Genomic DNA, 57,671 nt, shown 5'->3' with positions numbered 1-57,671 from the left:
GACCTCGCGCACCGACCAGCCCTGGTCGGCGGCGTCGGAGGCCAGGCGGCTGGCCAGCTCCGGCGACAGCGTCAGCAGCGCGCGCGCATGGCCCATCTCCAGGCGCCGCGCTTCCAGCAACGCGCGGATCGCCGGCGGCAGTTCCAGCAGGCGCAGCAGGTTGGACACCGATGCACGCGAGCGGCCCACCGCCTCGGCGGCCTCGGCGTGGGTCAGCGAGAACTCGTCGATCAGCCGCTGCAGCGCCTGCGCCTCTTCCAGCGGATTGAGGTCCTCGCGCTGGATGTTCTCGATCAGCGCCATGGCGATGACGGTGCGGTCGTCCAGCTCGCGCACCACCACCGGCACTTCGCTCAGCCCAGCCAGCTGCGAGGCGCGCCAGCGGCGTTCGCCGGCGACGATCTCGAAACTGCCCGGCGCCAGTTCGCGGGCGACGATCGGCTGGATCACGCCCTGCGCCTTGATCGACTCGGCCAGCTCCTGCAGCTTGGCCTCGTCCATCTCCTGGCGCGGCTGGTACTTGCCCGGCTGCAGCTGCCCCACCGGCAGGCGGCGCAGGCTCTCGCCCGGCTGCACTTCGGCGGTCGGCACCGGCGCAGCCGCGCCCTTCGGCCCCAGCAGCGCTTCCAGGCCACGGCCGAGGCCGCGCTTCTTCGCTCCGAGGGCGGGGGGCTTGGCACTCATCAGACGGTCTCCATGGCCGGCATCGGCCGATTGCGTTCGTTGCGGCGGCGCACGATCTCGCCGGCCAGTCCCAGGTAGGCGACGCCGCCGCGCGAGGTGCGGTCGTAGCCGACGATGCTCTGGCCATGGCTGGGCGCCTCGGCCAGGCGCACGTTGCGCGGCACGATGGTGCGGAACACCTTGTCGCCGAAGTGGTTGGTCAGCTCCGCCGACACCGCGTTGGCCAGGTTGTTGCGCACGTCGAACATGGTCCGCAGCACGCCTTCGATCTCCAGCGCCGGATTCAGCTCGGCGCGCAGCGCCTCGATGGTCTCCAGCAGCGCGGTCAGCCCTTCCAGCGCGTAGTACTCGCACTGCATCGGCACGATCACCGAATCGGCGGCGGTCAGCGCGTTCAGGGTCAGCAGCGACAGCGCCGGCGGGCAGTCGATCAGGATGAAGTCGTAGGCCTCGCGCAGCGGCGCCAGCGCGGTCTTCAGCCGCTGCTCGCGCGCCGGCTGGTCCATCAGCTGGATCTCGGCGGCGGTGAGATCGATGTTGCCCGGCAGCAGGTCGAAGCCTTCCGGCGCGGTCACCCGGATCTGTTCGGCGCTGCTCTCGCCGAGCAGCACGTCGCAGGTGGAGGCGGCCAGCTCGCGCTTGTCGATGCCGCTGCCCATCGTCGCATTGCCCTGCGAGTCCAGGTCCACCAGCAGCACGCGCTGCGACTGGCGAGCCAGCGCCGCGGCCAGGTTGACCGCGGTGGTGGTCTTGCCGACGCCGCCCTTCTGGTTGGCGATGGCGATGATGCGGGCCATGCGGGAGCCTCGTCGGCGATGGGGGTGGGACCGGGCATTATGCGGTCACAGCCCCCCGTGGCGGAAATCGGGGCCGGCCGCGGCCGCCGCTCAACCGCGCTCGACCACCACCAGGTGGCGGTCGGCGCCCAGGCCGGGGACCTGCAGCGGGTGCACCGTCGGCGCCACCCAGCCCGGCGGCAGCGCGGCGATCTCCTCGTCCGGACGCACGCCCTTCATCGCCAGCAGGCGCCCGCCCGGGCGCAGCAGGTGGCCGCCGACGGCGACGATGCCGGCCAGCGTATCCAGCGCGCGCGCCGTCAGCAGGTCGTAGGCGCCGGCCTCGTCCAGCGCCTCGGCGCGCGACTCGGCCACCCGCGCGTTGTCCAGGCGCAGCTGGCGCACCGCCTCGCGCAGGAACCGCGCCTTCTTGCCGTTGCTTTCGACCAGGGTCACCCGCAACTGCGGCCGCGCGATCGCCAGCGGGATGCCGGGCAGCCCCGGCCCGGTGCCCAGGTCGGCCAGCGCGCCCTCGCTGGCGAACGGCTGCATCGCCAGCGAATCCAGCAGATGGCGGGTCACCATCTCGTGCGGGTCGCGGATCGCGGTCAGGTTGTAGGTGCGGTTCCAGCGCGTCAGCAGCGCCAGGTAGGCCAGCAGCGGCGGCGCCAGCGCGGCGGCGTCCAGGCCTTGCGCGTGCAGGCCCTGTTCGAGCACGACGCGGACGGAATCGGGAAGGGAAGCATCGGTCATCGGTGGATTATCGCAGGTGGCGCCGCGCGTGCTGCCATGTTGCGGACATCGGCGCGCGCGAGCATTGTCGATCGTCTTCAAGCACGCTTCTGCCCCATGTCCGACCTTGCAGACACCCCGACCGCGCCCGCCGACGCCCCGCACGATCCCGGCCGCCGCCGGGTGCTGGCCGGGCTGGGCCTGCTGGCGGCGACGCCGCTGCTGAGCCCGTTCGCCCGTGCCAGCGGCAGCGCCGATCCGTTCACCCTGGGCGTGGCGGCGGGCGACCCGCTGCACGACGGGCTGGTGCTGTGGACCCGCCTGGCGCCCCAGCCGCTGGCGCCGGACGGCAGCGGCGGCCTGCGTGCGCCGGTGCCGGTGCGCTGGCGCGTGGCCACCGACGCGGCCATGACCCAGGTGGTCCAGCGCGGAGTGGCGATGGCGCATCCGCGCTGGGGCCATGCCGTGCACGTGGAGGTCAGCGGCCTGCAACCGGGACGGCCGTACTGGTACCGCTTCGAGGCGCTGGGCGCGCAGAGTCCGCTCGGGTGCGCGCGCACCGCGCCGGCGTCTGGCGCCCTGGACAGCGCGTGCTTCGGCTTCGTCTCCTGCGCGCACTGGGAAGAAGGCTATTTCAGCGCCTACCGGCATCTGGCCGCGGAACGCCCGGACCTGGTGTTCTTCCTCGGCGACTACATCTACGAGTACAGCCACCGCGGCGAGGAAGCCGCCGGCCTGGTGCGCACCCACGGCAGCGGCGACTGCGTCGATCTGGCCGGCTACCGCAATCGCTATGCGCTGTACCGCACCGATCCCGACCTGCAGGCGCTGCATGCGGGCTCCGCCTGCGTGGCGACGTGGGACGACCACGAAGTGCAGAACGACTACGCCAACCGCTGGTCGCAGGACCCGGCCGTGCCCACCGCCGCCTTCCTGCGCCGCCGTGCCGCCGCCTATCAGGCGATGTACGAGCACTTTCCGCTGCGCGCCCGGCATCGTCCGCACGGGCCGGACATGCGCATCTACCGGGCCCTGGACTACGGCGCATTGGCGCGCTTCTTCGTCCTGGATGGCCGCCAGTACCGCAGCGAGCAACCGTGTCCGCTGCCCAGCGGCTGGCGCGGCGGGCACGTCGCGCCGCTCGACTGCAAGGACCTGAACGACCCGGCGCGCAGCATGCTCGGTGCGGCGCAGGAGCGCTGGCTGTACCGCGGCTTCGGCCGCTCGCAGGCGCGCTGGAACATCATCGCGCAGGACCTGCTGGTCGCGCCGATCGTGCAGCACGACCGCAACGACGGCCATGTCGGCGCCTGGACCGACGGCTGGGACGGCTACCCGGCCACGCGCGCGCGCATGCTCGACGCCATCGTCCGCAGCGGCCTGCGCAATCCGGTGTTCTGGGGCGGCGACATCCATTCCTACTGGGTCACCGATCTCAAGGCCGAGACGACCGACCCGCACGCGCCCACCGTGGCCACGGAGTTCGTCGGCACCTCGATCACCTCCGACGGCCCGCCGCATGCGGAGATCGTGCAGCGGCTGCCGGACAATCCGCACGTGCGCTACGCCGAGAGCCGCCAGCGCGGCTACGTGTCGGTGTCGCTGAGCCCGGCGCGGATGGAGACCCGGCTGCAGGCGATCTCCGAACGCCGCGATCCGCACGCCACGGTGTCCACGCTCAAGCGCTTCGTGGTGGAGGATGGCCGCGCCGGTGCGGTCGAAGCCTGAGGCACGGCACCCGCGGCGCCTGGCGCGGGTCGGCCGCCGGCTGCGCACCGGTGCGCACGGCGACTGCTACGGCAGCGCCGCAGGGGTCCAGGCCAGCGCCGCGCGGTAGCCCGCGACCGGCGCCCATTCGTGCAGATGCCAGGCCTCGGCCTCCCCCAGGCCCGGGTCGCACCAGACCAGGCGCAGCGCGCCGTCGGCGTCCTCGGCGAAGCGCAGCCGGTGCAGGCCGAAGGCGATGCCGTGGCCATGCGCCTTGAGCTGCGCTTCCTTGGCGCACCACAGGCGGAAGAACAGCGCCTCGCGCGCCGGCATCGCCAGCGCCGCCAGCAGCGCGACCTCGTCCGGGTGGAAGAAGCGCTGCGCCAGTTCCAGCAGGCGCGGCCGCGGCCGCTGGCGCTCGATGTCCACGCCCAGCCGTGCGTGCGCGGCCACCGCCACCAGCAGGTAGTCGCCGCTGTGGCTCCAGCCGGTGTCCAGGTGCGCCAGCGGCGCGTGCAGCCGCGGCCGGCCGCGCGCATCGCGACGCAGCGGCAACTGCGCCGCCGGCAGCGTCAGTTCGCCGGCCAGCAGGTGCCGCGCCTGCGCTTCGCCGGAGGTCCGCGGCGGATGCGGGCGCAGCCACAGCGTTACCGGGCCGAGGCGCCAGTCCGGTGCCTCGGCGCCGTCGGCGGCCACAGGGGGCAGCGGCGCGCTCACGCCGCACCCACAAAGCGCAATGGCCGCTGCGCTACGGTGCCGCCGCTATACGACCGCTTCACGGCAGCGCTTCTTAAATGGCGCGCACCCCACCGCTCCTGGTGCGGGCCGAACCGAGGAGTCTGACGCATGGGCATCATCATCTGGTTGATCGTCGGCGGCATCGTGGGCTGGCTGGCCAGCATCATCATGCGCCGTGACGCACAGCAGGGCATCATCCTGAACATCGTGGTCGGCATCGTCGGTGCGCTGATCGCCGGCTGGCTGTTCGGCGGCGGCATCAACCAGGCGATCACCCTGTGGACGTTCCTGTATTCGCTGATCGGCGCGATCATCCTGCTGGCGATCGTCAACCTGGTCACCCGCGGCCGCGCGCGCTGACGCGTCGCCTTTACCGCTTGCGCAAACGCCCGGTTCGCCGGGCGTTTTGCGTTTGCGGCCGCGCTCACGGCGCGGCGCGGTCGGCGGCATGATGCACGCCGTCCTCGACCGGCACCGCGATGGCCAGCGCATACGGGTCCACGCCTTCCAGGCAACCGACGTTGTAGCCGTACAGGCTGGGATCGGAGCGGCGCCGATGATGCGTGTAGATCCCGCAGGTGCCGCAGAAATAGTGCTGCGCGGTGTGGGTGTGGAACTGGTACAGGCGCAGCGCCTGCTCGCCTTCGCGGACATGCAGGGCGGCCAGCGGCACCGACGCGACGATGGCACCGCGGCGCCGGCACAGCGAGCAGTTGCAGCGGCGCGGGTCGACGATGCCGTGCGGCAGCTCCAGGTCGATCTGCACCGCGCCGCAGTGGCAACTGAGCCGGTGCAGCGGCGCGATCGCGGTATCGCCGACCTTGTCGATGCAGCGACGCACATTGCGCTCGCTCATGCGCCCGGCTCCAGTTCGATCCAGGCCGGCGCGTGGTCGCTGGGGCGCTCCCAGGTGCGCGGTTCGCGGTCGATGCCGGCGCCACGGGTGCGCGCCTTCAGCGCCTCGGACACCAGGGTCAGGTCGATGCGCAGGCCCAGGTCGCGGCGGAAGCCCGCCTGGCGGTAGTCCCACCAGCTGAACAGGCCGCCATCTGCATGGTGCAGGCGGAAGCCGTCGTGCAGGCCCAGGTCGAGCAGCTTGTGCAGGGCGCCGCGCTCGGCGGTGGAGGTGAGGATGTGGTTGTCGCTCCACACCAGCGGATCGTGCACGTCGCGCGCGTCCGGGGCGATGTTGAAGTCGCCCAGCACCACCAGCCGCGGATGCCGCTGCAGCTCGTCGGCCAGCCAGGCGTGCACCGCCTCCAGCCAGCGCAGCTTGTAGGCGTACTTGTCGGTGCCCACGTCCTGGCCGTTGACCACGTACAGATTGACGATGCGCAGGTCGCCGATGGTGGCGGCGATGGCGCGCTTCTGCTCGTCCTCCAGGCCCGGCACGCCGATCTGCACGTCGCCGATCGGCAGGCGCGAGAGGATCGCCACGCCGTTGTAGGTCTTCTGCCCGGCGAACACGCTGCGGTAGCCGGCCTCGGCCAGCGCCGTGTCGGGAAACTTGTGGTCCTCCAGCTTGGTCTCCTGGATCCCGACCACGTCCGGCGCGAACGCGGCCAGCCACTGTTGCAGGTGCGGCAGGCGCACGTTGAGCGAGTTGACGTTCCAGCTGGCGATTTTCATCGATCCTTCAACCTTTTGATTCAACCATCTTGGTTCGGTTGGGCAGCCCGGCCAACCCCGGCTGGCGCTGCTGGGCGGAGCCGCCCATTTGACCACACGGCTCTGTTGAGTATTCGCAGGCAACACCAGTAGCGCCTGGATCGCCGTCGCACTGAATTATGTGTCAAAGCCGATATTCAACATTTATCGCCATCAGCGCATAAGATCAGATTATGCATCACATCCGATATTGAAGTTTTATCGGGAATGGCGCATATTGCTTCCTCAGGAGACCGTCATGCACGACCTCGCCCGTACACCCAAGCAGATCGGCACCCTCATCCGTCGCCAACGAAAACGCCTGGGGATGAGTCAGAGCGCCCTGGGCGATCGCTGCGGCTTGCGCCAGGAAACGATCTCGTTGATCGAGACCGGCAACCCGGCGACACGGCTGGACACCCTGCTGGGGGTGCTGGCGGCGCTCGAACTGGAATTCCTGGTCGCCGTCCGCAGCCGCGGTGCCGATCCCAGGGATCTGCTCTGACCATGGCAAGGATCCGCCGCCATTCGCCACTGCGCGTGTACCAGAATGATCGCCTGGTCGGGCATCTGCTGAAGGAGCCTAGCGGCGCGATCGCGTTCCGTTACGACCCGCAATGGCTGGAACGCAGCAGGGCATTCCCGGTCTCGCTGTCGCTGCCGTTGCGCGAGGAACCCTGGCGGGGCGAGCCGGTCGTGGCGGTCTTCGAGAACCTGTTGCCCGACTCGGACGCACTGCGCCAGCGCGTGGCTGAGAAGGTCGGCGCCGACGGCGTCGACGCCTACAGCCTGCTGGCGGCGATCGGTCGGGACTGCATCGGCGCCTTGCAGTTCATCGCCGGCGATACGGCGCCGGAAGGCACCGCGACGCTCTCCGGAGAGCCGGTCGACGAGGCGGCCATCGAACGGCTGCTCGCATCGTTGGCGCAGGCGCCCCTAGGCCTGCGGCGGGACGAGGATTTCAGGATCTCGGTCGCCGGCGCACAGGAAAAGACCGCCCTGCTACGACTGGACGGCCAATGGCTCAAGCCGCATGGCACCACGCCGACCACGCATCTGTTCAAGACGCAGATCGGCAGATTGCCGAACGGCATCGACCTTTCCGACAGCGTCGAGAACGAGTTCTACTGCCTGCAGTTGCTCAAGCATCTCGGCCTGCCGGTCGCCAATGCCGAGATGATGACCTTCGGCCGGACCAAGGCGCTGGTGGTCGAGCGCTTCGACCGCGCCTGGCGCGATGGCCGGCTGCTGCGCCTGCCGCAGGAGGATTGCTGCCAGGCGTTGTCGGTCCCGCCGACGCGCAAGTACCAGAGCCACGGCGGACCCGGCATCGTGGCGATCGCGGACCTGCTCAAGGGCGCCGATACGCCCGCAGCCGATCACCGCACGCTGCTGCAAGCGCAACTGGTCTTCTGGCTGATCGGCGCCACCGATGGGCATGCCAAGAACTTCAGCCTCTTTCTCCACCCCGGCGGGGGTTACGCACTGACGCCGCTCTACGATGTGCTGACCGCGCAGCCCAGCCTCGATCGGCGACAGATCGAACGCAAGCAGATGAAGCTGGCCATGTCGGTCGGCGACAGCAACCACTACCGCATCGACGAGATCCAGGCGCGGCACTTCCTGCAGACGGGTGCCGCGGCGGCCCTGTCATCCACGCTGGTGCGCAGGGCCATCGAAGACATCGCCGAGCGCATGGTACCGGCACTGGCCTCGCTCGAGAACGCGCTGCCGGCCGACTTTCCGCAGGCGCTGCCCGCATCCGTCAGGGCCGGCGTCGAGCGCCGGATGCGGGTGCTGCAGGCAGGTCTGGCGATTTAGCGGCGCAGCACGCGCGCCGGAGATTCATCCAACCGCGGCCCTCTACCGGTGCACTGATCAGCGCAACAGCACGTCGATCAGCCAACGCAAACGCGTGTACGGCGGCTTCAGCAGATCGGTGGCGCTGCGGCGCGCCTGCCACAGGATCGGCAGGGCCTTGCTGAAGGCGTCGAAGCCGGCGCGGCCGTGGTAGGCGCCCATGCCGCTGGGGCCGATGCCGCCGAACGGCAACGCGTTGGCGGCGAAATGCAGCAGGCTGTCGTTGACGGTGACGCCGCCGGCGAGGGTGGCATGCAGGATGGCCTCGATCCGCGCACGGTCGTGGCTGAAGGGATACAGCGCCAGCGGCCGGTCGCGGCTGTTGATCTCGGCGATGGCCGCATCCAGGGAGCGGTAGCTGCGCACCGGCAGGATCGGGCCGAAGATCTCCTCCTGCATCAGCAGCGCATCGTCGCCCGGCTGCAGCACCAGCGTGGGCACGATCAGCCGCTCCCGCTCGGCGCGGTCGCGCGCCACCGTGGCCAGTTCGATCACCTCCAGGCCGCGCGCGCGCGCATCGTCCAGGTAGCCGCGCAGGCGCCGGTACTGGCCCTCGTTGACGATGCGGGTGTAGTCCGGCGCGCTGGCGAAATCGCCGTAGCGCGCCAGCACCTGCGCACGCAGCGCCTGCACCAGCGCCGCCTCACGGCCGGCGTCCACCAGCACGTAGTCCGGGGCGATGCAGGTCTGCCCGGCGTTGAACCATTTACCGGTGGCCAGGCGTGCGGCGGCCTGTTCCAGCGGGTAATCCGCGCAGACGACGGCCGGCGACTTGCCGCCCAGTTCCAGGGTCAGCGGGGTCAGGTTGGGCGCGGCCGCGGCCATCACCTTGCGCCCGACCGCAGTGGAACCGGTGAACACCAGGTGGTCCAGCGGCAGCGCGGCGAAGGCCGACGCCACCTCGGCCCCACCCAGCGCCACCGCCACCCGCTGCGGCGGGAACACCTCGGCCAGCAGCGACTGCAGGAACTGCGCGCTGCGCGGGGTGTGTTCGGAGGGCTTGAGGTAGACGTGGTTGCCGGCGGCGATGGCGGTGGCCAGCGGGATCAGCGCCAGGTTGACCGGGTAGTTCCACGGCGCGATCACCCCGACCACGCCGACCGGCACCGACCGCACTTCCGCGCGCGCCGGCCACAGGCGCCAGCCGGCGCCGACCCGCTGCGGGCGCATCCAGCGCTTGAGATGGCGCAGCAGATGATCGATCTCGCCGAGCACGGTCATGCCGTCGGCGAGCAGCGACTCGTGGCGCGAACGGTGGCCGAAATCCGCGGAGATGGCCTCGGCCATCTCCGGCAGCCGCCGCTTCAGCGCCGCGCGCAGCCGCAGCAGGTCCTCGCGGCGCTGCGCCCGCTCGGGCTTGGCGGACTGCCAGGCCGCGCGCAGGCGCTGCAGGGTGATGGGCAGGGCGGCTAGCGGCGTGTCGGTGGAAGCGGCGTCGGCGGCGGAGGTCGGCATGGGCGCACTATACGATGGTGGTCGCGGCTGCCGTGCGCCACGTCGGGGGTCGGCAGCATGCGACCGAGACCCCGGGTCTGACGGTGGCTCGCGTCGGGACTGAAGTCCCTCCCACAAGAGAGCAGCAGCGAGCGGGCGAGATGATGCGGCATCCCGTCTCGGGACCGGCAACCCCACCCTTCCGGGGTCGGGACTGAAGTCCCTCCCACAAGGGGCACCCCAACATTGGCCGCGAACTGGAGTTTCCACCTGTGAGAGGGACTTCAGTCCCGACCCGATGGCGCCAGGCACGCGAGCAGATGGGCTACAGCGCCGCCGTCTCTTCCAGCAACCACGCCTGCAACTGAGCCAGCGAGGCAACCTCGTGGTGCGCCACGATGCCCTCCGGCGCGGCGGCGCCGTGCGCGTTGAACCAGCAGGTGTGCAGCCCGGCGGCCAGGCCGCCGGCGATGTCGGCCTGCGGGTTGTCGCCGACCATCAGCACCTGCGCCGGCGGCGGATCGCCCAGTTGCGCCAGCGCGTGCGCGAAGATCCCCGGGTGCGGCTTGGCCACGCCCACGACCTCGGAAATGGCGATCACTTCGAAGCGGTCCTGCAGGCCGGTGCGCTGCAGGCGCGCGGTCTGCAGCGCGCCGAAGCCGTTGGTGACCAGCCCCAGGCGCGCGCGCCCACGCAGCGCGTCGAGCAGGTCCACCGCCCCTTCCAGCGGCGCACACAACTCCGCCATCGCCGCCAGGAACGCCGTGTTCAAGGTCTCCGGCGCGGTCTGCAGGCGCTGCGCCCAGTCGGCGAAGCGGCGCTGCTGCAATTGCAAGGCGGTGATCGCGCCGTTCTGGTGCTGCACCCAGAGCGGTCGGTTGCAGGCGGTGTAGTCGGCGTAATCCGCCTCGCCGAACTGCACGCCGTAGCCGGCGAACATGCGCTGCAGGCCGGCGAAGGCGTCGAAATGGAACAAAGTGTCGTCGGCGTCGAACAGGATCCAGCGATAGCGCATGCAGGCGACCGGGGCGGCAAGGGCCCGCCATGGTAGCCGCTGCCCGCAGACACGACGACGCCGGCACAAGGGCCGGCGTCGCGTGCGGCGATGGCCGCGTCCTGCCTAGGCGCGCGTGCTCAGTGACCCGACCCGCGCGAGGCGCCCAGCCCGGTCTCGGCGCGGATCTGCTGCGCCTTGAACGCGGCGCGCTCCTTGCCGGCCTGCGTGCTGCGGTCCAGCACCGAGAACAGCCAGATGCCGACGAAACCGATGGTCACCGAGAACAGCGCCGGCGAGGTGTACGGGAATGGCGCCGAGCCGGTCGGGTTGCCCAGCGTGTCCACCCACACCGACGGCGACAGCACGGTCAGCACCAGCGAGGAGATCAGGCCCAGGAAGCCGCCGATCACCGCGCCGCGGGTGGTGCAGTCCTTCCACAGCAACGACAGGATCAACACCGGGAAGTTGGCCGAGGCGGCGATGGCGAAGGCCAGCGACACCATGAAGGCCACGTTCTGCTTCTCGAACACGATGCCCAGCAGCACCGCGATCACGCCCAGCGCGATGGTGGTGACGCGCGACACCTTCAGTTCCGAGCCCGGGGCCGGATTGCCCTTCTTGATCACCGTGGCGTACAGGTCGTGGGACACCGCCGAGGCGCCGGACAGGGTCAGGCCGGCGACCACCGCCAGGATGGTGGCGAAGGCTACCGCGGAGATGAAGCCCATGAACACGTTGCCGCCCACCGCATTGCCGACCAGCACCGCCGCCATATTGGCCGCGCCCTTGCCGCCGTGGATGGTGCCGGTGGCGACGTCGGCGAACTGCGGGTTGGTCAGCACCAGGGCGATGGCGCCGAAGCCGATGATGAAGATCAGGATGTAGAAGTAGCCGATCCAGGTCGTGGCCCACAGCACCGACTTGCGCGCCTGCTTGGCGTCGGGGACGGTGAAGAAGCGCATCAGGATGTGCGGCAGGCCGGCGGTGCCGAACATCAGCGCCATGCCGAAGGAAATCGCCGAGATCGGATCCTTGACGAAGCCGCCCGGGCCCATGATCGACAGGCCGGCAGTGGCCGCCTCTTCCGGCGAGGCGCCGCCGCTGGCCGCCACCGCGGTCTTCACCCGCACGCCCTCGGCGAACAGCGCCTCGAAGCTGAAGTTGAAGTGCCACATGATCGCCACGGCCATGAAGGTCACGCCGGTCAGCAGCAGCACCGCCTTGATGATCTGCACCCAGGTGGTGGCGGTCATGCCGCCGAACAGCACGTACACCATCATCAGCACGCCGACCAGGCTCACCGCCACCCAGTAGTCCAGGCCGAACAGCAGCTTGATCAGCGCGCCGGCGCCGACCATCTGCGCGATCAGGTAGAACAGCACCACCACCAGCGTGCCGGAGGCGGCGAAGCTGCGGATCGCGGTCGGCGCGAAGCGGTAGCCGGCCACGTCGGCGAAGGTGTACTTGCCGAGGTTGCGCAGGCGCTCGGCCATCAGGAAGGTCAGGATCGGCCAGCCGACCAGGAAGCCGATGGCGTAGATCAGGCCGTCGTAGCCGTTGGTCATCACCGCCGCGGTGATGCCCAGGAACGAGGCCGCCGACATGTAGTCGCCGGCGATCGCCAGGCCGTTCTGGAAGCCGGTGATGCCGCCGCCGGCGGTGTAGAAGTCCGCCGCCGAGCGGGTCTTCTTCGCCGCCCATTTGGTGATCCACAGGGTGCCGGCGACGAAGAAGGCGAACATGGAGATCGCCACCCAGTTGGTCGGCTGCTTGTCGGTCTGGCCGACGTCGCCGCCGGCGGCCAGGGCCGCGCCGGCCGGCAGCAGCGCGGCCAGCAGCAGCAGAAGGAAGCGCAGGTGCTTGCTCATTGGCGGGCGTCCTCGAGGATGGCGGCGGTCAGCTGGTCGTATACGGTGTTGGCGCGACGCACGTAGATCGCGGTGATGGCGATGGTGAAGACCATCACCCCGATCGCGATCGGGATGCCGATGGTGGTGACGCCGCTGCCCATCGGCTGGGCCAGGAAGGCCTTGTCGAAGGCGATCAGGCCGATGAAGCCGAAGTAGGCCAGCAGCATCAGGACGGTCAGCGTCCAGCCCAGCGCATTGCGCTGGCGCTTGAGCGCGTGGTACTTCGGATTGGCGTCGATCTTGGCGATCAGCGCGTCGTTGGAGAGGCTCATGAGATGGCTCCGGTAAGTGGCCGCGGCGCGGATCAGAAGCTGTACTTGGTGGTGAACTGCAGGCGGGTGATGTCGCCCGTGGCGCCGCTTTCGATCTCGCGCTTGCCGTACATCAGCTCGGCGCCGATATCGACCTTGGGCAGCGGCGAGTAGAAGACGTTGCCGCGGATGCTCTGCACGCTTTTGGTCACGGCCAGGCCGGTGCGCGCGGTATCGTTGTCGTAGTCGCTGCGCGCGTAGATCAGGTTGGTGCGCAGCTTGGGCGAGAACGCGTGCCGCCAGCCGACGTAGCCGGCAACCACCCCGACCGTGTCCAGGTCGCGGTCGGCGGCGTCGTACACCGCATTCTGGGTGATGCCCAGGCCGATGTAGCGGCCGATGCCTTCGCCGCCGGTGAGCTGGTAGAACAGGCTGTCGCTGTCGCTGGCCACCCACTTGCCGCCCAGGGTCAGACCGCCGGAGGCCTTGCTGGCGTCGGCACCGGTGGCGCGGTTGTCGACCTTCTGCTGGCCGACCACGCCGGCCACGCCGAAGCTGCCCCAGTCGCCCTTCCAGCCATAGCGCACGGTCAGGTCCGGCAGCGCGCCGCGGTCGGAACTGGCGGTGCTGACCACGCCGGCCACGCTGCGCGTGTACAGGGTGGTTTCCGGGTTCTCCAGGGCGATGCTGAAGCCGCCGTTGGTGTAGCGCAGCTGCGCCTGGCGCACGAACACCACACCATCGGTGGGGCCGATGAAGTCGGCCGCTTCCGGCAGCGCCGCCGGATCCATGAAGTTGGACCAGGTCTGGCCGGCCAGCCAGTGGTTCCAGTACATGTAGGCATGGCGCAGGGTGGCACCGTAGGTGTTGGTGGCGGTCTGGGTGCCCAGTGAATTGCCGAAGAAGTCCAGTTCCACCAGCGCGCCGGCCTTGTTGCCGCCTTCGGTCACGCTGTCCACGCCGAAGTTGATCCGCGAGAACTTGGCGTGGGCGTTGTAGTCGGTGCCGGACTTGGCCCCGCCCACCGGGGTCTGCCCGGGCAAATACAGCGCGCGGCCGGTGGCATCGTCGGCGAGCTGGCCGTCGCCGGTGCGGGTGGCCAGGAAGTCGGCCTTGATGAAGCCGCCGACCTTGAAGGTGGTGCCGGGTGTCGCCCCCGGGGTGATGGTGGTGACCTGGATCGGCGCCTTGCCGGCCGGCGGTGCCGGGGGTGGCGGCGGCGGCGCGGCCTGGGTCGAGCGGACCGCGGCGACCTCGGTCTGGGTCTGCGCGATCTGCCCCTGCTGCTGTTGCTGCGCGGACAGCAGTTGCTGCACCTGCCGTTCCAGCTCGGCCACGCGGGTCTCCAGCGCCTGTTCGCGCGCCGAGGGTTTGCCTTGGGCGAAGGCCGCGCCGGGCGCGACCAGGGCCACCAACAGCGCCGCCGCCAGCGGGCGACGCGCCAAGGATGCGATGCGGTTGCTCATTACTCCCTCCCGAATAATGGATGGCCGCACGCATGCGCACGGCCGTAGCCCAGCGTGCGCGAGCGGGGCGGGCGCGCCTATTGGCCATTAGTCGAACGTCGGCTGAGTTACGACCATCGTCTAAGGCCGGGCGCGTGTGCGCTTAACGCCGGATGCGGCACACTGCGCGTTGACGCGCCGCCGCATGCGGCGCCCCGTTCAATGCAGAGGGAACCATGGCCGATCTCTACCCCGTCGATCCGCAGTTCGCCGCCCGTGCGCGGGTCGACAAGACCCAGTACCAGACCCAGTACAAGGCATCGGTGGAACAGCCGGAAGCGTTCTGGGGCAAGGTGGCCGAGCGCCTGGACTGGTTCAAGAAGCCGACCCGGATCAAGGACGTCAGCTTCGCCCTGGACGACTTCCGCATCCGCTGGTTCGACGACGGCGAACTCAACGCCAGCGTCAACTGCCTGGACCGGCAACTGGCCACCCGCGGCGACAAGACCGCGCTGCTGTTCGAGCCGGACAGCCCGGACGCGCCGTCCTACCGCGTCACCTATCGCGAGCTGTACGAACGCGTGTGCCGGCTCGGCAACGCGCTGCGCGCGCTGGGCGTGCGCAAGGGCGACCGCGTCACCATCTACCTGCCGATGATCCCCGATGCCGCGGTGGCGATGCTGGCCTGCGCGCGCATCGGCGCGACCCACTCGGTGGTGTTCGGCGGCTTTGCGCCCAACTCGATCGCCGACCGGGTGATCGACTGCGGCAGCAAGCTGATCATCACCGCCGACGAAGGCCTGCGCGGCGGCAAGAAGATCCCGCTCAAGGCCAACGTGGACGCGGCGCTGAAGCTGCCCGGCACCACCAGCGTGGAGACCGTGCTGGTGGTGCGCCACACCGGCGGCGCGGTGGACATGCAGGCCCCGCGCGACCGCTGGTTCCACGACGTGGTCGACAGCCAGCCGGCCGAATGCGAGCCCGAGCGCATGAATGCCGAGGATCCGCTGTTCATCCTCTACACCTCCGGTTCCACCGGCAAGCCCAAGGGCGTGCTGCACACCACCGCAGGCTACCTGCTGTACGCCGCCTACACCCACGAGACCGTGTTCGACCTGCGCGAGGACGACATCTACTGGTGCACCGCCGACGTCGGCTGGGTCACCGGCCACAGCTACATCGTCTACGGGCCGCTGGCCAACGGCGCCACCGCGCTGATGTTCGAGGGCGTGCCCAACTACCCGAGCGTGTCGCGCTTCTGGGAGGTCATCGACAAGCACCAGGTGACGATCTTCTACACCGCCCCGACCGCGATCCGCGCGTTGATGCGCGAGGGCGAGGCGCCGGTGAAGCAGACCTCGCGCAAGAGCCTGCGCCTGCTCGGCAGCGTTGGCGAGCCGATCAATCCCGAAGCCTGGCGCTGGTACTACGACGTGGTCGGCGACGGCCGCTGCCCGATCGTGGACACCTGGTGGCAGACCGAGACCGGCGGCATCCTGATCACCCCGCTGGCCGGCGCCATCGACCTCAAGCCCGGCTCGGCGACGCTGCCGTTCTTCGGCGTGCAGCCGGCCCTGGTCAGCGCCGACGGCGAGATCCTGGAAGGCGCCACCGAGGGCAACCTGGTGCTGCGCGATTCCTGGCCGGGACAGATGCGCACCGTGTACGGCGACCACCAGCGCTTCATCGACACCTATTTCCGCACCTACCCGGGCAGCTACTTCACCGGCGACGGCTGCCGCCGCGATGCCGACGGCTACTACTGGATCACCGGCCGCGTCGACGACGTCATCAACGTCTCCGGCCACCGCATCGGCACCGCCGAGGTGGAGAGCGCGCTGGTCGCCCACCCCAAGGTGGCCGAGGCCGCGGTGGTCGGCTTCCCGCACGACATCAAGGGCCAGGGCATCTACGCCTACGTGACCCTGGTCGCCGAGGAGCAGCCGAGCGAGGCCCTGCACAAGGAACTGGTGGCCTGGGTGCGCAAGGAGATCGGCCCGATCGCCGCCCCCGACCACCTGCAGTGGGCGCCGGGCCTGCCCAAGACCCGCTCGGGCAAGATCATGCGCCGCATCCTGCGCAAGATCGCCGAGAACGCCCCCGACCAACTCGGCGACACCTCGACCCTGGCCGATCCATCGGTGGTGGATTCGTTGGTGAACGAACGGCTGGCGCGCTGACGCGCGCCGGGATTCGGGAGTCGGGATTGGGGATTCGTCAAAGCGGTCCCCGGTCCGTGTCCGATCTCCTGGCGACGTCAGGCTCCGCTGTTGCTGTTGCTCTACGAATCCCCAATCCCAAATCCCGAATCCCCGCCCCATGCCCACCCTGCTGATCGCTGACGACCATCCCCTGTTCCGCGAGGCGCTGCGTGGGGCGGTGCAGCGGGTGATGCCGGGGGTGCAGTTGTACGAGGCCGACAGCGTCGAGGCGCTGTACGCGCTGGCCGATCGCCACGCCGATGCCGATCTGCTGCTGATGGATCTCAATATGCCCGGCGCGCAGGGCTTCAGCGCGCTGGTGCACATGCGTGCGCTGCATCCGCAGTTACCGGTGGTGGTGGTGTCCGCGCGCGAGGAGCCGACGGTGATGCGGCGCGCGCTGGACCACGGCGCGTTCGGCTTCATTCCCAAGTCGGCCGACTCGGACACCATCGGCCTGGCCCTGGGCACGGTGCTGGACGGCGAGCACTGGGCGCCGCCGGAAGCGCATAACGTGCCACCCACCGACCGCGCCGAGCGCGAGGTCGGGCAGCGCCTGCGCGAACTGACCCCGCAGCAGTTCCGGGTGCTGCAGATGCTCGGCGCCGGCAGCCTCAACAAGCAGATCGCCTACGACCTGGGCGTGTCCGAGGCCACGATCAAGGCGCACGTCACCGCGATCCTGCGCAAGCTCGGCGTCACCAACCGCACCCAGGCGGTATTGCTGGCCGGCAAGCTGGCCATCGACAGCGACGCCATCGTGCTGCCGCCGGAAGAGGACTGACCCGCGGCGACGCCTGGCGAAGGCGCGAGCGAGACGTGCGCGTCCTGCATCAGCAGGGATGTCATCGCGATGCCGCCGGGCCGTTGTCCGTGCATACACGACGCGCTGGCTACCTCGTTGTGGGAGGGACTTCAGTCCCGACGCGCTGAACACTGAGCGCCATTCGCTGCCTTGGGCACTGCGGAAGCCACCCCACGCAGCGGCGATGCATTGGCAGCTGCATGCGCGAACAGCGGACAGGTCCGTGGCGCCGTCCTGAAGGAGCGCGCACATTCGCCCACTCGCGCGCTTCGGCTGAGTGCACCACGGAAGCCACACGAGTGCAGAGGTGAGCATCCTCGACCTATCCCGTGCACACCTGCCGTACCGCCGCAGAGCCATCGTCGATATAGTAGCAGCTATCAAGATAAGCTGCAGGTTCGCGTGCGTTCCAGGGATGTTCGCCGCAGTTGGCCGCTGTTAGACTGCGCGTCCCCTTGGGGAGTAGCCTGCTGTCCGACCTGCGCGGACAGCGCCCGTATCAACAGACTCGGCCGATGCGCCGTGGTACGGGCAGCCAGTTCGGTTGGCGAGACCAGCGGCGAGTGCGCAAGGCGAAGGCCGGGCGCGCGCGCTCGTCGTTGTCGCCTGTCCCGGTACGGTCCCCCATGTCGTTTCTTTCGATCCTCCTGCTCGGCATCGCCATGTCGACCGACGCCTTCGCCGCCGCGGTCGGCAAGGGCGCGGCGATGCAACGCCCGCGCTGGGCCGACGCGCTGCGCGCCGGCCTGATCTTCGGCTGTATCGAGGCGCTGACCCCGGCGCTGGGCTGGGTGCTCGGCCAGGCCGCCTCCAAGTACGTGGTCGCCTTCGACCACTGGATCGCCTTCGGCCTGCTCGGCGCGCTGGGCGTGCACATGATCGTCGCCGGCCTCAAGCCGGAGTCCGACACGCCCGAGGAGGCCGCGCCCAAACGCCACGGCTTCTGGAACCTGGCCGCCACCGGCTTGGCCACCAGCATCGACGCGATGGCGGTCGGCGTCGGCCTGGCCTTCCTCGACGTGAACATCGTCGAGGTCGCGGCGATCATCGGCCTGTGCACGCTGACCATGGTCACCCTGGGCATCATGCTCGGCCGCGCGCTCGGTGCGCTCGCCGGCAAGCGCGCGGAGATCGTCGGCGGCGCGCTGCTGATCGCGATCGGCTGCACCATCCTGTTCGAGCATCTGCATGGTGCAGGTTGATCGACGGGGCGCTGATACGGCCGGGATTGGGGATTGGGGATGTGCGGCGATGATGCGCGCCCATCCCACCAGCGCGGCGCCCTGGGTCAGGCCGGCTTGGCGGTGAATTCGAGATAGGTGGACAGGATGTACTTGTCGCCGCTGCGCGGCGGCAGGCCCGCGTGCAGGAACATCCAGTACGGCGGGAACACCAGCAGGCGGCCGGCGCGCGGCGCGACCTCCAGATCCAGGTCGAGGAAGCGGGTGTGCCCGCCCTCGGCCACGTCGTTGAGATACCACAGGAATACGAGGTAACGGCCGGTCTCCGCGTCGCAGGCATCGAAGTGCGGCTGGAAGCGTTCGCCGGCATCGGCGCGATAGCGCTTGATCCGCAGGTCGGCCAGGCGTGGGCGCCACGGCACCTCGGCGGTCAGGCCGAGATCGGCGTTGTAGCGGGCCAGCGTCGCACGCACCTGTTCGATGAAAAAACCCTGGAACGCCGGATCGGCGAGCCGGGTGACGTTGAGTTCGGTCCAGGCGCTGTCGTCCAGCCCCGCACGTTCGCCAGCACCGTTGCGGCTGTGCTGGGCGGCGGTCTGCTCGAACTGCGCGATGAGCTGTGCGCAGAAGCCAGGATCCAGTGCCGCGTCGTAAACGCGGACGTAGTGGCGCAGGTCGGTCTGGTTCGTGCGCATCGGCATGCTGCCCCCTCAAGCAGAACGGCGCGCCCGCAAGGACGCGCCGTATCGTACGCTCCGACGCCGCCCACACAGGCGGGCGGCGCCGGCTCCACTCAGAAGCGGTAGGTAGCCCGCATCCAGTAGTAGCGGCCGAGCGTGTCGTAGGTGCTCACGTCGGTGTTCGCGTTCAACACGTTGTTCTGGTACATGACCGGCGGCTGCTTGTTGGTCAGGTTGTCCACGCCCAGGTCCAGGCGCAGGTTGGCCCCGGCCATGTCGTAGCCAACCTGCAGGTTGTGGTACATGTAGCTGCCGTAGTCCAGCACCACGCCCTTGATCGCCGCATCGGCGGACATGTTCTGGCTCAGGTCGCCACTGCCGACCTGCACCTTGCCGATCCAGCGGGTGGTCCAGCTCGCATCCCAGTTGCCCAGCTTCCAGCCGACCAGGGCGTGCGCGCGCCAGTGCGTGTAGTTGCCGTAGGACGAATTGTAGCGGCCGGCCATATGCACCACCGTGTCCCCGGTGTCGATGTCGTAGCGGTGCAGGTAGGTGCTGTCCACGGCCACGGTGAACTTGCCGAACGCGGTCTCCGGCAGCGCGTAGTTGGCGCCGAGGTCGATGCCCTGGGTGTTGAGCTTGCCGATGTTCACCACCGGCGTCTGGATGTAGTTGATGTTGCCGGCGCTGACGGTGCCCGCGGCATAGCGGTGGATGTAGCTGCAGTACGGGCTGTTGTCGTCGTTGTAGCAGAGATTGGCCACGGTCTGCGCGGAGATCGACTGGATCAGGTCGTTGAGCTTGACCTTCCACCAGTCGAGGTTGACCGACAGGCCCGGCACGTACTCGGGGCTGTAGACCAGGCCGTAGTCGAAGGAGGTGCCCTTCTCCGGCTTGAGCTGGTAGCCGACATAGCTGGATCCGGACACGATGCCGTTGGTCTGCGACAGGCCCGAACCGCTCCAGCCCGCCGGCACGCCGGCGCAGGCAGTGGCGTGGCCGCTGCCGCTGTAGCCGATGCACGGGTCGACGAAGTTCGGCGAGTCGGCGGTCGGGCCCTGGTAGATGTCGGTGATGGTCGGCGCGCGGAAGACCTGCGCCGCGGTACCACGCAGCAGCAGATCATGGATCGGCCGCCACTCCACCTGGAAGGAGGCGCTATTGTTGCTCGAACGCACGTTGCTGTAGTCGGAGAAGCGGTCGCTGAGAGTCAGGTTGAGCGCGCCGATCGGCGACGACTGTTCCAGTACCGGCATGAATAGCTGCGCATAGGCTTCCTTCACGTCGAAACTGCCGCTGAGCGGCGAGCCACACGCTTCCGAGGAAATACCGCAGGTCAGGCCGCTGTTGATCAGTGCGTTGCTGGACACTGTCGAGCCAAGGCTTTCCTTGCGATACAGCGCACCGACTGCCAGCTGCGCGGCGCCGGCCGGCATTTCCCACAGGCTGCCGTTGGCGCTGGCTTCCCACTGGCGCATGATCGTGGTGGTTTCCTGGCGCGGAATCGATTCGTTGCTCTTCAGCCAGGCGATGGTGTTGGCGTTGTTCTGGTCGAAGATGTTGACCTGCCCGCTGTCGATCGCGGTCTGCAGCGCGGCGTAGTCGACGTAGCCGTGGCTCCAGTTGCGCTGGCGGTAGTGGCCGTAGTTGAAGTTGGTGTCCCACACCCAGCTGGTGTCGCCGATGCCGCCCTTCAGGCCGATCACGTCCTGGTCGGTGGCGGTGTCGTAGAAGCCTTCGCGCTGGCCCAGGGTGGTGAAGCGCGAACGGAACTCGTAGCCGTTGGGGCCGAACTCCACGCCGAACGGGTTGTACGGGTTGTTGGCGGCGATGGTGATGCCGTCGTTCTGCGCGTCGAACGGCAGCGGCGCGATCGCGAAGTTCGACATGGTGTGGTTGTGGTAGGCGTTGACGTACGCCTGCATCGAGTCGGTGATGTTGAAGCTGCCGAGCACGAAGCCGCCGACGCGCTGCTGCGGGGTCAGCAGCAGGTTCTCCGCCTGGTAGTTGTAGGCGTCGGCCGAGGAGCTGTAGCACTTGTAGCCGCCGCTGCCGTTGCTGGTCAGCGCGCCGTTGGCGCTGCAGCCGTTGGCCGCCAGGGTCGCCGCCGGCAGCTTGTAGTAGCCGCTGGGCGTGCGGCTGGAACCGCCCTTGTAGACGCTGCCGCTGGACAGGTACATCGCGTACTTGGAGAACGCGCGGTTGGCGCTGGAGACGTCCTTCTGCTTGTTGTAGTCCAGGCCGACCACGACGTTGCCGCGGTCCCAGGTCTTGCCGAAGGTGAAGCTGCCGCCCTGGCGCGCACCGTCGCCGCGGCTGGTCTGGCCGTAGTTGGCCGAGACTTCGCCGCCTTCGAAATTCTTGCGCAGGATGAAGTTGACCACGCCGCCGATCGCGTCGGAGCCGTACATCGCCGAGGCGCCGACCTTCAGCACTTCGACGTGGTCGATCATGTTGGCCGGGATCGAATTGACGTCGTTGTTCTGGATGCGGTGGCCGTCGATCAGGATCAGCGTGCGCTGGTCGCCGAGGCCGCGCAGGGAGATGGTCGAGGCGCCGTCGCCGCCGCCGTTGTTGACCTGCGGGTTGGTCGCAGCACCGGCGATGCCGGGCAGCGCCTGCAGCAGGTCGCCCAGGGTCTGCTTGCCGCTCTGCTGGATCTGCTGGCGATCGACCACGGCGACCGGGCTGGCGGTCTCCACATCCACACGGCGCACCAGCGAACCGGTGACGGTGAGCTTGTCCAGCGTCACCGGCGCGTCGCCGGACGCGGACGCCGCCGGGGTGGCGCTCTGCGCATAGAGCGTGGCGGGAAGCGTCGCCATGGCCAGGCAAACGGCGTGAGCGAGTCTGTTCTTTGCTACGGACATCGGGAAGACCTCATGTGATGTACGACAAGCGCCGGCGCTGCACGCAGGCGCGAACCATCCCGGGCGCCTCGACGGCGCGGCGGGCGAAATGGGTACCTCGGGCCGACGGTCCATTAAAGGACCGTCAGGCACTTGTTAGTTTTTTATAAGAAGGGTGTTGTTTCGGTGTGCCGGTGTGCGGCAGTCCCTGACAAAAACACCGCTTCAACCGCGGTACAGCGCGCGCGGCGTTTCGCCGTTCAACCGGCAGACGGAAACGGTTCAGACAAGAACGCGGAACTCAGTCGCCCTGGTAGTCCCAGCGTTGCAGGAACGGTTGCAGCACCGGCAGCACCGGCGCGAAGGCATCCCGGTAGGCGTGCCAGCGATCCAGGGCCTTGCGGTTGATGCCCTCCACCACCTGGGCGTAGCTGGGCGTGCTGATGAAGCCCTTGGCCCGTGCGTGCCGCTGGAACTCCAGCAGCCGCTCCGGTTGCTCCAGGTGCAGGAACTGCCCCAGGCGCGCCACCTGCGCCTGCGGATCGGCCACCAGGTCCTCGTAGCGCAGCTCCAGCGCGCGCGGCTGCAGCAAGCCGGCGTGGTAGAGCCAGAAGTCCATCGCATCGACATAGCCGCGCGCCAGCCGCGGCAGGCTGGCACACAGCAGGGCGAAGGCCGGCGAGCGGAACGCCTGCATGTAACAGCTCAGCAGCACGTCGCAGGGATGGCGCAGCGCCAGGATCACCGGCGCCTCCGGGAACAGGCGGCGGATCAGCGGCAGGCGCAGCAGGTTCAGCGGGTTCTTGTCGACCAGGCGCTGGCCCGGCTGCAACTGCACCACCCCGCGCACCGCCTGCCAGTACTCGGCGCGCAGCGCGTCACAGGCGGCATCGTCGAGCTCGCCCAGGCCGTCCGGCCAGGCCACGCCGCGCGCCTCCAGGCGGTCGGCAAGCCCCTGCAGGAACGGCCGCTCGTCCATCGCCACCAGCTGCGGGTGAGCGTCGAGCATCTGTTCCAGCAAGGTGGTGCCCGAGCGCGGGAAGCCGACCACGAAGATCGGCGAGTCCGCCATGGCCGGCGCGGTCACCGGCCGCGCCGCGGCATGGCGCACCGGATCCCAGCGCGCCTGCGCGACCGGCAATGGCGGTGCCTCCGCCGCCGCCAGTTCCGGCACCAGCGCGGCCAGGCCCTCGACCTGGCCGGCATGGCCCTGCGCGCAGGCATCCAGCGCCTCATCGTGACGGCCCAGGCGGTCGCAGACCCGCGCCAGGGCGAAGAACAGGTTGCTCTGCTTGCGCCGGTCGACGGCGCTGCCGTCGGCCAGCAGCCCGCGCAGCAGCGCGTGCGCCTGCTCCCAGCGGCCCTCGCGCATGGCCAGCACCGCCAGCGCATTGGCGGCGTCCTGGCGCACGTCGGGGTCGTCGATCCGTTCCAGCGGCGGCAGCTGCGCGGCCGCCTCGCGCGCCTGCGGCAGGCGGTTGGCGCGTTCGAGCACCAGCACCAGCCGCGACCAGGCGCGCGCCGGCTGCGCCATCGGCCCCTCGGCGCAGGCGCGTAGCAGAGCGCAGGCGGTGTCGGTCTCGCCGCCCTGCGACAGCAGCCAGGCCAGTTCCACGGTGGTCTCCGGATCCAGCGGTGGCCACTGCCGCCAGTCGGCGATCAGCGCCTGCACGCGCTGGAAGTCGCCGCATTCGTGGCAGGCCATCGCCGCGTGCACGCACAGCGGCGGCGCCTGCGGCGCCAGCGCATGCGCGTCGAGCAGGTGTTCGCGGGCCGCGGCGTAGTCGCCGGCGTCCATCGCCAGCAGGCCCAGGTTGTGGTGCGGCAGCGGATCGTCCGGCGCCAGCGCGCGGGCGCGCAGATAGGCCTCGCCCGCCGGGCCCGGTTCGCCGGCCTCACGCAGCGCGGTCCCCAGGTTGTTCCAATGCGCGACCTCGTGCGGCTCGCGCTCGGCCAGCCTGCGGTACACCGCGGCGGCCGGTGCAGGCTGGCCCTGCATCTGCAGGCTCATCGCCAGCAGGCTGCTGGCCAGGACATCGTCGGGGCGCTGCCGCAGATAGGCGCGGGCACCGTGTTCGAGCGTCTGCGCCTGCCCGGCCTCCAGCGCCGCCAGCAGGTCCGGGAGCGAGGGCATCGCGGAGGTGTCCAGGGAGGTCATGCGCAGGTAGATCGTGGGTGGTCCATCACCTTAGCCGCCCGCCCGCGCCGTGCGCCACGCCGGCTGCGCCGCGGCGTGCCACACGGAACATACATTGCCGTTACAAAACGAGCGAGGCCGCTAGATGGGATCGTGGTAGGCGGTGAGGAAGGCGCGCAGCGAGGCTGGCTTGACCGGCTTGGTCAGCAGCCGGTAGCCGCGCTCGCGCGCCTGCAGCTTCAGTTCGTCGCGGCCGTCGGCGGTGAGCAAGGCGCCGGCCACCGGCCCGGGCATCGCCGCACGCAGCGCATCCAGGGTCTCGAGGCCGTCGAGCCGGTCGTGCAGGTGGTAGTCGACCAGCATCACGTGCGGTACGCACGCGGCCTGCGCCAGCGCCGCGTCGACGGTGCTGGCGCAGATCACCTCCACCTGCCAGCGGCCGAGCAGCGCGCGCATGCCGTCGAGGATTTCCTGATCGTTGTCCACGCACAGCACGCGCAGCCCGGCCAGCGAGTCGGCCGCCGCCGCCGCGCGCGGCGCGCGTTGCTGCGCCTGTGCCGGCGGCGCCGCCCGTGGCAGGGTGATGGAGAACATGCTGCCGTGGCCGACGCGGCTGCGCGCATCCAGGTCGTGGCCGAGCAGGCGCGAGATGCGCTGGCAGATCGACAGGCCCAGGCCCAGCCCCTGCTCGCCCCAGTCGAACGGCTGCTGGTAGCGCTGGAACTCGTCGAAGATCTGCTGCATGTGGTGCGGCGGGATGCCGGGGCCGGTGTCCCAGACCTGCAGTTCCAGCGCCGCACCGCGCCGGCGCATGCCGAGCACGATGCGGCCCTGGCGGGTATAGCGCAGCGCGTTGGCGAGGAAGTTCTGCAGCACGCGGCGCAGCAGCCGGCGATCGCTGCGCACCCACAGCGCCCGCGCGTACACGTGCAGGCGCAGGCCGCGGCCGGCGGCGATCGGACTGTACTGCGCGGCCAGTTCGCGCAGCAGCAGGCCGGCGTCGATGTCCTCGATGGTCGGGCGCAGGCCGCCGGCATCCAGCCGCGACACATCGAGCAGGCCATCGAGCAGCTCCTCGGCCGCGCGCAGCGAGGCATCCACGCGCTCGGCCAGATGCCGCTGTTCCTCGTTCTGGTGCGCATCGCGCAAGGCCGAGGCGAACAGCCGCGCGGCGTTGAGCGGCTGCAGCACGTCGTGGCTGATCGCGGCCAGGAAGCGGGTCTTGGACTGCTGCGCCAGTTCTGCCTCGCGCGAGCGCTCGGCCACGCGCTGTTCCAGGGTCTCGTTGGCCTCGAGCAGGGCCTGCTCGGCGCGCTTGTAGTCGGTGATGTCGTTGTAGCTGGTGACGTAGCCGCCGCCCGGCAGCGGCTGGCCGCGCATCTCGATCACCTTGCCGTCGCTGCGGGTGCGTTCGAACACGTGCGGGGTGCCGGCACGCATGTGCGCGATGCGGCGGGCGATCTGGTCTTCCACTTGGCCGCCGCCCAGCTCGCCGCGCTCGGCGTTGTAGCGGATCAGGTCGGCGACCGGCCGGCCGACGTAGAGCATGCCGTCCGGATAGCCGAACATCTGCTGGTAGCGGCGGTTCCAGGCGGTCAGGCGCATCGCCGGATCGACCACGCTGACCCCGGCGCTGATGTTCTCCAGCGTGGTGGACAGGATCTCGCGGTTGAAGCGCAGCTCCTGCCCGGCCTCGTCGAGCACTGCCACCACCTCGCCCAAGTCCATGCCCGAGCCGCGTAGCAGGCTGGTCAGCACCAGGCGCGCGGAGGCCGCGCCGATCGAGGCGGCGAGCAGGCGTTCGGTGAACTGCACCCAGACCCGGTCGGCCACCGCGGTGGGCTGCGGCTCGCGGCCAAGCAATTGCGCCTGTTCGGCGAAGGCACGGCGGGCATGACGCTCCCCGACCATGCGCTCGGCCAGCGCCTGCAGGTCGACCACGCGTACCTGCCCAAGCCAGTCGCCGGCCACCGCCGGACGCTGCGAGTACGGCTCCAGGAACGGCGCCGCGCGCAGGCGCTCGTCCAGGCCCGGTCGCCAGCGCGCCGATACCAGCATCATCGTGCCGACGTTGACCAGCAGCGACCAGAACGTGCCGTGCGCCAGCGGGTCCCAGCCGCTCATGCCGAACAGCTGCTGCGGGCGCAGCCAGGAGATCCCGAACGGCCCGTCCAGCAGCCACGCCGGCGCCAGCCAGCCGGCCTGGGTCAGCGCCGGCAGCAGCAACGTGTAGATCCAGGTGGCGAAGCCCAGCACCATGCCGGTCTCCACACCCTTGCGGCTGGCGCCGCGCCAGTACAGCCCGCCGATCACGCCCGGCGCGAACTGCGCCACCGCGGCGAAGGCCATCAGGCCGTACGACGCCAGCGTCGTGTCGTTGCTGCTGCTGCGGTAATAGCCGTAGGCGATCAGCGCCAGCAGCAGGATCGCCAGGCGGCGGATCCACAGCACCTTCGAGGCCACGTCGGCGCCGGCGGCCTGGTGCCCGCGGCGGCGCAGCAGCACCGGCATCACCAGGTCGTTGCTGATCATCGTCGCCAGCGCAATGCTGGAGACGATGACCATGCCGGTGGCGGCGGAGAACCCACCCACGTAGGCGACCAGCGCCAAGGCGCTGCGGCTTTCGGCCAGCGGCAGCGCCAGCACGATGCTGTCGTCGGCCACGTCGCCGCCGCCGAACAGCGCGATGCCGGCGGCGGCGATCGGCACCACCATCGCCGAGATCAGCACCAGGTACAGGCCGAACAGCCAGCGCGCCTTGCGGATGTCGCCGACGTCACTGCACTCCACCACCGCCACATGGAACTGCCGCGGCAGGCACACCAGCGCCAGGAAGCTGAGCAGGGTCTGCGAGATGAAGCCCACCGGCGGGGTGTTCTGGAACAGCGTGCGCGTGGACTGCAGCACCTGGCCGCCGTCGCGTGCGGACAGCCATACGTAGGCGAACACGCCCACCGCCACCATCGCCAGCAGCTTCACCACCGACTCCAGCGCGATCGCCAGCATCATGCCGTGGTGGTGCTCGGTGGCATCGACCTGGCGGGTGCCGAACAGGGTGGCGAACAGCGCCATCCCCAGGGCCACGTACAGCGCCGGGTCGGCGTAGAACGGCGCACCGGCGCTGGACTGGCCGCTGAGCACCTGCAGGCTCATCGCCACCGCCTTGTACTGCAGCGCCAGGTACGGCACCACGCCGACCAGGGCGATCACCGCCACCAGCGCGGCCAGGCGCCGCGAGCGGCCGTAGCGCGAGGAGATGAAGTCGGCGATGGACACGGTGTTCTCGCTGCGCGCGATCAACGCCAGGCGCTCGACGATGCGCCAGCCGAACAGCAGCATCAGCAGCGGGCCCAGGTAGATCGGCAGGTAGCCGGCGCCGTTGCGCACGGCGCTGCCGACCGCGCCGTAAAAGGTCCACGACGAGCAGTACACGGCCAGCGCCAGGCTGTACACCGCCGGCCGCAGCCACGGCCGCTCCGGGTACAGCGGACGGCGGTCGCCCCACCACGCCACCGCGAACAGCAGCGCCGCATAGCCGACCGATACCAGCAGCAGGATCCAACTGGAAACCAAAGGCGAGCTCCCTCGACGATGCGTGCAGTCTAGAGGGTGGGATGCGTTTCGGCGTAGTCGGGAGTTCGGGGCTCGCTGCGTCTCGCTTGGGCTGCGCGTGCACCGGGCTGGTTGCTGCATACTGTTGCTGTTGCTTTATGGACCCCCGGGCGCGGCAGCCACCGCGAGGTGTGCTTGACCAGCCTGCGGCTGTGGTGCAGCGCTTCTTTTAGTTACTTTTCTTTGCACAAGCTAAAGAAGTGCTTCTCAGCAGCCGAAGGCTGATCAAAGTAACTAGCCCTCAGGCGAAAGTCGTTGCAACCACCATAGCCAGGGCAAAGGCAAAGCTTTCGCCTTGCGGCGAGTTACTTTTCTTTGCTTGTGCAAAGAAAAGTAACCAAAAGAAAGCACACCCTGCCTTGCGCCCTCCGCGCTGCGCGCTCCGGGTCCGCGTCCATCACGGGGATCCGCGGAAGGGGCATCCTGCCCCTGCCGCGGACGGCGTACATCCATGTACACCGCCCTTCGGGTTTTCCCCCGCGCTGGCCGCCGCTTCGGAAGGGAACCCGATAAGGCAAAGGCAACAACCAAAGCAACCGCAACCGCAACCGCAACCGCAACCGCAATAGCCATTATGGAACTGCAAGCCCCGCGTAGGAGCGGCTTCAGCCGCGACGAACGAAGCCGCGATGGTCTAAAGACCCGCCCTGCGCGTCGCGCCCTAGCTTTCTCCAAGATGCCTCCTCCCACGGCAGCAACCGCTTCACGCGCCTGCCTGCCGTGTCCAACGCGGGCAATATCCACCAGCAGACAGCAACCGCAGCCCCACCGGCGCTCAGGCTAAGATGCGCGCGGTGACCACCTGCGCCCGCCCCTGCTGATGTCCGGCATCCCGGCCGCCGTGCCGACGCCCCCACCGTCGCTGCAACAGCAGACGCAGCGCCTGCTCGCGCAGGTGCAGCAGGCGCAGTCGCGCCAGGCGCAGGCCGATGCGGATATCGAGCGGCATCTGCCGGCCGTGGAGCAGGCGGCGGCGGCAATCCGGCACCGCTTCGCTGCGCACGCCAGGATCGCGGCGCGGGCGGCGGTACGGCGCGAGCGTCGCCGCGCCTGGGGACCGGCGTTGCTGCTGCGGCCGCTGCTGCCGGATTGGCGCTGGCGCGCGGCCTTGATCGGCATGCTGGTGCTGGTGCTGCCGTGGACGAGCGCACACTGGCTGGGCGAGACGCGCAGCTTCCTCGTCTGGTGGCGCCAGGTCGGCCTGCACGGCGATGGCGGCCTGCTGCTGCAAAGCCTGCTGCCTTCGTTGCTGGCGTACGGTCTGCTGGTCGCCGCCGGTGCGCAGTTGCTGGCGTGGCACCACAGCCATGCCGAAAGGCGCGCGCTGCAGGCGTTCGCACGCCTGCCGCTGGCGCTGGTGCAGGTGGCCGATGCCGCGCAGCACGATCCAGGGTCGACCTATCCGGTGACCCGCGCGCCCTGGCCGCAGCGCGCCCTGCACGGGCGCTGGTCCATTTCCGCCACGCATGGCGATCTGTCCGGTGCGCGGCTGCTGGCCTTACACGACGGCAGCGAGGACCCGCGGCTGCAGGCGCTGATCGTGCTGCCCGATCCCAGCCATGCAGCGGCCCTGATCCTCCTCGACGCCGACCTGGCCATCGACGCTCCGCCGTCGCTGCAATCGCTGGCGCTGGCACTGGCCGAAGACGCCGCCGTCGATGTCGCGCCGATCGCCGCGCTGCACGATCACGTGCAGGCATGGGAGACCGCGCGCAGCCAGCAACGCGCGCTGCAGCAGCGGCTGCAGAGCCTGGATGCGGTGCAGCGGCACTGGGCCGACATCGCCCTGCCCGATGCCACGCTCGACCAGATCCTGAAACTGGTGGACCTGTTCATGTCCGGGCGCGCCCCGGCGCCGAAAGGCATGCTCCTGCACGGGCCGCCGGGCACCGGCAAGACCCTGATCGCGCGCAAGCTGGCGCGCCATGCCGGCTGTCATCTCGAGGCACTGGGCGTGGCCGACCTGAAGGCCGCGCACGTCGGCCATACCGGCCCCAAGGTGCAGGCGATCTGGCAACGCTGCCGCGAGCATGCACCGGCGATCCTGTTCATCGACGAATGCGAAAGCGTGTTCGCGCGCCGCGGCGGCACCGACAGCGACAGCTTCGGCGCCGAGTTGGTGCAGACCTTTCTCGCCGAATGGGACGGCTTCCACGCCGCGCATGGGCAGGTGCTGGTGATCGGCGCGACCAACCGCCCGGCACTGCTGGACGATGCGATCCTGTCGCGCTTCACCGCCAGCATCGCCATCGGCCTGCCCGACGCCGCGGCGCGCGCCCGCATCCTCGGCGCCGAACTGCGGCGTGCCGGTTTCGCGCTGGAGCCGGACACGCAGGTGATCGCCGACAGCAGCGGCCTCTCCGGCCGCGACCTGCACACGCTGGTCGCGCGGGTCGCGGCCGAGTGCGTCGACGGCGCACTGGACAACCCCACCCTGCTGGCGCAACTGCGCGCGCTGCGCGGCAAAGGCTCCACCGCCGTCGCCACGCTCGGCTGGGACGACATCGTGCTGCCGGCGGCCACGGTCGAGGAATTCGTCGGCCTGGGCAAGGAACTGCGCAATGCCGAGACCCTGGCCACGCTGGGCGTGCCGGTGCCGCGCGGCATCCTGATGGTCGGCCCGCCGGGCACCGGCAAGACCCAGGTGGCGCGGATCCTCGCCAGCCAGTCTGGCCTGGCCTTCATCGCCCTGAGCAGCGCCGACCTCAAGGCCGGCTATCTCGGCCAGTCCGGCCAGCGCGTGCAGGCCGCGTTCGAGCGCGCGCGGGCGCAGGCGCCGTGCATCGTGTTCGTCGACGAACTGGACATCGTCGCGCCGGCGCGCGGTGCCGACGGCGACGACACGTATACCCGCGAGATCGTCGGCCAGCTGCTGCAGGAACTGGACGGCGTCGCCAGCCATGCGGGCCAGGTATTCCTGCTGGCCGCCAGCAACCATGCCGCCGCGATCGACCCGGCGCTGCTGTCGCGGCTGGACCGGCAGATCGTCATCGCTCTGCCCGACCACGCGGCGCGGACCGCCATCGTCTCGCGCCTGCTGCGCGGCAAACCGCTGGATCTCGACGTCGACGCCGCGGCGGCCTGGATCGCCGATCGCAGCGAGGGCCACTCCGGTCGCGACCTGCAGACCTGGATCAGCCGCGCCATGCGCCGCGCTGTCCGCCGTGCTTTGCAGGACAGCGACGACGCCTCCGGCACGCGGCTGCAGTGGGACGACCTGGTCGAGACGGCGAACGCGACGACGTAGACACCGAGCCGGAAGAACCAAGCGCGCGCTGTGTAATCGGAAGAGCTGGCCGAAGCCCCTGTGGGAGGGGCTTCAGCCCCGACGCCAGAATCCACACAGAACCCAGTTGCCAGGGCGCACACCTCAACAGCAGCGCAAGACCCAGTTACAGAAGCGCTGACGTCCACACAACGCCCACGCTGGCATCATGCGGGCGACCCCACGGGACCGCAGCACGTGACCCACGCCCCCTCATCCCCGCCGCCGCGCGCCGAAGCCATCATCGTGATGGGCGTCTCCGGCAGCGGCAAGACCAGCGTCGCCCAGGCACTGGCGGCGCACTACGGACTCACCTTCCTGGACGCCGACGACTTCCACAGCGCCGCCGCCAAGGCGCAGATGGCGCACGGCATCCCGCTCAGCGACGCGCAGCGCGCACCGTGGGTCGCGGCCCTGGCGGAGCGCCTGCGCGCATCGGTCGATGCCGGGCAGAGCGTCGTGCTGGCCTTTTCCGGGCTGCGCAAGGCGCACCGGCAGCAGTTACGGGACACTGGGGTGCCGATGCGTTTCGTGTTCCTGCATGCGGCGGCGCATGTGATCGCCGAACGCCTGGCTGCGCGGCATGGTCACTTCATGCCGCCGGCGCTGCTGCAAAGCCAGCTCGATACGCTGGAACTGCCACTGGACGAGCCCGACGTGATCTCGGTGGACGTGGACGCACCGTTTGCCACGGTCGTGGCCGATGCCATCGCGCAACTGGATGCAAGCGCCGCGATCGCCTAGCGTTTGCCTTGTCGGCATACCCTCAGCCATGCGCCCGTTTGTGGCGATGGTGACTCAGCTTGCCCATCGTAGGAGCGGCTTCAGCCGCGACGAACGAAGCGAAGGTCCCTGAGGAAATGCGTTCGTCTCCGAGCCAAAGCGCCTTCCGTCACCAGCGCATTGCGGCCTTTCACTCGTGACGGCGGGCAAGGCACTGACCTTCTTGCAGCCTGTAGTGCGACGATGCCTACAAGCGCCACGCTACCCGCGGCGCTTCGCCCGACCCACCACAAAGCGCGACACGTTCGGCTCGTCGGGCACATGCCAGCGCCACGGCGCCTCCATCGCCTTGCTGATGCCAATTCGTGTGGTGACGACTGGCGCGACAGGCGGCGGCGTCCCGTCCTGCCCCAGCCAGAGGCGCGACCGCCGCGTCGTCAGGTCCAGCCCGTTATCCGTGCCCGTAACACCCAACGCCTTGGCCAGGCGCCCCGGCCCACGGGTGAGATCGGCTGCGCGCACCTCGCCGCGTGCCGACTGCATCGCCTCGATCCCGGCCACCGGCGCCAGGGCGCGGATCAGCACCGCATGGCCAGGCGCGCCACCGCATACCGCATTGAGCGCCCAATGCATGCCGTAGATGAAGTACACGTACAGATGCCCGGGCGGGCCGAACATCATTCGCGTGCGCGGCGTCATGCCGCGGAACGAGTGCGCCGCCGGATCCTCTACACCGCAGTAGGCCTCCACCTCGACAATGCGCCCGCAGCGACCGTCGGCGGTGACAAGCAGTTTGTTCAACAGCTCCGGCGCCACCATGCGCGCATCGCGCGCGTAGAACGCGCGTGGCAGTGGCGTAGCAGCTAGAGGTTCCATCGGATCAGTCTAAGCGCTGCATCGCAGTGGCGGAGTGAGCCGCGGCCGGCGCATTCGAGAGCAACAGCCGACACCCGTTACTTCAGTCTCCCGACCACAGCGCATGATGCTCATTGTGGGAGGGACTTCAGTCCCGACGCATGAACGTGTCCGGTATCGGGATCGTCTTTCTAATCTCCAACAGCACAATGCATCGAGGCGAGCGCTAAGGGCTCACTCTTCCGAAGCAACGGCGGACGATGCCGCCGCCGCACCAGGGCACAGGGCGTGCCCTATTTCGCTAGAGGCAATGCCAAGCGACATGCGTCCCAACCCGCCCCACTCACTCCTGCGGAACGTTCAACTCCTTCAGCAATTGCGGCGCCGGATATACCTTGGCCATCAGCCAGCGCAGGTAGCGCATGTCCACATGGATCGCGCGCTTGTAGCGCGGGTCGTACCACCAGCTGGCACTGACCGCCTCCCAGTTGCTGTCGAAGTTCAGCCCGATCAATTCACCGCGCGCATTGAGCACCGGCGAGCCGGAGTTGCCGCCCGTGGTGTCCAGATTGGTGAGGAAGTTCACCGGCTGCGTCTTCGACTGCGGATCGACCGTGCTGCCGAAATCGCCCTTGGCGATCGCCGCCAGCAACGGCTTGGGCGCATCGAACGGTTCCTTGCCGGTGTTCTTCTCGACGATGCCGGCCACCGTGGTGAGCGGCGCAAAGCTGACCGCATCGCGCGGCGCCAGCGGCTCCACACGACCATAGCTGATCCGCAGCGTGCTGTTGGCGTCCGGATACACGGCGCGGCCCTGCTGCTTGCGCCAGGCGAACAGCGCACGCATGTAGGCCGGGCGCAGCCGCAGCTGCTCGCCCTCGCGCGCCTTGCGCTCGTCGTCCAGCCGCAGTTGCGCCGGTACCAGCGTGGCGGCCAGCGCCAGCAACGGATCGGCCGCAGGCGTCTTGCCCTCGCGCGCGGCGGCAAAGCGCGACAGGCGCTCGGCCTCGGTACCCAGCGCGGTGCCGGCATAGGCCTTGTCCAACGCCGCCTGCAATTGCGCCGGTGTCCGTCCGAACGCAGCATCGAACTCAGGCACTCGCTGGGCGTCCGGCAACTGCTGGTAGCGGGTCAGCAGCGTCGTCAGCAGCGCCTTCTCCACGGCCGGCGAATAGCGACGCTGCACCTGCTTGAGCATGCCCTCGATCAGCGCCTGGTCGCGCTGCTGATAGCCGCTCTCGCGCCGATCGTCCGGCTTGGCCGCTTCCAGCCGCAGCCGTTCCAGTGTCAGCGCAGAACGCAGCGCCTGGGTCTGCGTGGCGATCAACCCCAGCAGCAGATCGCGCTCGCGCAGCGCAGAAGCCTGGCCGAGCAGCGTCTGCAACGCGGCGATGTCGCGCGCGTCGCTGCCATGTGTAGCCGCGAGCATGCCGCGCTCGTCCTCGGCGCGCAGCCGCACCGCATCGCTGCGCTGTAGCCCTTCCAGTTCGCCAGCGGCCCGCTTGCGGTTGTTCTTCAGCGACTGTAGCTGCGACGCGTAGCGCGTGCGCGCCTCCGCGTCGGTCTTGCCTGCCGCCTCGATCACCCCGATCAACTGGTCCAGCACCGCCACCCGCTGCGGCAGCGTCGCCTCCACCTGCTCGGCGAACTCGGCCGCCGTGCGGTGTCGATAGGTGATGCCGGGATAACCGGCCAGCATCGCGAAGTCACCTGCCTTCGGCCCGTCAGTGGCGATCTGCAGATGTGCCGGCGGCTGGTAGGGCACGTTGTCGGCGCTGTAGTCCGCCGGCTTGCCGTCCTTGCCAACGTAGGCGCGCAGCAAGGTGAAATCGCCGCTGTGCCGCGGCCACATGAAATTGTCGATCTCGTCGCCGTAATTGCCGATCGCCCGCGGCGGCGCATATACCAGGCGCACGTCACGCAGTTCCAGCTGGCGGATCCGATAGAAGTCCGTGCCGTAATACATATTGGCAACGCTGCAGCGCACCCCAGCTTCGCGCTCGCAGTCGGCGACGATGCGCTTGCTCGCCGCATCCACCGCATCGTAGTAAGCGCGCCCGGTCTTGCCCTTGGCCGGCCCCAGCACCTGATCGGTGACCTTGTCGAAACCCACCGTCACCAGCACCCGGAAATCCGGATTGGCTGCCCGCTCGTAGGCGCGATCCCGCGCGATGAACCCGTTCTCGATCAGGTTCTCCTTGGCCGAGGTGTTGTACTGGATCACCCCGTAGGCGACATGGTGATTGGTCAACAACAACCCGTCCCCGGACACGAATGCCCCGGTCCCGCCCCCAACCTTGACCACCGCACTCAACGGCGGCTGGGTCACCGCTGCCAGTGTCTGCGGATCGCCCTGGAAGCCTGCCTCACGCAGAGGCTTGGCCAGCTCCGGCATCTGCGACGGCATCCACATGCCTTCGTCGGCATGGGCGCTGGTAGTGAGGGCGAGGCTTAGAGTGAGTGCGGCGGTGAGACGGTTGGGCAGGGCCATACGACGAGCTAGGGCAAGGGATAGTCTCCGACGTTAGCGTGGGCAGGGTTGAGGGGCAACCAATGCGTACGCAACCCTGCATCAGCCTTGGAAATTTTTCAGCTATCAACGGTATGAATAAATAAGTGCGCTCCTCGCCGCCTTGCCGCGACATAACTTTGAATAAAACTTCTCGACCGCGCCCTGTCTAGCACCCTGCCCACCATTAGGAGCGCCGCCACATTTACAATCCACCATCTGTCTAGTTCTTTTCGCGCTGGCATGCTAGTGTTATGGAGTGGGAAGGGGATATCAGTAAGCATTGCGGCCCTTTAGCTGAGCCTATTGAGTAAAGGAGCAATATCAACTCCTAGCTTCTAGTTTCGTGGCCACTAAAGCTTATAGTTCCAAATGGGGGGATACTGTGAAGTACATGGCATTGATGATTTTATTTTTCTCAACATCTGCAAGTGCCCAGTACGTTAGCACTGAAAAGACCTACGACGAAAGACTTAGAAAAGCCAACTCCGTCTCTGCGCTGAATAATGATCTTTTTGGAGACAGCATTAATCTAAAGGACGGCACAGTTCATTTTTCGCAAACCGATGTATCTCTGCCGACAAATGGCAACCTACGCCTCGACTTCACAAGACATACGCCTCGCCAGAAACAAGGGCTGGATCGAGATGCAGCGCCACTAGGAGCCGGCTGGGAGATCGATATTCCTTACATGATGGGGACTTACGATACACGTACGGGATGGGATGCACGAGGCAGTTTTGCGCGCTGTAGTAGCCCGGTGCTCTCACCTTCAGAACGAGTCGGCCCGTCCCCGGACTATAATACTCGTGTCATGTCCTCCGAAATGTATTGGAGCGGCATATTTATCAACGCTCCCGGTGTTGGATACGAAGGCTTGTTGAAGCTGGTTTCTGGCCAACCCGTACCTCAAGATGGCGCCAGCTACATTGGGGCAGCAAATGGTTTTTGGCGCGTAAGCTGTATGTCCAGTATCCGAAATGGCGCAGGCGAGGGATTTGTAGTCCGCACACCTAATGGAAATAAGTATTATTTCGACTGGATGGCAACCCGAAATGCAGCCGATGTACTGGTCTCTGAGTACTACCGAGACGCAAATGGTGATGGCACAAGTGCCGCGATGACACTTGTGCCAACCAAGGATGTCTTTCTATTTGCAAGCAAAGTAGAAGACAGATTTGGTAATTATATAAGTTACAACTTCGACCCGCAAAATCCGAATAGACTTACGTCCATGGTGTCCAGCGATGGGGCGCGTATTGATGTCTCGTATGACGGTGCTGGAAAAGTTTCTGAAGTTCGCAGCGGCGCATCGGTGTGGCGTTATACATACATTGATACTTACTATGGCAAGAAACTTTCCGATGTTACATTGCCGGACCAATCGCACTGGAGCTTTCCTGTGAATAATGCCGTGAATTACGGCGTAATGTCATGGTACATGGTTCCTCCCACGCTTCCTGCTAGCTTCTATATGAATAGTTGCGCGCAATCAGCTAAAGGCTTTCGCTCTCAAGATCCTGCTGATAGCGCCTATGTGAATGTGATAACTATGCGTCACCCAAGTGGCGCGCAAGGCGAATTCACGATACGAAGCTTGGTTCACGGCTCCGACAATACCCCCGGCGGCTGCGGCTTGTTCGGCTCCAGTTCCAGTGATTTTTGGTTTGGTTCCTATGGCGTTCCAAACGCCTACCTTGCGCGCTCCATCATCGCTAAGAAGATCAGCGGCCCCGGCATCAATGAATTAAACTGGAGCTATAGCTATCAGCCTAGGTGGTCGTTTGACAGTGGATGTAGCTCTGGCTGTGCTTCTGTTACTACAGTCCAGCAGCCTGACGGGTCATCCATCGAGTATATATTCGGCAACTCCTACACACAAGATTTCGGTGACCTCCTCTCCGAGAAAATAAGTCGCGACGGATTAATTATTCAACAGACTAGCTATTTGAAAGATGATAGTACTTCGACTCCATATCCAGCCACCTATGGTAGCTTGATCGCGCCTAAGGGCAACCCGCTTAGTACTAGACTCCGCCCCATAAAAGAACTGCGACTGCAAAGAGATGGCACCACTTATTTAAGACGCGTTAATTCTTTCGATCAAATGGCCCGGCCAAGTATGGAGACAAAATCTAGCATCCCATAGAGGTACATCGCCTTGGGTAGCGATCGCGTTCAGAAGTTCAGCCTTAATCGTACGAGTTCCGTCCTTGCTGGGCATAGGGCGCGCGCCGCACCTCCCGCTGCTTTTTCTGCTTACACCTCTTTACCAAGGCATCGCCAGGTTCGATGACGGCCGGCGCATGCTGCAGCGATAATCCAGTTTTCGTTGAGGGCCTTGTAGGATAAGTTGCCATTAAAGGACAGCCACGTCTGCACACCGCGTTCGTATGTCCAGCTACCCATCCCCTGCCGCGGAATTTTCTGCCATTGTCGTTGCGGTTCACGTTTAGAAATGCCGCATTGAGCGAAAGGCGACTAAGGACCCATGTGAAAACATCGCCTAAAATTGCGAGTTTGACCTTTTTGACGACCGCTTAGTTTAGGGCGTTGTCGACGATGATCTGACCCCTGTTCACCCCAACTACGCCGCGCAGTCGAAGACAAAGTGCATGGCAGACCTCGTTGGCCACCACCGGTCGCAGCAAGGATGTACGGCTCGCCGACCAGCGTCTTCTTACGCTTACGCCTCAACGCCGTGCTGCACTCATGCAGTTCAATTTGAGGAACGGAAGCGGTGCGTAGCGCAGGTACTGCCGTTCACGCGTACGACTGCTGCTCGCCCTAGCGCTAGGATACTGCATCACTCCACGACGGACCGGTGTAGCCATCACTTATTTGCGATGCACCTTTGATCGCTCTTTCTCAAGGACCTGCTCCACCAGAAGCTTTTTCAACAGGCGATTTTCGGCCTCCATCTCCTTCAAGCGATCTGGCATCCCAGCACGCTCATCACCCCCAAAATTCCTACTCCACAGGAGTAGGAGTTCTCATTCAAATCATGCTTGCGAAAAAGCCGTCGCTATCATGCTGGCCATCTTATAAAGACGACAAAGCCAAGCCCATCTTCCACTTAACTTTTATCGACCCTCTGCTATTCGCAGGAAAACATCTACCATTTCCGCCAAATTCAATGCCCCTCCGCAGGACACAAACTTATCCCCCGTGACTTCATATTGAATCCAATCAGTCTCACTTCGCTCAATAATGCTCCTCTGCATGATAACCCCCTCAAGCTCAGTATCGGAGATATCTATTCTCAAAATCCAGCCAGGATTATCCAGCGTCTTTATTTCCACGCCATAAGTATGCTCCCAGTCTTCATCGCACTGAGATAAATACCATTTTTGCAATTTTTCAAATTGCTCGTTCATCGTTGCCTCGGAAGATCTTCTGGTTCCGCCGGCCTAACATTTCTGCTCCCGCCTTCACTTACGTGCGGCGTAGGAACTACGGTACCATCGGAATTTCTGTGTTCACCACCTGTCACATCCACACGCTTCACCTGCTGAAATCCTGAAGGATTTTTCGGATTAACTTCATATGTCGCCGTATTCGTTATTTTACCATTAGCATCACGTTTCAATACTGAGTGCGCGCCGCCCGCATTTGGATCCGGCTTAAGCTTGTTCTTTGCTCTTCCAGTAAGAGCCCCACCTACAACTGCTTTTAAAACAATTCCTGCTATTGCTGAGTTTGAATAATCTCCCTTGTCTATAAAATCACCGACTGCTTTCCCTGTTTCTGCGCCGGCTGGTGCAGCTTTTCCACCTCCCGCCGTGGTTGTAGCTGCGCGCTCCCCGTCTTCCCAAACTTTTAACCTTTCAGGGTCGTTACGAAGCATGTAACCAACAGCTGCTCCGTAAGATCTTTCAGCCGCAACACTATCCTGTCTCCCATCTGGGTCAATGAACTTGTAGGGGTTATTGCCGGCATACTTATATCGATTGAAATTAGAACCAAAAATGGATTCTGTGGCAACTGAATCACCACTGATAAATCTTCCAATGCTTTGATCATAGTATCGCTGCTGCATGTAGACAAGGCCGGTCGCCGCATCCACGACATGCCCCGTATAGCCTGGTCCATCCGGAACAGGGCGATTCAATAAAGTGCCATATGGCTCATACTCACTACGCTCGACAACGTTGCGATCCTTGTCCGTCACCAACACAGGCGATCCCAAACCGTCCGTGTGGATGTAGCGGATCGTCTGCGCCGAAGCGCCAAACGCAAAAAGCAATGTAAGGGCGGCTGCAGCCATCAGGCGCAGTGCCGCACGAATTCCTTGGAAATTTGACATCACTCGTCCTTACGAGTTGGAATCATAGATGCGCGATGTAGAGTCGACTTTTCTAGTAAAAGTCAGACCGACAATGCTTCCCCTATTAGCACTACACAGTGCAGTACAAACCATATTCTCTGTTCGCGTAAGATGCGCGTGCTACTTAAGGTAGACCTCGACGATGGCACAATCCTTAGTCTGCACATCGATCTTTCGCTCGTTGATCAATGCCGTCATGAATGTCGCAAGCAATGCCTTGCCGCCCGGCTGATCCTCCTAAAATTGTAAGACGGGATTTCCTGGTGCGGCAGCCTTGCACTCCGCAGGTATGGAGGACAACCAGATGAAGTGGCTCGCATTGGCTTGGTAGTTGCCCAGTTGCACGACCTCGACGTTCTGCATCCATTCGTTTGCCGATGCTTGTCCGCTCAAAAAAGCAAAATTTGCCAACACACTCCATCTAGCGCTCATAATTCGACTTCTCTTTTTGTAATGAGTGGTGCTTTCCGAATATTGGTCTTGCTTGCATGCAAGCTCACTCAACCATGTAGATGAACTTCCCCGTACACGACGTGTCGTTGTCGTCCATGATCAAGGTCACGCGTTTCCCACTGACGAATGCTGACATCAGCATCGCGTAGATCGCCTTGTTGTTCTCTTGATCCTTTGCCCAATAAACCGGCTTTCCGGCGGGGCACGTGGCATTTCCCTCGCTCAGGAGAAAAGGGATCTGGGTAGGCATGTAGGTGGCCTCGATCTGCGTCACCTTGCCCGTGATGATTTGCAAGGCTCTCGCCGAATAGCTGTAAGACATCAAGAACAGCGCACATCCCAACATCAAGATCAAACGCATAAAAGTTCCCTATTAGAAATTAAAGATTAGATTGCGGATGCCGTTCTTCCGGCACCGCAACCTTCAACTGTTCAGCAGCAACTGATACAGCAGCGGCACGATGTCGACAGCAGGCCGCTGATCGTGCGTTACGTTAGAAGCCGCGGTGCAGTTACCGTCTGCCGTGCATGCAGTCACGCGGTACGAGTAGGTGCCTGCCGGCCTGGCCAACGAGGTCCAGTTGCCCTGGCCACCGTCGTACACAGAGGTCCAGGTAACTCCGTCTACGCTCTCTTCCACAACATAGCGTGTGGCGCCGGAGACCGGGTTCCAGTTCACGTAGTCCTTGACCGAGAGCGTCTGTCCCAACGGCCAGTCGGCTTCTGCAACCAAGCTGCCGCCCAGCAGGATGTAGTCGGTTGACTTGGACTGGCGCTGGTTCTTCTGGAAACGCAGCGCCCCGGACTGGTCATACAGCGAGCCGATGTTGCCCGCGCTCTGCAGCGCCAAGGTACGTCGGCCGTTACCGTCGTAGCGATACGTCTCCTTGCCGCTCGCCTGGCGCAGGCGGTTGCCGTAGTCGAATACGAAGGCCTGACCGTTCTTGTTGCTGAGGTTGCCTTGCGGGTCGTAGCTCATGCCGATGACCGTGCTGCCGCCGCAGCCGCCGGTCTTGACGTTGGTGAGCTGCCAGTTGACGTCATAGCAGTAGTAGTGATCCCGACCCGGGGCCACGACGTGGGTCAGGTTGTCCAGAATGTCGTAGCTATAGGTCGCGACGCTGAACATCGGGGACTCGGCCCTGACCAAGCGATCCAGACCGTCGTAGGTCATGTTGCGATTGCCACGACCGCCCCGCCCGGTGGCGCCGTCGCTGATGCTGGCCACGTTGCCGTTGACGTCGTACTTATAGCTATCGCTGAGGAAGGCGACGCCGTTGTAGGCATCCTGGCTGGTCTCGGGCAGTTGGCGCGCGTTCTGCGTCAAGGTATGTACAATCCCGTTGCCGTAAGTGAACTGCTTGATCGCGCCGTTTGGGTAGTAGCTCACACCGGTGGCGTAGCTGCCGGCCTGGGTCGGCTGGCCTAGAGCATTAGGCGCGTAGTCCACTGTCTGTCCGGACGGATAGCGATGCGCCGCCAAATGGCCATCAGCGTTGTAGCCGTAGCCGATCGCCCAGGTTTCGCCATCGGCCTGGCCCTGGCTCTCGGCGATCAGTAGGCGGCGCTTGTTGTAAGCGTAGCTGTTGTAGGTGGCGATCCCGTTGTTAAGCGTGGTGATCTGCTTGACCGCGCCATCGGGCCAGTAGCTCCAGGACTGGTTGCCATTGCCGTCCGGGAAGCTAAGCGCCTTGATCCGGTTGCGCACGTCATAGCTGCGATCGACTCGGCGGCCGGAGGCAAACGCAGCATCCGCGTCGCAAGACGTGCTGTTGGGCAGCGAGAGGCCAGACGCACTCCATACAAGATTGCCCGCAGCATCGTAGCCGTTGGCGGTAGCGCCAGTTTCCGGTTCCACCGTCTTGCACAGCTGCTGATAGCCATCGTAGACATAGCTGCGGGTCAACGAGACAGTGCCATTGGCGTCGCGGCGGCGGATGGACAAAGGCTTGCCGAAGATGTCGCGGTTGATGTCGGTGTAAGCGCCTTCCGGATGCTGGATCCAGATCGGTGCGCTGTAATCGGGCTTGTCGAAGACCTGGTAGCCAGTTACCGTCTGGTTGCCACGCGGATCGGTGACACGCGTCTGATTGCCCTGCAAATACTCCGTCAACGTTGTGAGCAACTGCTGTTCCGAATCCTGCGACACCGACACAACGCGCCCCAATGCGTCGTAGGTCGTCCATTTACCGGTGGTCAGGTTATCCGTCACTCCGGCGTAGGAAGCGAAGATCTGCCTGCCATCCTGGTCGTAAGCGAAGCGTTGGAACCGCTGTGTCGCGCCTGCACCGGCATCGTATTCGAGCGTGACGATCGGTCGCCAGAGCGCGTCGAAGTAGGTCTCCTTGCGCGCATTGCCCGTCGATACAGTCTGCTTCCAGTGGCCGGGGGCAAGGCCGTACTCCGTTGCATTGACTTGTGAGAACGACAATGCGGTGGCGTTCCATGCCACATTGTCGCCAGAAGGGTAAGCGATGTTCGTGAGCCGCCCGACCGCATCGTAGTCGTAGGTCGTGACGTTACCGAGTTGATCGGCCACCGACCGAATCCAGCCATTGTCGTCGACCGAGGCCGAAATCCTCGTCCCATCGGCGAATGTGATGGTTTGCGGAACGCCGCGCTTCCAGCCGGACATTGAGGTGACATTGCCGTTCCCGTCCTTCACCGACGCCAATGTGCCATCTGCGTTGTAACCCGAAGTACTGACCAACTTGCCAAAGCGATACTCCTGGATGGGCAATGACGATGCCGGATCATAGGTGTACTTGACCTCCACGATGGAGGTTTGGACATCGGTGACATCAGCAACCTGGCCCAATACCCACGACGATAGATTGTCGTAGTACGTCGTCTTTTCCTGCTTGCTCGCGGCGCATGCGAATCCACATGCACCAACTGTCAGCACGATGAAGGTAGAAATTGCTCGCATAAGCGCCCCTGAGAACATCCTTGACCTACTGGAAATAGCTGTTGACCGCCGTCGGGCGCATGAATTGATCGAAGCAGTAACCACTATCGCAGTCGGATCTAACTTCCCACACATAGGTGCTGCCGTCCTGCACGATCGTTTTCCTGATCAGCGGATGCATCTGGCCAGTAAAAGGTCCTGCCCAGCCCTGACTGTCCACGGAGTACCCGCCCCCTTCGTGTTTGGGATACTTCTGCGACGAACTGGTTGGGGCATACTCGTACGATACGGAACCAGCGACAACACCGTCCTTGATCGTTTCTTCGCGCTGCAACTGGCCGTAATTGATCTTCCTATCGGTACCGTAGTAATAGCGATGGATCCTACCTGACGGATCGGTGACAGACGTTACTGATGTATATGGCGCCTGCCAACCTGGGCTATAGTTGTATGTCCACTCTTGTGTGCTGGTAGTCGAAGAGGACAGAGACTTTTTGTACAGGGAAGCGATTTGGTAAGCGCTAGATTCGCTTATATAAAGATAGAAGTTAACGATGCCGTAAGGCCCCTCCTGCTTAGGCTGGAGAGTACATTCGTAGGGGTCGTCCTGCGTCTGCCTCGTACCGTGGATCAACTTTCTAACCCAGTATTTTGCAACTAGTCCAGAGGGATGCTTGATTTGTATCCACGCGTCCTCACCAGCTCCCGGAGCTGTTTCTGAATATTTTGTTCCGAGATTAAGCTTGCAATGCCCCCACAGTTCATTGGTATTTGCTGTAAGCACATGTTTGAAATCAGACTCATAGTCGAACGCCCAAGAGCTTCCGTCCGGCAGAGCTAACGAGCGCAGCCTATTGGCCGACCCATAAGCATCATAACCATAGATCCAGCTTCGTCCATTCAAAGATACGGAGGCAATCTGGCCCGAGTCGTTGTAATTCAAACTTATACTCGGCCCCTCGCTGGCTCGAATGGCAGTCAGTCTTGAAGGAATGGAAGGGTTATAATCATAATAAACCGCGTTCCCAAATCGATCCTCGGCCTTAGTGGCAAATAGCAAATATTCATTGCGCGGAACCGAAACATAGATCTGACAGTGTTGGGTGGAAGGAACATCTGGCATATTATTCAAAGCCAAGGTACTTGCCACAACCGAACCGTTATCATGGGGGCAGTTGGTTTCAAGCAAATACGTGGTTGGCCTACTCACCATCCAATCAAACGTCAATCTTGTTCCGTCCGGCAGAAGCACCACGAAACCTTCACCCGTACCATTTTTAATGCTGGGCGTACAAGTGGCGCGCCAGTTGGACCTTGAAACTTTCTTATAGGCGTTGCCGTCATTTGGCATCGCATGGCCGAAAGGTGTTCTCAGAAACTCCGCACCGCGCCCAGGTATATTGGCATAAACACCCGTGTAGTAATATTCCGAACTGTATGAGACCATGCTGAAAGGCGTAACGCCCTGTACTGGAGGCGCCGCATCGCCCTTGCTGCAGCGGTTCCCACTCCCATCCACACCAAGCCAACCGGTGCGTGCATCAGCTACTACTTTCAGGTAAGGGACATCCAGATCCCACATCAACCCGAATGGTGAACCACCCCGATATGTATTTCGGCCCTGCTGATCAGGTGTTTGATCTTGAATGCTCAGCGTTCTTCCTATCGACATGGGAAGGCCGCTATTCAATTCCACGGACACGTCGACTTGCCGGAAAGACAGCGCTCCGTCAAGCATCGAGACCTGCTCTCCAAAGGCATCCGGGCCTAGCGGCGCAATGTCCATGCTGGTTTTTACCGATCTGTTGTATTGATCGATAACCGATTGCGCGTGCGCAATCGAAAACGCGCAAAGCGTCGCGCCGACCAGCGCGGCCTGACAGAGCAACTTGTTCAAAACTCCCCCTGTGGCGCGAGCGCCGCCTATGTTGCGGCATGACCAGCGACTTGTGGTCACATCGAACAGGCGGCACGCCGCGTAACGCGTTGACTGAAAAAGAAAATTAGCACCGCAGCCGACCAGACATGCAGGACGGCGGCGTTTTTTAGCGCTTCACTTTCCTAAACCAGCTAGACGGTTGTCAAGGGGATTTTTGTGACCATTGCGGTCCCTACTTCTCCTTCCGCCAATTCACCGACCCACGGTTCTCCACCGTGCTCGATTCCACTTCGGCATCGAAACCCCTGCCAAGCAGATATTTCAGCGTCAGCACCGAACCACTGCCGATCAATGACACGCCGTAGCTGACGTAGAGTTTCGGCGAGAGGTACTTGCCGAAGCCCACCACCGAGCCGCCGAGGGCGCGGGACTGGCTGACGCCGGCGTCGTCGAAGCCGAGCTTGGCGCCGAGTTGGGAGGCGAGCAGGCCGCTGCCGGCCGACAGGGCGCTGGCCGCGGCGGTGACCTGGTCGGCTTCGGCGCTGCTGGTGTTGCTGAGGCTGCGGCCCAGTACCAGGTAGGACATCGCCTCGGATTGCGACATCGACGGGTCGGACCACACATCCGCATGCGGGGCGGTGGCGCGGCCAGTGACGTCGATGCCGGCGGTGACGTCGGCGACCTGGCGCTGCGCGCGGATGTTGATGCGCGGGTCGGAGACGATGTTGTTGCTCCAGGTGAGCTGACCGCGGGTGATGGTCAGGTCCTGCCCGTACGCCTTGTACTTGCCGCTGACGTCCAGCCCGCCGGTGGCGGTCATCTCGCGGCCCGGCCGCGAGCGCACCTGCATGGCGCCGGTCAGGGCGCCCTTGAGGCCGAAGCCCGCCATCTTGACCTGGTCGCCCAGTGTCACGCGCAGGTCCATCTCCAGCGGCGAACTCGGCGCGGCCTCGGGATCGGCCGGGTCCAGCACCACCACGTCCTCGGACAGCGAGGTGCCGCGGTCTAGCCGTTCCAGGTCGATGTCGGCCGACGGCACGGTGACCTGCCCGCTGAGCATCATGGTGTTGTTGGCGATGCCGAACTGCAGGTCGGGATTGGCCACCGCGCGCAACTCGGCGGTGTTGGACACCAGCACGTTGGTGCCGCGGATGTTCAACTGCAGCGGTGTGCGGTCGCCGTACCAGGACAGGCCGCCATCGACGTTGAGCGTACCCTCGCCGGACTTGACCGAGGCGACGATGCGCGCGGAGCCGTCCGGCTGCGCGTCGAAGCGGCCCTTGCCTTCGCTCAGGGTCAGGCCCAGCGCCGGCAGTTCGCCGGTGAAGTTGCTCAGCGTGGCGTCGCCGCCCATCGCCGGCTGCGAGCGGGTGCCGCGCAGGCTGACGTGGCCTTCGACCAGGCCCTTGGGCCGGACCAGGTCGGGCGAGAACAGCTCCAGCCAGTACAGCCGCGCCATGTTCATGTAGATCTCGCCGGTCAGCGGCGCGTACGCATCCCAGCCGGTGTCGACGGTGGCATCGACGAAGCCGTCGCCCTGGAAGCCGATGCCGAGCTTGGAGTGGATGTGCTGGGCGCTGAAGTCGGTGACGAAACTGAACTGGTCGTAGCGCAGCAGTTCGCCGCGGGCGTTGTCGCCCAGGCGCAGGCCGCCTTCGCGCGAGGCCAGGCGCAGCGAACCCTGCCAAGCGTTGCCGGCCGGCTTGAAGCTGCCGTCGATGGACAGGTCGCCGCGCAGGTACATCTTGCGGCCGTTGCTCGGCGGCAGCCATGGCTGCACCAGCGCCAACGGCAGGGCGTCGCCGCGCAGGGTCAGGCCCTGCTTCGGCCAGTCGGCGGACACGCACAAGGCGCCGCCGCTGCCCGGGGCCAGGCAGCTCTCGGACAGGCTGAAAGCACTGCCAGCCACGCTGAAATTGGCCGCCTGCCGCAGTTGCCACGGCTCGCCCTTGGCCGGGGCGATACGCAGCGTGTTCAAGGCGCCCTGCCAACGCGCGCCATCGCGGCGCACCTGACCGGCCAGCGCCAATGCGCCCATGTCGTTCTCGGTTTTGGCATCGAGTTGCAGGTTCTCGACCGCGCCGCGCGCATCCACGCTCAAGGTTTGCAGCAACACGCCGGCATTGATCGCGCTGCCGCGCAGGGCCAGTTCGCCGCCGTTGCCGCGCCAGGGCAGGCGCCCGCGCAGGCTGAGGCTGTCGGCGCTATAGCCGTCCCACTTCAGGCCGCTGCCGGAGAGGTCGGCGGTGAGATCGGGCGCGTCGCGGCGGCCCTTGACCTGCACGCTGCCGCGCAGGCTGCCGGCGCCGCCGGGCAGCAGGTCGGCCAGTTGCAGCGGCTGCAGCTGCGCGTCGATGTCGAGCTGGTCGCCGACCTTGCCCTGCGCCTGCAGGCGGCTGTCGCCCAGGCTCAGTTGCAACTTGCCTTCGCCCTGGCTGCCCCGCAGGGCGAGCTTGGCGTTGGCGTCGAGCGGGCGGCTGCGCAGGCGTCCGTTCAAGCGCGGGATGTCGAGCGTGGCCTGGTAGCCGGCGGCACTGCCGTCCGGCCGCGCCGGCAACTGCTTGCCCTGCGAGGCGAAGGTGCCGGACAGCTTGCCGTCCCAGCCCGGTGCGAAATAGCCGGGGTCGAAGCCGGCCAGCGTCCCTTGCACGTCCCAGTTCAACTCCGGCACCCAGGCCACGTGGCCGCCCAGGTCGAGCGTGCCGCTGGGCATGCTCGCGCGCACCTGCTTCAACTGCGCCTGGCGATCGTCGCCGCGCACGTCCAACTGCAGGTTGGCGCTGTCCTTGCCGCGGGCGACGGTGGCCTCGCCGTAGGTGGCCCATTGCTTGATCGTGCCGGCCACGCCCAGGTTGGCCTCGACCAGCTTGATCGGCACCGCCGGCGCGTCCGGGGTGGACGGATCCGGCGCGGTGGTGAAGCTCATGCCGCTGGCGTTGACCGCAAAGCGCAGCTGCGCATTGTCCGGGTCGCGCAGATCGGCGGTGCCGCGCAGGCGCAGTTGCCCGTCGAACGCGCGCAGCTGCAGCGGCGCGACGGTGAGCACCTGGTTGTCCAGGCTCAGGTGCGAGGGATCGAGCACCAGCTTCTGCCCGTCGCGCGACAGTTCGCCCTGCAGATCGGCGTTGCCGCCCTTGCCCTTGGCATGCAGGTCGAAGGCCAGCGGCACCGCCGCCGGCGCGTCGTCGGCCGGCGGCACCAGCAGCGATGGATCCAGCGCCTTGCTGCTGGCGGCGAATTCCCACACCGGGTCGGTGCGGCCGGTGAACACCAGCGTGGCACGCAGCGGCGCCGGCGCGTTGCCGGCAATGGCCACTTCCATCTTGTCCAGGTCGCCGCGCGCGACCAGGCCCAGGCGCGCCGGGGTGCGCCCGCGTGCGGCCGGCAGCAAGGCGCTGGCGGTGAGGTCGGCCTTGTAGTCCTGGCCCGGCAGGTAATCGCCATTGATACGGAAATCGCCGCGGTCGCTATTCACCACCACCTGGGTGGCGCGGAACTCGCCATTGGCCACTTCCACGCCGCCGCGCAGCGTGCGGATGTCGATCATCGGCTGCTGCGCCTGGGTGATGCGCAGGCCGTCGATGGCGATGCGGTCGGCCTGCAGCGCCAGCGGCACTTCGATCTGCGGCAGCGACTGCGGCCAGCGCGGCAGTTCGAACGGTTCGTCGCTCTTGGCCAGGTTGAGCGTGGCGTTGGTCAGCTCCAGCGCGTCCAGTTGCAACTTGCGCCCGAGCAGCGGGCGGATGTCCGGATCCAGGTAGGCGCGCTCGGCGGTGAAGTGGATCTCGTTGTAGCGGAAATCCAGGTTGTGCAGGATCAGCGGACCGGCCAGCGGTCCTTCGGCGCGCTCCCAGGTGAGCGTGGAGCCGGCCGGCAGCCGCGCCACCACCTGCGCCAGCAGCACGTCGCGCCCGGCCACGGTCTGCAGCAGCCAGTACAGCGCGATCACCGCCAGCAGCACCAGGCCGGCCACGGTCAGTGCCGAGCCCCACCAGAAGCGCTTGCGCCGATAAAAACGCGGGCGCCGCGGTGGCGGCGGCGTGGCGGGCGACGTCGGCTCCAGCGGCGCGCTCACAGATTGGCTCCGATGTTGAGATAGAGCTGGAACTGCGAGTCGGGATCGTTCAAGCCATGCGCGATGTCCACCCGCACCGGGCCGACCGGCGAGCGCCAGCGCAGGCCGAAGCCGACGCCGGTATGCCAGTCCGGCGTGTCGTCGAAGGCGCTGCCGCTGTCGACGAACACCGCGCCGCCCCACGGACCGCCCTTGAAGTAATGCTCGTACTCGGCGCTGCCGGTGAGCACGTGCTTGGCGCCGAGCGCGAAGCGGTCCGGCCGCGCCGTGCGCGGGCCGACCTCGCGGAAGGCATAGCCGCGGATGCTGTTGTCGCCGCCAGCGAAGAAACGCAGGCTCGGCGGCATCGCCACCAATGCGTCGGTCCAGGTGCTGCCGGCTTCGCCGCGCAGGATCAGGCGGTCGTTGTCGCCGATGCCGTGGAACCAGTTCACCCGCATGTGCGCCTGCACGAAGCTGGCGTCGGACCCCACACCCTCGGCGCCGCCGCGCAGGCTGATGTTGCCGCTGAAGCCCTTGCGCGGGAACACCTTGTCGTCGACGCCGACGTAGTCGGCTTCGATCTGCGGATAGAACAGCGTGGAAGTCTGGTACAGCGCGCCGTCGAACACCTCGTCGGTGGCGTAGCGCCAGCGTTCGCGCAGCGCGTTGATCGAGGCGATCGCGGTCCAGTGCTCGTTGATCTGGCCGCTGCGGCTGCCGGTGAGCTTGACGTTGCGCAGGTCGATGTAATCGGTCTGCTCGTCGTAGACGCGCAGCGAGGTGGTGTACCAGCCGTCGAGCCAGCGGAACGCCGGGATCCGGTAGCTGGTGATGAAACTCTTGCGCTTCTGCGCGTAGTCCATCTGCGTGCTGAGCTTGTGCCCGCGCGCATTGACGTAGCGGCGGTCCACGCCCAGGCGCACACCGGCGCCGCTCTCGCTGCCGTAGCTGAGGCCGGCGGTGTAGATGCTGCGCTTGGCGCGGGTGAGGTTGACGTCCACCGGCACGTCGCCGTTGGCGTCGGCTTCTTCCGGCTTGGGCTGGATGTCGATCACGCTGAAGTAGTCGAGCTTGACCAGCGACTCGCGCAGGCGGTCGAGCTTGCCCTCGTGGTAGTAGCTGCCTTCCTTCCAGTACACCAGCGGATCGAACAGCTTCTGGTTGAAGTAGTCCTGGTGGAAGCGGATGGGGCCCATGTTGTAGCGGCGGCCGCTGTCCCAGCTCAGGTCGATGTCGGCGGCGTGGTCGGCGCGGGTCACCTCGACTTTGCGCTGGGTGAAGTCGGCATCGAAGTAACCGCGCTCGGCCAAGCGCCGGGTGATGGTGACCTTGCTGGTCTCGTAGACGCTGCTGACGAAGACGTCGCCCTGGCGCGGCCGGAAGTTCTCCAGGTCCTCGCCCAGGTAGCGGTCGTCCTCGGCCGGGCCGGTGATGCCCACATGAAAGTTGCGCACCCGCACCGGCTCGCCCTTGTCCACGTGCACCACCACGGTCAGCTTGTCGTCCTGGCGTGGCGCTTCGACGGTGATCTTGGGAGTGAAGTAGCCGAACGGCTCCAGCGCCTGCCGGGTCTGGCTTTCGGCCTGGCTCAGCAGATACTCCAGGCGCGACTCGCCCTGGTCCTTGCCGATGGCGTCGTACAGCGACAGCGAGACCTGGATGTTCTCGATCATCGCCGCGTCCTCGTCCTTGTTCAGGCCCTGGATCTGCACCTTTTCGATGACGCCACGGGCCTCGGCAAGGCCGGCCAGGGAGAGCAGGGACAGGACGGTGGCGAGACGGGGGATGGGTCGCATGGGCGTCAGAATACCGGCACCCCATGTGAAGCTGTTAACTAGACGTTTGTCATGTGTGACCGGGATGTCGGGCATGGCGGCCTTTGCGCAGGGATTTCGCGCCTCCCGGACCTAGCGCATCGACGCGTCTACCCCACGAAACGCGGGTCCGCCGGCGCCGCTTGCCAAGCCGTTGCGGCGGCGGCACGCTGACGCCCCGACCCGCAGGAGCGCCGCATGTCCACTGTGATCGCCACCGCGCGCCTGGTGCTGCGCCGGCTGGACCCCGCGCGCGACGCCACGCCGATGCTGGCCCTGCTCAACGACCCCGGCTTCCTGGCGCACATCGGCGACCGCGGCGTGCGCGACGAAGCACAGGCCAGCCGCTATCTCGCCGATGGCTCGGTGCGCAGCTATGCCGAGCACGGCTTCGGCCTGTATGCGGTGGAGCGCCGCGACGACGGCGCCTGGCTTGGCGTGGCCGGACTGGTGCTGCGGCCGACCCTGCCCGCGCCCGATCTGGGCTATGCCCTGCTGCAGCCCTACGCGGGCCAGGGCTACGCCACCGAAGCGGCGCGCGCCGTGCTGGAGTACGCGCGGACCGTGCTGGCGCTGCCGCGCGTCTACGCGATCGTGGCCCCGGGCAATGCGCGCTCGCTGCGGCTGCTCGCCGCGCTGGGCTTCCTCGCCCAGGGGCGCGTGCGCCTGAGTCCGGAGGCGGCCGAGGTCGAACTCCATCTGTGCGAACCGCACGCGCCCCAGGAGCGCACCTGAGCATGGACACCTTGCACACACTGCAGCTGTTCGCCGACTACAGCCACTGGATGAACCAGCGTCTCTACGCCGCGGCCGCGACCCTGCCGGACGCTACGATCGCCGAGCCGCGCGGCGCCTTCTTCGGATCGCTGTTGGGCACGCTCAACCACCTGGTGGTGGCCGACACGATCTGGCTGCAGCGCTTCGCCCAGCATCCGGCACGCCACCCGGCGCTGCAGGCCATCGCCGCCACGCCAGTCCCAGCCGCCCTGGACATGCCGCAGGCCGACTGTCTGGCGGACCTGCGGACGCAGCGCGAGGCGCTGGATGCAACGATCGCCGCCTGGATGACGGAACTGCAGCCCGACGATCTCGATGTGGCGCTGCGCTATCGCAATACCCGTGGCGAATCGCACAGCCGGCGCTTCGGCGACCTGCTGCTGCACTTCTTCAACCACCAGACGCACCATCGCGGCCAGGCCACCACCTTGCTCAGCCAGGCGGGTGTGGATGTCGGCGTGACCGATATGCTGGCGGTGATTCCACAGATGGAGATGGGGTGATCTTGCGATCGCGGGGCGCTGCGCTCGATGAGCGACTTGGCGTATTCCAGGTGAATTAGCAATGCGCCTTTGTCGTGACGTAGCGAGATCTGTCGTAGCGATTGTAGGAGCGGCTTCAGCCGCGACAGGCATCCCCTGTAGAGCACATCGCGGCTGAAGCCGCTCCTACACGTGATCCTCCGTGTTTACAGCAGGCTCTCTCCAGAGGACACCCGCAGCGCGTCACTCGGCGCCGCGCTGCGCCTGCAACTGCGCCACGATCTCGCGCAACTCCGCTACCTCGGCCTCCAGCGCCTGCACCCGGCCTTCCAGTTCGTCGTTCCCCGACGCCGCTGGCCGCGCCTTGAACGTCGCCGCGAGCGCCTCCGCATCCACCGGACCGGTGAGCAGATGCATGTAGCGATCCTCGCGCTGCCCGCTGGCACGCGGCAACTGCAACGCCAACTGGCGCTGCGCCAGCCGTTCCAACTGATGGCGGACGTCGTCCGCATCGGCAAAGCGCGCCATGCGCTCGGCACGCGTCAGCAACTCATTGACGGTCTGCGGACCACGTAGCAACAGCAGGCCGAGCAAGGCCACCTGCTGCTGGGTCAGATCCAGCGCCGACGCCAACCGGTGCTCGTAGCGTTCGGCCCGTGAAGAGAACTGCTGCCGCACCAGGCCGCGCCCCTCCAGTTGCCTCAGCGCATGCTGGACATCGCCCGGACTCAACGCCATCACCGGCTCGCGCGAGGTCTTTTGATTGGCCGCCACCACCGTCGCATTGACCGTGAGCGGATACGCATCCGGCGTGGTCGCTTCTTTCTCGATCAGGCAGCCGAGGGCGCGGGCTTCGATGGTGGAGAGAACGGGGATGGTGGGGGTGTCGGTCATCGTGTGGACTGCTTGCTGGTCAGGGTTGAAGCATACTGCTTGACAGTCTCGGCTCTGTAGGCTGACGCAACACAAATCATGGTGCCTTGCCCTTACCATGCCGACGGCGAGCACGTGCTGAAGAATACCGAGTGATGCACGTGAGCTTGGTTCTTTCTTGGCGGGCTCGTCGGCGGCGGTACGGCTGTAGATAAACTCTTACCTCACATCGAGGTCGTGATTAGCGATCAGGTTGCCATGAATCTTCGAGATGATGTACACCGTTCGATTTAGGCATCGAGTGAATTCCAAAAGACTTAAATTAAAATTAATTTATTATACTATTTTTAATGCAAAGTTTTTTAGAAAGCTCCGCTATCACTCGCATCATTGCGGCTAGCGGATCTCCTCTTCCGTCTCCATAAATACTACATTCAGCCATATCTTCCGGATAATAGAAATCCGCGTAGACTTCCTGAAGCAGCCGTATCTTCTCATTATCATCAGAATTCAAATTCGATATACAAACCAAGAAAGCAAGCCTCCATTTTTCCTGTTCAACAAACTCTTCAAATGGGCCAGCGTTTTTATTTAACGCGCTGAAGAAATCCTCCTCCGAAGCCTCATCCACTACCAACATAGATATTGCCTTCTCATCATGAGATTTTCTCAAAATATAATTACAGTAATCAATTACATCATCCTTACCGATCCAGCCTCTCTTTTTCCCAACAACCAAAGTCCCCCAGTCCACAAGGCCTAAAGACATCAGCACACCTAAAGCTCGATTCATAAATTTACTACTTTCCTCTGCTGGGCGTCTGATTAGGATAGCCTGTAACTTTCCCACCAGGGATAAATCGCCTATGCGTCACTCCATGACTGTCAACAATCCATTCGAAGACACCGTTCACGCCTCTACTGGATCCTTCCAATTGTCTCAACTCCGCGGTTCCTAGTATTACACCTTTAGGCCCCCTGACTGGTATGCTAAATACAGATGCATCATCTGCATAGTTATCAATAAAATCACTGAAGCCGTGTTGTCCATCATCCAATTTGTTGGCGCTACCAATGCGGGGATTTTCCAACACTCGGTTATTTACTCGCACAGGGTGATTGATCATGCCATCGCCCCATATTGCATCCGGCAACAAGTTGTTTGGCGTTCCCAATCCAAGGCGTGCGGTATCATCTACCACTGCATCTACTGGCTCGAGATTTTTTATCGGCAGAGTCCCTGCTGATCTACCCAAACTGGGAACCGCACCAGATGGAACAAATCCAATTAGGGAATAGAGCGCTTCTGCATAAGGCGTGGGCAGCCCTGTTTTGCTGAGTAGCATTCCACCTAACGTGGACGTCGCTTCACCCGTTGCCGCCGCGACGTCCCCCCGCTTTCAGTAGCGGGGCTCTTTAGAGTCCGGGTTTCATCGTAGCGGCTTTGGCTGCTAGCTGTTGGGCATAGGCGGCCGGGGGCAGGCCGCCCAAGATCTTCTTCGGTCGCTCCTCGTTGTATTCCCGTCGCCAGGTCTCGATCTCGGTGCGGGCGTGCAGCAGCGTCGGGAACCAGTGCTCGTTGAGGCATTCGTCGCGCAGGCGGCCGTTGAAGCTCTCGATGTAGGCGTTCTGGTTCGGCTTGCCTGGCTGGATCAAGCGCAGCTGCACACCGCGCTCGTGGGCCCACGTCACCATCGTCTTGCCGCAGAACTCCTTGCCGTTGTCGGTGCGGATCACCTGCGGCAGACCCCGTGTCAGCGCCAGCCGATCCAGCACCCGGGCCACGCCGTGACCAGAGATGGCCCGCTCCACCTCGATCGCCACTGCCTCGTGCGTGGCATCGTCGACGATGGTCAGGGCCTTGAGCACCCGGCCCTCGGCGGTGCGGTCGAACACGAAGTCCATCGACCAGACCTGGTTGGCGGCTTCAGGCCGAAGCAACGGCTGGCGCTCGCCCAGCAGCACCTTCTTCCGCTTGCGCCGGCGCACCTGCAACCTGGCCTCCTGATACAGCCGTTCCACCCGCTTGTAGTTCACCGGCCACTGCTCCTGCCGCAGTTTCAGATAGATCATCCCGACGCCGTAGCGCTTGTGCCGCTGCGCCAGCGCCAGGATCCGCTCGCGCAGCTCGACGTTGCGATCCGGACGCGGGACGTAGCGCAGCGCGCTGGCGCTCATCCGCACCACGGCCAGAGCCCGTCGCTCCGTGAGCCCGCGCTCCATCAGCTGCCGCACCAGCATCCTGCGCGCCGGTGCGGTCACCACTTTTTTCGCAGGGCATCCTTGATGACGTCGTTCTCGAACAGCTGCTCGGCCAGCAGCTTCTTCAGCCGCGTGTTCTCCGCCTCCAGCTCCTTGAGCCGCTTGGCCTCCGGCACGCTCATGCCGCCGAACTTGCTGCGCCACAGGTAGTAGGACGCCTCGCTGAACCCGTGCCGCCGGCACAGGTCCTTCACCGCCACGCCGGCTTCGGCCTCACGCAGAAAGCCGATGATCTGCTCTTCGGAAAAGCGCTTCTTCACGTCCAATCTCCGTCTCGTTGGGGATTGGACTCCAAATCGCCGTGCTACTCAAAACTGGGGGGACGTCGGCGGGAGAGGGGTTGGGGTGAGGGTACGGCGCGCAGCCCCCGGGTAGCATGTCGCCGCTGGGTCGGGTTGGTTTTTTCCGCACGCAATAAAAAAATCCCCGTCCTTTCGGACGGGGATTTGGGGTAAAGCCCCTGGCGATGACCTACTCTCGCATGGCTTGAGCCACACTACCATCGGCGCAGCTGCGTTTCACTTCCGAGTTCGGGATGGGATCGGGTGGTTCCACAGCGCTAATTTCACCAGGGAGACGGTTGGAGTGTCGCCGCGTGCGTGTACTCGGTTGTTGGACCGAGGACGGCAGGGCGCCAGCCTCTCATAGGGTGTGATGTAGCGAGCGAGTGAGAGCGATCGACGTGTGTCGCGCTAAGGGATGCTTCGAGGAAGCATCTTGAGGTTATATGGTCAAGCCGCACGGATCATTAGTATCAGTTAGCTCAATGCATTGCTGCACTTACACACCTGACCTATCAACCACGTAGTCTACATGGTTCCTTTAGGGGACTTGTGTCCCGGGAGATCTCATCTTGAGGCGCGCTTCCCGCTTAGATGCTTTCAGCGGTTATCGCTTCCGAACATAGCTACCCGGCAATGCCACTGGCGTGACAACCGGAACACCAGAGGTTCGTCCACTCCGGTCCTCTCGTACTAGGAGCAGCCCCTCTCAAATCTCCAACGCCCATGGCAGATAGGGACCGAACTGTCTCACGACGTTCTGAACCCAGCTCGCGTACCACTTTAAATGGCGAACAGCCATACCCTTGGGACCGACTACAGCCCCAGGATGTGATGAGCCGACATCGAGGTGCCAAACACCGCCGTCGATATGAACTCTTGGGCGGTATCAGCCTGTTATCCCCGGAGTACCTTTTATCCGTTGAGCGATGGCCCTTCCATACAGAACCACCGGATCACTAAGACCTACTTTCGTACCTGCTTGATCCGTCGATCTTGCAGTCAAGCACGCTTATGCCTTTGCACACAGTGCGCGATGTCCGACCGCGCTGAGCGTACCTTCGTGCTCCTCCGTTACTCTTTAGGAGGAGACCGCCCCAGTCAAACTACCCACCATACACGGTCCCCGATCCGGATTACGGACCTAGGTTAGAACGTCAAGCACGACAGGGTGGTATTTCAAGGATGGCTCCACTGCAGCTAGCGCCACAGTTTCATAGCCTCCCACCTATCCTACACAGACGAACTCAACGTTCAGTGTAAAGCTATAGTAAAGGTTCACGGGGTCTTTCCGTCTTGCCACGGGAACGCTGCATCTTCACAGCGATTTCAATTTCACTGAGTCTCGGGTGGAGACAGCGCCGCTGTCGTTACGCCATTCGTGCAGGTCGGAACTTACCCGACAAGGAATTTCGCTACCTTAGGACCGTTATAGTTACGGCCGCCGTTTACTGGGGCTTCGATCAAGAGCTTCGCCTTGCGGCTGACCCCATCAATTAACCTTCCAGCACCGGGCAGGCGTCACACCCTATACGTCCACTTTCGTGTTTGCAGAGTGCTGTGTTTTTGATAAACAGTCGCAGCGGCCTGGTTTCTGCGACCCTCTTCAGCTATAGCTCGCACGAGCCACCAAAAAGGGTGCACCTTCTCCCGAAGTTACGGTGCCATGTTGCCTAGTTCCTTCACCCGAGTTCTCTCAAGCGCCTGAGAATTCTCATCCTACCCACCTGTGTCGGTTTACGGTACGGTCTGCGTAAGCTGAAGCTTAGGAGCTTTTCCTGGAAGCGTGGTATCAGTGACTTCGTCTAAAAGACTCGTCTCGGTGCTCGGTCTTAAAGGATCCCGGATTTGCCAAAGATCCAAACCTACCGCCTTTCCCCGGGACAACCAACGCCCGGTACACCTAACCTTCTCCGTCCCTCCATCGCACTTACGCGAGGTGCAGGAATATTAACCTGCTTCCCATCGACTACGGCTTTCGCCCTCGCCTTAGGGGCCGACTCACCCTGCGCCGATTAACGTTGCGCAAGGAAACCTTGGGCTTTCGGCGTGCGGGTTTTTCACCCGCATTGTCGTTACTCATGTCAGCATTCGCACTTCCGATACCTCCAGCAGACTTCTCAATCCACCTTCGCAGGCTTACGGAACGCTCCTCTACCGCGCATCGCTTATCGCGATGCACCCCAAGCTTCGGTTCACTGCTTAGCCCCGTTAAATCTTCCGCGCAGACCGACTCGACCAGTGAGCTATTACGCTTTCTTTAAAGGGTGGCTGCTTCTAAGCCAACCTCCTGGCTGTCTATGCCTTTCCACATCGTTTTCCACTTAGCAGTGAATTTGGGACCTTAGCTGTGGGTCTGGGTTGTTTCCCTTTTCACGACGGACGTTAGCACCCGCCGTGTGTCTCCCATACAGTCCGTCTCGGTATTCGGAGTTTGCAATGGTTTGGTAAGTCGCGATGACCCCCTAGCCATAACAGTGCTCTACCCCCGAGAGGATACATATGAGGCGCTACCTAAATAGCTTTCGAGGAGAACCAGCTATCTCCGGGTTCGATTAGC

At 65.3% G+C, this 57,671-nt stretch carries 40 protein-coding genes and 2 rRNA genes (2 of these 42 running past the window's edge); 12 read left to right on the top strand and 30 right to left on the bottom strand.

Features of this window, described 5'->3' with window-relative positions; genetic code table 11:
* The 3 genes from AC1G9L_RS01060 to rsmG form a co-directional block, all read right to left on the bottom strand.
* A protein-coding gene (locus tag AC1G9L_RS01060; RefSeq protein WP_010342746.1) for a ParB/RepB/Spo0J family partition protein crosses the window boundary here: on the bottom strand, positions 1-684 show its 5' portion. Its footprint begins 237 nt before the window's first position; 684 of the gene's 921 nt are visible here — the first part of the coding sequence; its start codon is at positions 682-684; its stop codon lies off the left edge, out of view.
* Positions 684-1,481: a ParA family protein gene (locus tag AC1G9L_RS01055; RefSeq protein WP_010342747.1), complete on the bottom strand. Its 798-nt coding sequence runs from the start codon at positions 1,479-1,481 to the stop codon at positions 684-686. Before AC1G9L_RS01055 ends, AC1G9L_RS01060 begins: the two co-directional genes overlap by 1 nt.
* Positions 1,482-1,571: 90 nt before the next feature.
* Positions 1,572-2,213: a 16S rRNA (guanine(527)-N(7))-methyltransferase RsmG gene (gene rsmG, locus AC1G9L_RS01050; protein WP_481070034.1), complete on the bottom strand. Its 642-nt coding sequence runs from the start codon at positions 2,211-2,213 to the stop codon at positions 1,572-1,574.
* 96 nt (positions 2,214-2,309) lie between these two features.
* Between rsmG and AC1G9L_RS01045 the strand changes: the two genes are divergently transcribed.
* Entirely contained in the window at positions 2,310-3,920 is a 1,611-nt protein-coding gene (locus AC1G9L_RS01045; protein ID WP_481070032.1) for an alkaline phosphatase D family protein, read from the top strand.
* 66 nt (positions 3,921-3,986) lie between these two features.
* Here the strand turns inward: AC1G9L_RS01045 and AC1G9L_RS01040 are convergent, their stop codons facing one another.
* Positions 3,987-4,616 (bottom strand): 4'-phosphopantetheinyl transferase family protein, encoded by a 630-nt coding sequence (locus AC1G9L_RS01040; RefSeq protein WP_481070031.1) that lies wholly within the window; start codon positions 4,614-4,616, stop codon positions 3,987-3,989.
* Positions 4,617-4,745: 129 nt separating this feature from the next.
* Here AC1G9L_RS01040 and AC1G9L_RS01035 point away from each other — a divergent pair, with 129 nt between their 5' ends.
* Complete coding sequence (locus AC1G9L_RS01035) at positions 4,746-4,997, top strand: GlsB/YeaQ/YmgE family stress response membrane protein (RefSeq protein ID WP_010342751.1); 252 nt, start codon at positions 4,746-4,748, stop codon at positions 4,995-4,997.
* Between the two features lie 64 nt (positions 4,998-5,061).
* Here the strand turns inward: AC1G9L_RS01035 and AC1G9L_RS01030 are convergent, their stop codons facing one another.
* Together AC1G9L_RS01030 and xth are read right to left on the bottom strand one after the other, a co-directional pair.
* Positions 5,062-5,493, bottom strand: coding sequence for a GFA family protein (locus AC1G9L_RS01030; protein ID WP_019799964.1), 432 nt, complete (start codon positions 5,491-5,493; stop codon positions 5,062-5,064).
* Positions 5,490-6,266 (bottom strand): exodeoxyribonuclease III, encoded by a 777-nt coding sequence (gene xth, locus AC1G9L_RS01025; protein ID WP_019799965.1) that lies wholly within the window; start codon positions 6,264-6,266, stop codon positions 5,490-5,492. The genes AC1G9L_RS01030 and xth overlap by 4 nt, the downstream gene beginning before the upstream one ends.
* Positions 6,267-6,543: 277 nt before the next feature.
* Here xth and AC1G9L_RS01020 point away from each other — a divergent pair, with 277 nt between their 5' ends.
* Positions 6,544-6,789 (top strand): helix-turn-helix domain-containing protein, encoded by a 246-nt coding sequence (locus AC1G9L_RS01020; protein ID WP_481070029.1) that lies wholly within the window; start codon positions 6,544-6,546, stop codon positions 6,787-6,789.
* Between the two features lie 2 nt (positions 6,790-6,791).
* Positions 6,792-8,105, top strand: coding sequence for a type II toxin-antitoxin system HipA family toxin (locus tag AC1G9L_RS01015; RefSeq protein WP_481070027.1), 1,314 nt, complete (start codon positions 6,792-6,794; stop codon positions 8,103-8,105).
* A 57-nt stretch (positions 8,106-8,162) separates the two neighbouring features.
* On the opposite strand, the gene AC1G9L_RS01010 is transcribed toward AC1G9L_RS01015, so the two are convergent.
* The 5 genes from AC1G9L_RS01010 to AC1G9L_RS00990 form a co-directional block, all read right to left on the bottom strand.
* Positions 8,163-9,599 (bottom strand): coniferyl aldehyde dehydrogenase, encoded by a 1,437-nt coding sequence (locus AC1G9L_RS01010; RefSeq protein WP_481070026.1) that lies wholly within the window; start codon positions 9,597-9,599, stop codon positions 8,163-8,165.
* A gap of 304 nt (positions 9,600-9,903) precedes the next feature.
* Positions 9,904-10,593, bottom strand: a complete 690-nt coding sequence (gene yjjG, locus AC1G9L_RS01005; RefSeq protein WP_019799684.1) for a pyrimidine 5'-nucleotidase — start codon at positions 10,591-10,593, stop codon at positions 9,904-9,906.
* Positions 10,594-10,712: 119 nt separating this feature from the next.
* Positions 10,713-12,443 (bottom strand): cation acetate symporter, encoded by a 1,731-nt coding sequence (locus AC1G9L_RS01000; RefSeq protein WP_019799685.1) that lies wholly within the window; start codon positions 12,441-12,443, stop codon positions 10,713-10,715.
* Positions 12,440-12,757 (bottom strand): DUF485 domain-containing protein, encoded by a 318-nt coding sequence (locus tag AC1G9L_RS00995; protein WP_010342761.1) that lies wholly within the window; start codon positions 12,755-12,757, stop codon positions 12,440-12,442. Before AC1G9L_RS00995 ends, AC1G9L_RS01000 begins: the two co-directional genes overlap by 4 nt.
* A gap of 32 nt (positions 12,758-12,789) precedes the next feature.
* A complete protein-coding gene (locus AC1G9L_RS00990; protein ID WP_267119469.1) occupies positions 12,790-14,202 on the bottom strand; it encodes a DcaP family trimeric outer membrane transporter in 1,413 nt (470 codons plus the stop codon).
* Positions 14,203-14,417: 215 nt separating this feature from the next.
* On the opposite strand from AC1G9L_RS00990, the gene acs reads away from it, so the two are divergent.
* The 3 genes from acs (at position 14,418) to mntP (ending at position 18,389) form a co-directional block, all read left to right on the top strand.
* Positions 14,418-16,361: an acetate--CoA ligase gene (acs, locus tag AC1G9L_RS00985; RefSeq protein ID WP_019798980.1), complete on the top strand. Its 1,944-nt coding sequence runs from the start codon at positions 14,418-14,420 to the stop codon at positions 16,359-16,361.
* Between the two features lie 139 nt (positions 16,362-16,500).
* A complete protein-coding gene (locus AC1G9L_RS00980) occupies positions 16,501-17,166 on the top strand; it encodes a response regulator transcription factor (protein WP_010342764.1) in 666 nt (221 codons plus the stop codon).
* Positions 17,167-17,813: 647 nt separating this feature from the next.
* Positions 17,814-18,389 (top strand): manganese efflux pump MntP, encoded by a 576-nt coding sequence (mntP, locus tag AC1G9L_RS00975; RefSeq protein ID WP_010342765.1) that lies wholly within the window; start codon positions 17,814-17,816, stop codon positions 18,387-18,389.
* A gap of 86 nt (positions 18,390-18,475) precedes the next feature.
* Here the strand turns inward: mntP and AC1G9L_RS00970 are convergent, their stop codons facing one another.
* From AC1G9L_RS00970 to AC1G9L_RS00955, 4 genes are all read right to left on the bottom strand, one after another.
* Entirely contained in the window at positions 18,476-19,063 is a 588-nt protein-coding gene (locus AC1G9L_RS00970) for a 2OG-Fe(II) oxygenase (protein ID WP_019798979.1), read from the bottom strand.
* 98 nt (positions 19,064-19,161) lie between these two features.
* Positions 19,162-21,873: a TonB-dependent receptor domain-containing protein gene (locus AC1G9L_RS00965; RefSeq protein WP_019798978.1), complete on the bottom strand. Its 2,712-nt coding sequence runs from the start codon at positions 21,871-21,873 to the stop codon at positions 19,162-19,164.
* Between the two features lie 325 nt (positions 21,874-22,198).
* Positions 22,199-24,055 (bottom strand): sulfotransferase, encoded by a 1,857-nt coding sequence (locus AC1G9L_RS00960; protein WP_481070023.1) that lies wholly within the window; start codon positions 24,053-24,055, stop codon positions 22,199-22,201.
* A gap of 120 nt (positions 24,056-24,175) precedes the next feature.
* A complete protein-coding gene (locus AC1G9L_RS00955) occupies positions 24,176-27,607 on the bottom strand; it encodes a hybrid sensor histidine kinase/response regulator (protein ID WP_481070021.1) in 3,432 nt (1,143 codons plus the stop codon).
* A gap of 859 nt (positions 27,608-28,466) precedes the next feature.
* Here AC1G9L_RS00955 and AC1G9L_RS00950 point away from each other — a divergent pair.
* Positions 28,467-30,893: an AAA family ATPase gene (locus AC1G9L_RS00950; RefSeq protein ID WP_481070020.1), complete on the top strand. Its 2,427-nt coding sequence runs from the start codon at positions 28,467-28,469 to the stop codon at positions 30,891-30,893.
* A gap of 267 nt (positions 30,894-31,160) precedes the next feature.
* Entirely contained in the window at positions 31,161-31,655 is a 495-nt protein-coding gene (locus AC1G9L_RS00945; RefSeq protein ID WP_019799120.1) for a gluconokinase, GntK/IdnK-type, read from the top strand.
* 240 nt (positions 31,656-31,895) lie between these two features.
* Here the strand turns inward: AC1G9L_RS00945 and AC1G9L_RS00940 are convergent, their stop codons facing one another.
* A complete protein-coding gene (locus tag AC1G9L_RS00940) occupies positions 31,896-32,510 on the bottom strand; it encodes a DNA-3-methyladenine glycosylase (protein ID WP_481070019.1) in 615 nt (204 codons plus the stop codon).
* Positions 32,511-32,832: 322 nt separating this feature from the next.
* Positions 32,833-34,980: a S46 family peptidase gene (locus tag AC1G9L_RS00935; protein ID WP_481070017.1), complete on the bottom strand. Its 2,148-nt coding sequence runs from the start codon at positions 34,978-34,980 to the stop codon at positions 32,833-32,835.
* Between the two features lie 412 nt (positions 34,981-35,392).
* On the opposite strand from AC1G9L_RS00935, the gene AC1G9L_RS00930 reads away from it, so the two are divergent.
* Positions 35,393-37,147, top strand: a complete 1,755-nt coding sequence (locus tag AC1G9L_RS00930) for a wall associated protein (RefSeq protein ID WP_481070016.1) — start codon at positions 35,393-35,395, stop codon at positions 37,145-37,147.
* A gap of 934 nt (positions 37,148-38,081) precedes the next feature.
* On the opposite strand, the gene AC1G9L_RS00925 is transcribed toward AC1G9L_RS00930, so the two are convergent.
* The 7 genes from AC1G9L_RS00925 to AC1G9L_RS00895 form a co-directional block, all read right to left on the bottom strand.
* Positions 38,082-38,375: an immunity 53 family protein gene (locus tag AC1G9L_RS00925; protein ID WP_481070014.1), complete on the bottom strand. Its 294-nt coding sequence runs from the start codon at positions 38,373-38,375 to the stop codon at positions 38,082-38,084.
* Positions 38,372-39,304 carry an RHS repeat-associated core domain-containing protein gene (locus AC1G9L_RS00920; protein WP_481070012.1) on the bottom strand — a complete coding sequence of 311 codons (933 nt, stop codon included), beginning with the start codon at positions 39,302-39,304 and terminating at the stop codon, positions 38,372-38,374. Before AC1G9L_RS00920 ends, AC1G9L_RS00925 begins: the two co-directional genes overlap by 4 nt.
* A gap of 517 nt (positions 39,305-39,821) precedes the next feature.
* A complete protein-coding gene (locus tag AC1G9L_RS00915; RefSeq protein ID WP_019799116.1) occupies positions 39,822-40,139 on the bottom strand; it encodes a hypothetical protein in 318 nt (105 codons plus the stop codon).
* A gap of 63 nt (positions 40,140-40,202) precedes the next feature.
* A complete protein-coding gene (locus AC1G9L_RS00910; protein ID WP_481070010.1) occupies positions 40,203-42,725 on the bottom strand; it encodes an RHS repeat domain-containing protein in 2,523 nt (840 codons plus the stop codon).
* 7 nt (positions 42,726-42,732) lie between these two features.
* Positions 42,733-44,583, bottom strand: coding sequence for a hypothetical protein (locus AC1G9L_RS00905; protein ID WP_481070009.1), 1,851 nt, complete (start codon positions 44,581-44,583; stop codon positions 42,733-42,735).
* A 214-nt stretch (positions 44,584-44,797) separates the two neighbouring features.
* The gene (locus AC1G9L_RS00900) at positions 44,798-48,640 is read right to left on the bottom strand and encodes a translocation/assembly module TamB domain-containing protein (RefSeq protein ID WP_481070007.1); all 3,843 of its coding nucleotides are present in this window, start codon (positions 48,638-48,640) and stop codon (positions 44,798-44,800) included.
* A complete protein-coding gene (locus AC1G9L_RS00895; protein ID WP_019800493.1) occupies positions 48,637-50,418 on the bottom strand; it encodes a BamA/TamA family outer membrane protein in 1,782 nt (593 codons plus the stop codon). The genes AC1G9L_RS00900 and AC1G9L_RS00895 overlap by 4 nt, the downstream gene beginning before the upstream one ends.
* 216 nt (positions 50,419-50,634) lie before the next feature.
* On the opposite strand from AC1G9L_RS00895, the gene AC1G9L_RS00890 reads away from it, so the two are divergent.
* Both AC1G9L_RS00890 and AC1G9L_RS00885 read left to right on the top strand, forming a co-directional pair.
* Complete coding sequence (locus AC1G9L_RS00890; RefSeq protein WP_481070006.1) at positions 50,635-51,171, top strand: GNAT family N-acetyltransferase; 537 nt, start codon at positions 50,635-50,637, stop codon at positions 51,169-51,171.
* A 2-nt stretch (positions 51,172-51,173) separates the two neighbouring features.
* Entirely contained in the window at positions 51,174-51,716 is a 543-nt protein-coding gene (locus AC1G9L_RS00885; RefSeq protein ID WP_019800495.1) for a DinB family protein, read from the top strand.
* Positions 51,717-51,938: 222 nt separating this feature from the next.
* Here AC1G9L_RS00885 and AC1G9L_RS00880 read toward each other — a convergent pair whose 3' ends face one another.
* The 6 genes from AC1G9L_RS00880 to AC1G9L_RS00855 form a co-directional block, all read right to left on the bottom strand.
* A complete protein-coding gene (locus tag AC1G9L_RS00880) occupies positions 51,939-52,589 on the bottom strand; it encodes a DUF480 domain-containing protein (RefSeq protein ID WP_019800496.1) in 651 nt (216 codons plus the stop codon).
* Positions 52,590-52,896: 307 nt separating this feature from the next.
* Positions 52,897-53,337: a DUF2247 family protein gene (locus AC1G9L_RS00875; RefSeq protein WP_481070004.1), complete on the bottom strand. Its 441-nt coding sequence runs from the start codon at positions 53,335-53,337 to the stop codon at positions 52,897-52,899.
* A gap of 31 nt (positions 53,338-53,368) precedes the next feature.
* A complete protein-coding gene (locus AC1G9L_RS00870) occupies positions 53,369-53,914 on the bottom strand; it encodes a hypothetical protein (RefSeq protein WP_481070003.1) in 546 nt (181 codons plus the stop codon).
* Positions 53,915-53,984: 70 nt separating this feature from the next.
* Positions 53,985-55,090 (bottom strand): IS3 family transposase gene (locus AC1G9L_RS00865; protein ID WP_481069175.1). Its coding sequence is split into 2 segments (ribosomal slippage): positions 53,985-54,832 and positions 54,832-55,090, totalling 1,107 coding nucleotides; the frame shifts between segments, so codons are not numbered across the junction.
* Between the two features lie 198 nt (positions 55,091-55,288).
* Positions 55,289-55,403 (bottom strand): 5S ribosomal RNA (gene rrf / locus AC1G9L_RS00860).
* Positions 55,404-55,557: 154 nt separating this feature from the next.
* Positions 55,558-57,671 (bottom strand): 23S ribosomal RNA (locus AC1G9L_RS00855); it runs 766 nt beyond the window's last position.

The sequence above is a fragment of the Xanthomonas sp. NCPPB 1132 genome, from assembly GCF_056629235.1.
Note: the sequence above shows the minus strand (reverse complement) of the source record. Positions and strands in the feature narration are given on the sequence as shown.

What these genes read in the sequence shown, in the direction of transcription:
- AC1G9L_RS01055 (WP_010342747.1), bottom strand. Translation starts at nt 1,481, where the DNA reads ATGGCCCGCATCATCGCCATCGCCAACCAGAAGGGCGGCGTCGGCAAG.
- rsmG (WP_481070034.1), bottom strand. Translation starts at nt 2,213, where the DNA reads ATGACCGATGCTTCCCTTCCCGATTCCGTCCGCGTCGTGCTCGAACAG.
- AC1G9L_RS01045 (WP_481070032.1), top strand. Translation starts at nt 2,310, where the DNA reads ATGTCCGACCTTGCAGACACCCCGACCGCGCCCGCCGACGCCCCGCAC.
- AC1G9L_RS01035 (WP_010342751.1), top strand. Translation starts at nt 4,746, where the DNA reads ATGGGCATCATCATCTGGTTGATCGTCGGCGGCATCGTGGGCTGGCTG.
- AC1G9L_RS01030 (WP_019799964.1), bottom strand. Translation starts at nt 5,493, where the DNA reads ATGAGCGAGCGCAATGTGCGTCGCTGCATCGACAAGGTCGGCGATACC.
- xth (WP_019799965.1), bottom strand. Translation starts at nt 6,266, where the DNA reads ATGAAAATCGCCAGCTGGAACGTCAACTCGCTCAACGTGCGCCTGCCG.
- AC1G9L_RS01020 (WP_481070029.1), top strand. Translation starts at nt 6,544, where the DNA reads ATGCACGACCTCGCCCGTACACCCAAGCAGATCGGCACCCTCATCCGT.
- AC1G9L_RS01015 (WP_481070027.1), top strand. Translation starts at nt 6,792, where the DNA reads ATGGCAAGGATCCGCCGCCATTCGCCACTGCGCGTGTACCAGAATGAT.
- AC1G9L_RS01010 (WP_481070026.1), bottom strand. Translation starts at nt 9,599, where the DNA reads ATGCCGACCTCCGCCGCCGACGCCGCTTCCACCGACACGCCGCTAGCC.
- yjjG (WP_019799684.1), bottom strand. Translation starts at nt 10,593, where the DNA reads ATGCGCTATCGCTGGATCCTGTTCGACGCCGACGACACTTTGTTCCAT.
- AC1G9L_RS01000 (WP_019799685.1), bottom strand. Translation starts at nt 12,443, where the DNA reads ATGAGCAAGCACCTGCGCTTCCTTCTGCTGCTGCTGGCCGCGCTGCTG.
- AC1G9L_RS00995 (WP_010342761.1), bottom strand. Translation starts at nt 12,757, where the DNA reads ATGAGCCTCTCCAACGACGCGCTGATCGCCAAGATCGACGCCAATCCG.
- AC1G9L_RS00990 (WP_267119469.1), bottom strand. Translation starts at nt 14,202, where the DNA reads ATGAGCAACCGCATCGCATCCTTGGCGCGTCGCCCGCTGGCGGCGGCG.
- acs (WP_019798980.1), top strand. Translation starts at nt 14,418, where the DNA reads ATGGCCGATCTCTACCCCGTCGATCCGCAGTTCGCCGCCCGTGCGCGG.
- AC1G9L_RS00980 (WP_010342764.1), top strand. Translation starts at nt 16,501, where the DNA reads ATGCCCACCCTGCTGATCGCTGACGACCATCCCCTGTTCCGCGAGGCG.
- mntP (WP_010342765.1), top strand. Translation starts at nt 17,814, where the DNA reads ATGTCGTTTCTTTCGATCCTCCTGCTCGGCATCGCCATGTCGACCGAC.
- AC1G9L_RS00970 (WP_019798979.1), bottom strand. Translation starts at nt 19,063, where the DNA reads ATGCGCACGAACCAGACCGACCTGCGCCACTACGTCCGCGTTTACGAC.
- AC1G9L_RS00965 (WP_019798978.1), bottom strand. Translation starts at nt 21,873, where the DNA reads ATGGCGACGCTTCCCGCCACGCTCTATGCGCAGAGCGCCACCCCGGCG.
- AC1G9L_RS00960 (WP_481070023.1), bottom strand. Translation starts at nt 24,055, where the DNA reads ATGACCTCCCTGGACACCTCCGCGATGCCCTCGCTCCCGGACCTGCTG.
- AC1G9L_RS00950 (WP_481070020.1), top strand. Translation starts at nt 28,467, where the DNA reads ATGTCCGGCATCCCGGCCGCCGTGCCGACGCCCCCACCGTCGCTGCAA.
- AC1G9L_RS00945 (WP_019799120.1), top strand. Translation starts at nt 31,161, where the DNA reads ATGGGCGTCTCCGGCAGCGGCAAGACCAGCGTCGCCCAGGCACTGGCG.
- AC1G9L_RS00940 (WP_481070019.1), bottom strand. Translation starts at nt 32,510, where the DNA reads ATGGAACCTCTAGCTGCTACGCCACTGCCACGCGCGTTCTACGCGCGC.
- AC1G9L_RS00935 (WP_481070017.1), bottom strand. Translation starts at nt 34,980, where the DNA reads ATGGCCCTGCCCAACCGTCTCACCGCCGCACTCACTCTAAGCCTCGCC.
- AC1G9L_RS00930 (WP_481070016.1), top strand. Translation starts at nt 35,393, where the DNA reads ATGGCATTGATGATTTTATTTTTCTCAACATCTGCAAGTGCCCAGTAC.
- AC1G9L_RS00925 (WP_481070014.1), bottom strand. Translation starts at nt 38,375, where the DNA reads ATGAACGAGCAATTTGAAAAATTGCAAAAATGGTATTTATCTCAGTGC.
- AC1G9L_RS00920 (WP_481070012.1), bottom strand. Translation starts at nt 39,304, where the DNA reads ATGTCAAATTTCCAAGGAATTCGTGCGGCACTGCGCCTGATGGCTGCA.
- AC1G9L_RS00915 (WP_019799116.1), bottom strand. Translation starts at nt 40,139, where the DNA reads ATGCGTTTGATCTTGATGTTGGGATGTGCGCTGTTCTTGATGTCTTAC.
- AC1G9L_RS00910 (WP_481070010.1), bottom strand. Translation starts at nt 42,725, where the DNA reads ATGTTCTCAGGGGCGCTTATGCGAGCAATTTCTACCTTCATCGTGCTG.
- AC1G9L_RS00895 (WP_019800493.1), bottom strand. Translation starts at nt 50,418, where the DNA reads ATGCGACCCATCCCCCGTCTCGCCACCGTCCTGTCCCTGCTCTCCCTG.
- AC1G9L_RS00890 (WP_481070006.1), top strand. Translation starts at nt 50,635, where the DNA reads ATGTCCACTGTGATCGCCACCGCGCGCCTGGTGCTGCGCCGGCTGGAC.
- AC1G9L_RS00885 (WP_019800495.1), top strand. Translation starts at nt 51,174, where the DNA reads ATGGACACCTTGCACACACTGCAGCTGTTCGCCGACTACAGCCACTGG.
- AC1G9L_RS00880 (WP_019800496.1), bottom strand. Translation starts at nt 52,589, where the DNA reads ATGACCGACACCCCCACCATCCCCGTTCTCTCCACCATCGAAGCCCGC.
- AC1G9L_RS00875 (WP_481070004.1), bottom strand. Translation starts at nt 53,337, where the DNA reads ATGTCTTTAGGCCTTGTGGACTGGGGGACTTTGGTTGTTGGGAAAAAG.
- AC1G9L_RS00870 (WP_481070003.1), bottom strand. Translation starts at nt 53,914, where the DNA reads ATGCTACTCAGCAAAACAGGGCTGCCCACGCCTTATGCAGAAGCGCTC.